The 57,671-nt window shown below is 45.4% G+C and carries 50 protein-coding genes and 1 tRNA gene (1 of these 51 running past the window's edge); 38 read left to right on the top strand and 13 right to left on the bottom strand.

Features of this window, described 5'->3' with window-relative positions:
- Positions 1-1,328, bottom strand: the 5' portion of a protein-coding gene (locus Q384_RS01475) for an ArnT family glycosyltransferase (protein WP_037585502.1). Its footprint begins 421 nt before the window's first position; the window shows 1,328 of its 1,749 coding nt (coding positions 1-1,328); the start codon lies at positions 1,326-1,328; its stop codon lies beyond the left edge, outside the window.
- A gap of 102 nt (positions 1,329-1,430) precedes the next feature.
- Positions 1,431-2,789, bottom strand: coding sequence for a signal recognition particle protein (ffh, locus tag Q384_RS01470; protein WP_037585500.1), 1,359 nt, complete (start codon positions 2,787-2,789; stop codon positions 1,431-1,433).
- Positions 2,790-2,842: 53 nt separating this feature from the next.
- Between ffh and Q384_RS13070 the strand changes: the two genes are divergently transcribed.
- The 22 genes from Q384_RS13070 to Q384_RS01370 all read left to right on the top strand — a co-directional run bounded on the left by Q384_RS13070 (position 2,843) and on the right by Q384_RS01370 (position 26,343).
- The gene (locus Q384_RS13070; protein ID WP_156956387.1) at positions 2,843-3,010 is read left to right on the top strand and encodes a hypothetical protein; all 168 of its coding nucleotides are present in this window, start codon (positions 2,843-2,845) and stop codon (positions 3,008-3,010) included.
- Positions 3,011-3,013: 3 nt separating this feature from the next.
- Positions 3,014-3,823 (top strand): cytochrome C assembly family protein, encoded by an 810-nt coding sequence (locus tag Q384_RS01465; protein ID WP_037585499.1) that lies wholly within the window; start codon positions 3,014-3,016, stop codon positions 3,821-3,823.
- A 118-nt stretch (positions 3,824-3,941) separates the two neighbouring features.
- Positions 3,942-4,018: transfer RNA gene (locus Q384_RS01460), tRNA-Met, on the top strand.
- A 159-nt stretch (positions 4,019-4,177) separates the two neighbouring features.
- Complete coding sequence (locus Q384_RS01455) at positions 4,178-5,092, top strand: D-alanine--D-alanine ligase (protein ID WP_037585498.1); 915 nt, start codon at positions 4,178-4,180, stop codon at positions 5,090-5,092.
- Entirely contained in the window at positions 5,076-5,822 is a 747-nt protein-coding gene (locus Q384_RS01450; RefSeq protein ID WP_051940259.1) for a cell division protein FtsQ/DivIB, read from the top strand. Before Q384_RS01455 ends, Q384_RS01450 begins: the two co-directional genes overlap by 17 nt.
- A 47-nt stretch (positions 5,823-5,869) precedes the next feature.
- On the top strand, positions 5,870-7,105 hold the full coding sequence (gene ftsA / locus Q384_RS01445; RefSeq protein ID WP_037585497.1) for a cell division protein FtsA: 1,236 nt from the start codon (positions 5,870-5,872) through the stop codon (positions 7,103-7,105).
- Positions 7,106-7,286: 181 nt separating this feature from the next.
- Positions 7,287-8,453, top strand: coding sequence for a cell division protein FtsZ (gene ftsZ / locus Q384_RS01440; RefSeq protein ID WP_037585495.1), 1,167 nt, complete (start codon positions 7,287-7,289; stop codon positions 8,451-8,453).
- A gap of 248 nt (positions 8,454-8,701) precedes the next feature.
- Positions 8,702-9,484: an ABC transporter permease gene (locus Q384_RS01435; protein ID WP_037585493.1), complete on the top strand. Its 783-nt coding sequence runs from the start codon at positions 8,702-8,704 to the stop codon at positions 9,482-9,484.
- On the top strand, positions 9,481-10,137 hold the full coding sequence (locus Q384_RS01430) for an ABC transporter ATP-binding protein (RefSeq protein WP_037585490.1): 657 nt from the start codon (positions 9,481-9,483) through the stop codon (positions 10,135-10,137). The genes Q384_RS01435 and Q384_RS01430 overlap by 4 nt, the downstream gene beginning before the upstream one ends.
- A gap of 9 nt (positions 10,138-10,146) precedes the next feature.
- Positions 10,147-11,331, top strand: coding sequence for a KpsE/RkpR family capsule polysaccharide export protein (locus Q384_RS01425; RefSeq protein WP_051940257.1), 1,185 nt, complete (start codon positions 10,147-10,149; stop codon positions 11,329-11,331).
- A gap of 2 nt (positions 11,332-11,333) precedes the next feature.
- Complete coding sequence (locus Q384_RS01420) at positions 11,334-13,031, top strand: polysaccharide biosynthesis/export family protein (protein ID WP_084224352.1); 1,698 nt, start codon at positions 11,334-11,336, stop codon at positions 13,029-13,031.
- Between the two features lie 104 nt (positions 13,032-13,135).
- Positions 13,136-15,205: a capsular polysaccharide biosynthesis protein gene (locus Q384_RS01415; protein WP_037585489.1), complete on the top strand. Its 2,070-nt coding sequence runs from the start codon at positions 13,136-13,138 to the stop codon at positions 15,203-15,205.
- Between the two features lie 151 nt (positions 15,206-15,356).
- Positions 15,357-16,547 (top strand): capsule biosynthesis protein, encoded by a 1,191-nt coding sequence (locus Q384_RS01410; protein WP_037585488.1) that lies wholly within the window; start codon positions 15,357-15,359, stop codon positions 16,545-16,547.
- On the top strand, positions 16,454-17,038 hold the full coding sequence (gene tagD, locus Q384_RS01405; RefSeq protein ID WP_342665965.1) for a glycerol-3-phosphate cytidylyltransferase: 585 nt from the start codon (positions 16,454-16,456) through the stop codon (positions 17,036-17,038). The genes Q384_RS01410 and tagD overlap by 94 nt, the downstream gene beginning before the upstream one ends.
- 4 nt (positions 17,039-17,042) lie before the next feature.
- Positions 17,043-18,329, top strand: a complete 1,287-nt coding sequence (locus Q384_RS01400) for a LicD family protein (RefSeq protein ID WP_169740825.1) — start codon at positions 17,043-17,045, stop codon at positions 18,327-18,329.
- Between the two features lie 65 nt (positions 18,330-18,394).
- A complete protein-coding gene (locus Q384_RS01395) occupies positions 18,395-21,277 on the top strand; it encodes a CDP-glycerol glycerophosphotransferase family protein (RefSeq protein ID WP_051940253.1) in 2,883 nt (960 codons plus the stop codon).
- A gap of 39 nt (positions 21,278-21,316) precedes the next feature.
- Positions 21,317-22,354 (top strand): glycosyltransferase family 2 protein, encoded by a 1,038-nt coding sequence (locus tag Q384_RS01390; protein ID WP_156956386.1) that lies wholly within the window; start codon positions 21,317-21,319, stop codon positions 22,352-22,354.
- A 66-nt stretch (positions 22,355-22,420) separates the two neighbouring features.
- A complete protein-coding gene (locus Q384_RS13065; RefSeq protein WP_156956385.1) occupies positions 22,421-22,588 on the top strand; it encodes a hypothetical protein in 168 nt (55 codons plus the stop codon).
- Positions 22,581-24,668 carry a nucleotidyl transferase family protein gene (locus Q384_RS12485; RefSeq protein WP_051940249.1) on the top strand — a complete coding sequence of 696 codons (2,088 nt, stop codon included), beginning with the start codon at positions 22,581-22,583 and terminating at the stop codon, positions 24,666-24,668. The genes Q384_RS13065 and Q384_RS12485 overlap by 8 nt, the downstream gene beginning before the upstream one ends.
- 284 nt (positions 24,669-24,952) lie before the next feature.
- The gene (locus Q384_RS01380; protein ID WP_037585487.1) at positions 24,953-25,402 is read left to right on the top strand and encodes a DUF29 domain-containing protein; all 450 of its coding nucleotides are present in this window, start codon (positions 24,953-24,955) and stop codon (positions 25,400-25,402) included.
- A gap of 307 nt (positions 25,403-25,709) precedes the next feature.
- Positions 25,710-25,964, top strand: coding sequence for a type II toxin-antitoxin system RelE family toxin (locus Q384_RS01375; protein ID WP_037585485.1), 255 nt, complete (start codon positions 25,710-25,712; stop codon positions 25,962-25,964).
- Positions 25,965-25,974: 10 nt separating this feature from the next.
- Positions 25,975-26,343, top strand: coding sequence for a helix-turn-helix domain-containing protein (locus tag Q384_RS01370; protein WP_156956384.1), 369 nt, complete (start codon positions 25,975-25,977; stop codon positions 26,341-26,343).
- A gap of 325 nt (positions 26,344-26,668) precedes the next feature.
- Here the strand turns inward: Q384_RS01370 and glyQ are convergent, their stop codons facing one another.
- The 4 genes from glyQ to Q384_RS01350 form a co-directional block, all read right to left on the bottom strand.
- Positions 26,669-27,568 (bottom strand): glycine--tRNA ligase subunit alpha, encoded by a 900-nt coding sequence (glyQ, locus tag Q384_RS01365; RefSeq protein WP_037585484.1) that lies wholly within the window; start codon positions 27,566-27,568, stop codon positions 26,669-26,671.
- A gap of 137 nt (positions 27,569-27,705) precedes the next feature.
- Positions 27,706-27,894, bottom strand: coding sequence for a carboxymuconolactone decarboxylase family protein (locus Q384_RS01360; protein WP_281174486.1), 189 nt, complete (start codon positions 27,892-27,894; stop codon positions 27,706-27,708).
- A 211-nt stretch (positions 27,895-28,105) separates the two neighbouring features.
- Positions 28,106-29,440 carry a tRNA lysidine(34) synthetase TilS gene (tilS, locus tag Q384_RS01355; RefSeq protein WP_037585483.1) on the bottom strand — a complete coding sequence of 445 codons (1,335 nt, stop codon included), beginning with the start codon at positions 29,438-29,440 and terminating at the stop codon, positions 28,106-28,108.
- Complete coding sequence (locus Q384_RS01350) at positions 29,418-30,377, bottom strand: acetyl-CoA carboxylase carboxyltransferase subunit alpha (RefSeq protein WP_037585482.1); 960 nt, start codon at positions 30,375-30,377, stop codon at positions 29,418-29,420. Before Q384_RS01350 ends, tilS begins: the two co-directional genes overlap by 23 nt.
- Positions 30,378-30,672: 295 nt before the next feature.
- Between Q384_RS01350 and Q384_RS12850 the strand changes: the two genes are divergently transcribed.
- Genes Q384_RS12850 through Q384_RS01320 form a run of 7 tightly spaced genes read left to right on the top strand, consistent with a single transcriptional unit; the run spans position 30,673 to position 41,709 of the window.
- The gene (locus Q384_RS12850; protein ID WP_156956388.1) at positions 30,673-30,834 is read left to right on the top strand and encodes an excisionase family DNA-binding protein; all 162 of its coding nucleotides are present in this window, start codon (positions 30,673-30,675) and stop codon (positions 30,832-30,834) included.
- A gap of 31 nt (positions 30,835-30,865) precedes the next feature.
- Positions 30,866-34,099, top strand: coding sequence for a helicase-related protein (locus tag Q384_RS01345; protein ID WP_037585481.1), 3,234 nt, complete (start codon positions 30,866-30,868; stop codon positions 34,097-34,099).
- Positions 34,100-34,112: 13 nt separating this feature from the next.
- Positions 34,113-34,721, top strand: a complete 609-nt coding sequence (locus Q384_RS01340) for a DUF4391 domain-containing protein (RefSeq protein ID WP_037585516.1) — start codon at positions 34,113-34,115, stop codon at positions 34,719-34,721.
- Complete coding sequence (locus Q384_RS01335; RefSeq protein ID WP_051940247.1) at positions 34,721-35,620, top strand: toll/interleukin-1 receptor domain-containing protein; 900 nt, start codon at positions 34,721-34,723, stop codon at positions 35,618-35,620. The genes Q384_RS01340 and Q384_RS01335 overlap by 1 nt, the downstream gene beginning before the upstream one ends.
- A complete protein-coding gene (locus Q384_RS01330) occupies positions 35,613-37,523 on the top strand; it encodes a site-specific DNA-methyltransferase (protein ID WP_211251063.1) in 1,911 nt (636 codons plus the stop codon). The genes Q384_RS01335 and Q384_RS01330 overlap by 8 nt, the downstream gene beginning before the upstream one ends.
- A complete protein-coding gene (locus Q384_RS01325) occupies positions 37,523-38,617 on the top strand; it encodes a virulence RhuM family protein (protein ID WP_037585479.1) in 1,095 nt (364 codons plus the stop codon). The genes Q384_RS01330 and Q384_RS01325 overlap by 1 nt, the downstream gene beginning before the upstream one ends.
- Positions 38,614-41,709 carry a type III restriction-modification system endonuclease gene (locus Q384_RS01320; protein ID WP_037585478.1) on the top strand — a complete coding sequence of 1,032 codons (3,096 nt, stop codon included), beginning with the start codon at positions 38,614-38,616 and terminating at the stop codon, positions 41,707-41,709. The genes Q384_RS01325 and Q384_RS01320 overlap by 4 nt, the downstream gene beginning before the upstream one ends.
- 143 nt (positions 41,710-41,852) lie before the next feature.
- Here Q384_RS01320 and mfd read toward each other — a convergent pair whose 3' ends face one another.
- The 6 genes from mfd to rpsB all read right to left on the bottom strand — a co-directional run bounded on the left by mfd (position 41,853) and on the right by rpsB (position 49,544).
- The gene (mfd, locus tag Q384_RS01315; protein WP_425423465.1) at positions 41,853-45,269 is read right to left on the bottom strand and encodes a transcription-repair coupling factor; all 3,417 of its coding nucleotides are present in this window, start codon (positions 45,267-45,269) and stop codon (positions 41,853-41,855) included.
- A 70-nt stretch (positions 45,270-45,339) separates the two neighbouring features.
- Positions 45,340-45,678 carry an iron-sulfur cluster insertion protein ErpA gene (gene erpA / locus Q384_RS01310; protein WP_084224353.1) on the bottom strand — a complete coding sequence of 113 codons (339 nt, stop codon included), beginning with the start codon at positions 45,676-45,678 and terminating at the stop codon, positions 45,340-45,342.
- A 57-nt stretch (positions 45,679-45,735) separates the two neighbouring features.
- Positions 45,736-46,779 (bottom strand): N-acetyl-gamma-glutamyl-phosphate reductase, encoded by a 1,044-nt coding sequence (gene argC / locus Q384_RS01305; RefSeq protein WP_037585475.1) that lies wholly within the window; start codon positions 46,777-46,779, stop codon positions 45,736-45,738.
- Between the two features lie 37 nt (positions 46,780-46,816).
- A complete protein-coding gene (pyrH, locus tag Q384_RS01300; protein ID WP_037585511.1) occupies positions 46,817-47,536 on the bottom strand; it encodes a UMP kinase in 720 nt (239 codons plus the stop codon).
- Positions 47,537-47,814: 278 nt separating this feature from the next.
- Positions 47,815-48,687: a translation elongation factor Ts gene (gene tsf / locus Q384_RS01295; RefSeq protein ID WP_037585474.1), complete on the bottom strand. Its 873-nt coding sequence runs from the start codon at positions 48,685-48,687 to the stop codon at positions 47,815-47,817.
- Between the two features lie 107 nt (positions 48,688-48,794).
- Positions 48,795-49,544, bottom strand: a complete 750-nt coding sequence (rpsB, locus tag Q384_RS01290) for a 30S ribosomal protein S2 (protein WP_037585473.1) — start codon at positions 49,542-49,544, stop codon at positions 48,795-48,797.
- A 79-nt stretch (positions 49,545-49,623) separates the two neighbouring features.
- Here rpsB and Q384_RS01285 point away from each other — a divergent pair, with 79 nt between their 5' ends.
- Complete coding sequence (locus Q384_RS01285; protein ID WP_037585471.1) at positions 49,624-49,815, top strand: hypothetical protein; 192 nt, start codon at positions 49,624-49,626, stop codon at positions 49,813-49,815.
- On the opposite strand, the gene Q384_RS14220 is transcribed toward Q384_RS01285, so the two are convergent.
- Positions 49,812-49,916, bottom strand: coding sequence for a hypothetical protein (locus tag Q384_RS14220; RefSeq protein ID WP_425423464.1), 105 nt, complete (start codon positions 49,914-49,916; stop codon positions 49,812-49,814). The two genes, Q384_RS01285 and Q384_RS14220, sit on opposite strands and share 4 nt — an antisense overlap.
- Before the next feature lie 306 nt (positions 49,917-50,222).
- Between Q384_RS14220 and Q384_RS01280 the strand changes: the two genes are divergently transcribed.
- From Q384_RS01280 to Q384_RS01245, 8 genes are all read left to right on the top strand, one after another.
- A complete protein-coding gene (locus Q384_RS01280) occupies positions 50,223-51,125 on the top strand; it encodes a ParA family protein (RefSeq protein ID WP_037585470.1) in 903 nt (300 codons plus the stop codon).
- Positions 51,122-52,597, top strand: coding sequence for a ParB N-terminal domain-containing protein (locus tag Q384_RS01275; RefSeq protein WP_037585469.1), 1,476 nt, complete (start codon positions 51,122-51,124; stop codon positions 52,595-52,597). Before Q384_RS01280 ends, Q384_RS01275 begins: the two co-directional genes overlap by 4 nt.
- A gap of 13 nt (positions 52,598-52,610) precedes the next feature.
- Positions 52,611-53,273 (top strand): hypothetical protein, encoded by a 663-nt coding sequence (locus Q384_RS01270; RefSeq protein ID WP_037585468.1) that lies wholly within the window; start codon positions 52,611-52,613, stop codon positions 53,271-53,273.
- Positions 53,274-53,276: 3 nt separating this feature from the next.
- Complete coding sequence (locus tag Q384_RS01265) at positions 53,277-54,101, top strand: hypothetical protein (protein WP_037585467.1); 825 nt, start codon at positions 53,277-53,279, stop codon at positions 54,099-54,101.
- A 15-nt stretch (positions 54,102-54,116) separates the two neighbouring features.
- Positions 54,117-55,841 (top strand): hypothetical protein, encoded by a 1,725-nt coding sequence (locus Q384_RS12480; RefSeq protein ID WP_051940244.1) that lies wholly within the window; start codon positions 54,117-54,119, stop codon positions 55,839-55,841.
- A complete protein-coding gene (locus Q384_RS01255) occupies positions 55,838-56,116 on the top strand; it encodes a hypothetical protein (protein WP_037585465.1) in 279 nt (92 codons plus the stop codon). The genes Q384_RS12480 and Q384_RS01255 overlap by 4 nt, the downstream gene beginning before the upstream one ends.
- Before the next feature lie 33 nt (positions 56,117-56,149).
- The gene (locus Q384_RS01250; RefSeq protein ID WP_037585464.1) at positions 56,150-57,280 is read left to right on the top strand and encodes an AcaB family transcriptional regulator; all 1,131 of its coding nucleotides are present in this window, start codon (positions 56,150-56,152) and stop codon (positions 57,278-57,280) included.
- A 90-nt stretch (positions 57,281-57,370) separates the two neighbouring features.
- Positions 57,371-57,556 carry a hypothetical protein gene (locus tag Q384_RS01245; RefSeq protein WP_037585463.1) on the top strand — a complete coding sequence of 62 codons (186 nt, stop codon included), beginning with the start codon at positions 57,371-57,373 and terminating at the stop codon, positions 57,554-57,556.
- Positions 57,557-57,671: the final 115 nt, after the last annotated feature.

The following is a 57,671-nucleotide window of genomic DNA, read 5'->3' as shown; positions in this document are numbered from 1 at the left end:
ATGTGTTTACGCGTCATTGCCCACAGCCACAGTATCATGCCGGCCAACGCAACCAACAGCGGAAAATAATCAATATCCACCCGATAATATGGGCTGAAATAAGCGGAACGTTCCGCTAATTTTGTCGGCCAACCGTAGTTCATCGCAAAAAAGCCCAGCCACAAAAACACCGCCAGCAAGCTGAATGTCATCACGCCGAACCAATTTAAAAAAGCCGCCGCGCCGCGCCGTAGCGCATCAAGTTTGGCGGCACCAATTAATGCCAAGGGCGGTAGCAGCAATACCAATAAATCCTGAAATTGCAGCGGCAATAAGGCAAAAAACACCCCAAACAAGGCAAGCCAATACACGCAAAACACGCCCCAATCACAGCGCATCAACGGCAAACGCCATGCCGTCCATATCGCCAACGGCCATGCCGGAAAAGCAAACCACAGTAAATTTTTGAGGTAATAGCCCAAACTGAAACGCATTTGCCACTCACCCAAACCGCCAAACGGCTCAAATAAATGAAAACGCAGCCATTGATGAAATAAAGCCGCATCGGTTTGCCACAAAGCCAGCGGCCAAATCAGCATCAACGGCACCGACCACAACAAAGCAATGCCGAAAACCAAGCCCAAACGGCGGTGATACACCGTTTCGGACAAAGGCGTTAAAAACAAAGCAATGCCCAAAACCAAGCCAAAACGGCGGTAACGCCAAAACGGGTGAAACCACAGCAAGCCCACCGACAACATCATCAACAAAGGCAAAAGCAGGCTGCCTGAAACCGACAGCACCACCCAGCCGCCGCCCAGCATTAAACACGCCATCATCACGCGGGTGCGTGCCAGCGATAAGCCGTATAAACACATTGCGCAACCGGCAAGCAGCGGCGGCAGAGTGCTCATAAAATGAGCCGGCGTTAGTAAACCCGGGCAGCCGATTAAAATCAATACCGCAAACCGCCCCGAGCCGCGGCCGATAAATGATCGCGCTGCGCCGCCGATACATGCCAGCGATAAGACCGTTAATAACACATTCACCATGCGAACTGCCGCAAAAGCATCTTTCAGCCAAGGGGTCAGTACGGATTGGCTCAATACCCCGAGCCAAACATACAACGGCGAGCTTGTCCAATCCGCTTGCCCGAAAAACGTGGGTATCGCCCAGCGATCGGCTTGCCATTGCTCAATAACCGTAAAAAGATGCGCTTCGTCTATTGACCACAAATCATGCGCAAATACACCCGGCCACAGCCACACAAACACCAGCAACCACAACAAATAAGGTTTGCGGTGGTTTGAAGTACTTGAAACATTGCTGGGCGGCGTGTAAGTGAGCATATTGGTTTGATTACCGTTGTCTCAGAATGGTGTTTTTAAGAAATAACAATTACTTTTGTTTAAGAATATCGGTTTATCTATTTCAGGTTGCCTGAAAATACCTTACTGCGGCAGAATTCCTTTCATGCCCTGTGCCATTTTCAACAATTTACCCATACCGCCTTTGGTGAACGATTTCATCATTTTCTGTGATTGTTCAAATTGTTTGAGCATTTGATTGACTTCCTGCACCGAAACACCCGCACCCAAAGCAATGCGGCGCTTGCGGCTGGCTTTGATGAGCGCGGGGTGAGTGCGTTCTTTCGCGGTCATGGAATTGATAATGGCTTCTGTGCGGCGAATGGCGGTTTCTGCCGTGCCTTCGGGTACTTTTTGTGCCAGCTGCCCCATTTCGCCCGGCAGTTTCGACATAATCGATTCAATACCGCCCATTTTGCGCATTTGTTGGATTTGTGCTTTAAAGTCGTTTAAATCAAATCCTTTGCCCTTGTGCAGTTTTTTTGCCATTTCCTGAGCGGTTTTTTCATCAATGCCTTTTTGCACGTCTTCAATTAAAGACAAGACATCGCCCATACCCAGAATTCTGCCCGCCAAGCGGTCAGGGTAAAACGGCTCTAAACCGGTAATTTTTTCACCCACGCCGATAAATTTAATCGGTTTACCGGTTACGTGGCGCACCGACAATGCCGCACCGCCGCGGGCATCGCCGTCCATCTTGGTGAGGATCACACCGGTGAGTGCCAAGGCTTCGTTGAAGGCTTGCGCTGTGTTCACCGCGTCTTGACCCTGCATCGCGTCCACCACAAACAGCGTTTCCACGGGATTAATCGCAGCATGAATGGCTTTGATTTCATTCATCATCACTTCGTCAATCGCCAATCGGCCCGCTGTATCCACCAGTAAAACATCATAAAAATGTTTTTTGGCGTAGTCCAAAGCGGTTTGTACAATCACCACCGGCTGCTGATCGGCTTCTGACGGGAAAAAATCCACACCCACTTGATCAGCGAGCAAACGCAATTGCTCAATGGCGGCAGGGCGGTACACGTCGGCAGACACGACCAATATTTTTTTCTTGTGTTCGGTTTTAAGTAATCGTGCCAGCTTGCCCGTTGTGGTGGTTTTACCCGCGCCCTGCAAACCCGCCATCAGCACCACAGCAGGCGGCACAGCCGCCAAATTCAGGCTGCTGTTTTCTTTGCCCATGAGGTTTGTGAGGGCTTGATTGACCACACCGATAAAGGCTTGACCGGGCGTTAAGCTGCCCACTACTTCTTGTCCGACGGCTTTTTCTTTTACATCAGCAATAAATTGTTTCACCACCGGCAAAGCCACATCGGCTTCCAAAAGTGCCATGCGCACATCGCGCAGTGCATCTTTGATATTGTCTTCACTCAAGCGCGCCATACCGCGCAGGTTTTTACTGATTTGCCCTAAACGACCGGATAAGTTGTCTAACATAAATATCCCCGTCCGCCATAAGCGGCGGCTTTTTGTTACAATGAAAAATCCAAATGGTTTTTATTCGCACAAATAAATTAAGTGCGGTGGAAACCAATTTGTTTTCAGGCTGCCTGAAAACATGGCGTGTGTGCCATCAGCGGAAACACCGCAAAATGGCGGGTATTTTACACCACCTTGCCGCCGCCGGCGGGAAGTTTCGGGATTTCGGAAAGTTTTAAAATATGAATTTACTGCTGCTGGCCTTGGCTTTGCTCTATATCGGCTTATCCGTATTTGTGTGGCGGTTTTGGCTGCGGCAAAGCGGTGCGTCCTATCCCATACACACGGAATTAGCCGTGCTGGCCTTGGTGTTATTGCTGCACACCAGCGTGATTTGGCTGCCGCTTTTGCATGACCGCCAATTGATTATCGGTTTTGGACACGCATTGAGTTTGGTGGCGTGGTTGATGGTGCTGTTGTATTGGTGCGGCAATTTTTTCTATCCGCTCAAAGGTTTACAATTGCTTCTGTATCCATGCGCGGCGGTATCCATGCTGCTGGCGGCATTCCTGCCGGGCGGACAGGCTGCTTATCATCTGCAAAATCTGCCGTTTATGCTGCACATCAGCTCTGCGTTGCTGGCATATGGTTTATTCGGCATCACCGCGTTACTGGCAATATTATTATTGGTTCTGAACCGCCAATTACACCGCCGCGCCATGTCGCCGATGCTGCAAGCCCTGCCGCCGCTGTTGAGTATTGAAAAGCTGATGTTTCAAGGCATTTGGGCGGGCTTTATCTTATTAACCATTGCTGTTATCAGCGGTACGGTATTTGCTGAAGCCGTGTTCGGCGCACCTGCCGCGTTTACCCACAAAACCGTATTCGGCGTGCTGTCGTGGCTGATTTATGCCGGCATTTTATTAAAACACTATTTTCAGGCATGGCGCGGTAAAAAAGCGGCGTGGTGGGTGATTGTGGCATTTATTTGTTTGATGCTGGCGTATATTGGTAGCAAGTTTGTGCTGGAAATTATTTTACACCGCATGTAAATTGCTTTTGCGGCAATTAACTTAAGCCATAAAGCAATTCGTTTTTGCTTGACAATCCGCAGTCAGCTTGATTAAAATAATCGAATAATATTTTTTAACGGATTTGTTTAAAAAATACGGCGAATTAGCTCAGTCGGTTAGAGCAGAGGAATCATAATCCTTGTGTCCGGGGTTCGAATCCCTGATTCGCCACCATTTATTTTAAAAGTCGGCTTGCTGTGCAAGTCGGCTTTTTTATTGCTTTTTAACCATTTAGAGTATCAATCTGATTTGGTATCGTTGTATGATGCCATCTTTAAAAGAAGTACTTGCAGAATATTTTTGTGAACTGACAAAACAGCAGCGGAATAAAAAATGGCGCAGAATTTTGGTAAAGTAGCGGTGTTAATGGGCGGTTTTTCCAGTGAACGGGAAGTGTCGCTCAACAGCGGACGGGCAATTGTGGCAGCCTTGCAAAGCAAAGGCGTGGATGCACACCCTTTCGACCCGCAAGAAAAATCATTGTTTGATTTGGTGTCTGACGGCTACAATCGTGCGTTTAATATTTTACACGGCACTTTCGGCGAGGACGGCGTGGTGCAAGGTGTGCTGGAATTTTTGGGCATGCCCTACACCGGCTGCGGCGTGGCTGCCAGTGCCATTGGTATGGATAAACTGCGCAGCCGTTTGTTGTTTGCCGGCTGCGGCTTGCCGAATGTGCCTTATGAGGTTTTACACGACAACACCAATTTTACCGTAGCTGAACAGCGTTTGGGTTTGCCTTTATTTGTCAAACCGGCGGCAGAAGGCAGCAGTGTTGGTGTCCACAAAATTAAGGAAGCGGGGCAATTGGCAGCGATTTACCCTGAATTAAAACGCTATCATGGTGCTGTTTTGGCAGAAAAAGCCATCATGGGCGGTGAATATGCGTGTTCGGTATTGGGCAATCGCGCATTGCCAAGTATTCGCATTATTCCTGCCAACGAGTTTTACGATTACGAAGCCAAATACCAGCGCGATGACACTGTTTATTTGTGTCCGTCTGATTTATCGGCAGCAGAAGAAGCCGAAGTAAACGCTTTGGCACTCAAAGCCTTTGAAGCAGTCGGCGGGCGCGGCTGGGGGCGTGTGGATTTTTTGCGTGATGACAGCAGCAATTGGTATGTTTTGGAAATCAACACCGTGCCGGGCATGACACAACACAGTTTAGTACCGCAAGCTGCCCGTGCGGCAGGCTTGAGTTTTGCGGATTTGTGTGTTGAAATTTTAGACCATGCGGCTGTGGGATAACGCCGCTGCGCTGCGCCGCTTGTATCGTGGCTTGTATGCAATCGGATTGGTGTGTATTTTGGCATCCGTTGCTGTGTGGGCAGTAAATTCACCGTACTTCCCCATTAAGCGCGTTGAAGTGGCGGGCAGGCTGGTTCGTGTGAATGCCGATGATGTGGCTGCTGTTGCCAAGCAATATTTGCACGGCAATATTTTCAAAGCAGACGTGAATGATACGCAAAAGGCTTTGGCAAAATTGCCGTGGGTGGCAAACGTTCAAGTAAAACGCTTGTGGCCGGATGCGGTTGAAATTACCATTGAAGAACGCGTCCCGGTGGCACGTCTTTCAGGCAGCCCGAAATTGGTGGATAAAGAGGGTAATTCATTCATTGCGCCAAGTGATGAGGTTTTCCCTGTGCTCTCGGTTGATCGGACAGACTTAATCAAAAACATGGTGCCGCAACTGAGTGTATTCAGGCAAATATTAGAACCAACAGGCTTGAACATCAGCCAATTACATTGCAGTGATCGTTTGGCGTGGCAAATTGTGCTGGATAACGGCATAATCCTGCATCTGGGTAAAGATGATGCGGAACTGCGTTTACGCCGCTTCATATTGGCGTGGCATCGCGTGTTAAAAGACAATGCAGCTGCTGTTCGTTATGTTGATTTGCGTTACCGCGACGGATTTGCGGTACGCTATAAAGAAAACAACGCCCATATTGCAAAAACAGCTGCAATGGTTCGATAAACAAGAGTCGCCGAGAAACAACTCATATCAAAACGGATTAGAGATTTATGGTTAAAGGAAAAAAGCACGTTTGCGCCCTGGACATCGGCACATCTAAAGTCGTGGCTTTAATCGGTGAAATACAAGCCAATAATGAAATCCACGTTGTCGGTATCGGGGAGGCGAAATCGCATGGCTTGAAAGCGGGCATGGTTACCAATATTGAAACCACTGCCGCCGCCATCAGGCAAGCGATGGAAGAAGCACGCACCATGGCTGATGCGCATATGGAATTTGTAACCACCGGTATTGCCGGGAATCATATCCGCAGTTTAAACTCACAAGGCGTGGTGAAAATCAAAGACGGTGAAGTAACCCAAGCCGACATTGACCGTGCCGTTGAAACCGCCAAAGCCGTCAATATTCCGGCAGAACATGAAATTTTGCACACGGTGGTGCAGGAATTCATCATTGACAACCAGCCCGGTGTAAAAGACCCAATCGGCATGAGCGGTGTGCGTTTGGATACGCGTATCCACATCATCACAGGCGCAGTAACCGCAATGCAAAATGTGCAAAAGTGCATCAACCGCTGCGGCTTGCACATTGATTCCGTGATTCTGCAGCCGCTTGCCAGCGCGCAAGCCGTTTTAACCGAAGACGAAAAAGAATTGGGCGTGTGCGTGATAGACATCGGACACGGCACCACAGACATCGCGGTTTACACCAATGGTGCCATTCGCCATACTGCCGTGATTCCGGTCGCAGGCGATTCCATCACCAAAGATTTGACTCAGGCTTTGCGTACACCGTATAAAGACGCGGAAGAGATCAAAATTCATCACGGCGTGGTACTCGGCAACATGGACGGCTTAGATGAAATGATTGAAGTGCCGAGTGTTGCCGATCATCGCCCGCGCCAAATTTCACGCCGCACTTTGGCAAGCGTGATCGGTCCGCGCGTAGAAGAAATTTTGGAAGTAACCCGCAATGAACTGCGCCGTGCCGGTTTTCCGGAAGAGGTATTGACTTCCGGCATCGTATTAACCGGCGGTGCATCTTTATTGCCCGGCATGGTTGATTTGGCAGAAGATGTATTTAACTTGCCTGTACGCATTGGTGTGCCGTCTGAATTGGGTGGTGTATCTGAACGGGTGCGTAATCCGCGTTTCGCCACAGCCGTCGGTTTGCTTCAGGCAGCCAGCGGTGATTTTCACTACTGGGGCAGTATGTCGAAACACAATGATGAAACAGGATCGTTTTTTGTGAAATTGCGTGATTGGCTTAAAAATACATTTTATTAAATTGATGCTAAATCACAGAATATATCTCACGAAACAAAACAAATACTTTATAAATACTTTTGCAGGATTTAATAAATGCTTTTGCAGGATTTACCGAAGTATCGTTATAATGAATCGAAATTTATTCATCAAATTTTAATAACTCGTTTTCTGCAAACAACATGTCCGAGGGGATGCGCTCATGCAATTGGTCTATGATGTGGTTGACACAGCCACCGGTCCGGCATTGATTAAAGTAATCGGTATTGGCGGCGGCGGTTGTAATGCCATCAACAATATGATTGTGAATGCCGTACAAGGCGTAGAATTCATCAGTGCCAATACCGATGCACAGTCTTTGCAAAACAATCGTGCACCCAAACGCGTGCAGCTGGGTACTAATCTCACCAAAGGCTTGGGTGCGGGTGCCAACCCCGAAATCGGACGCAATGCCGCGATGGAAGACCGCGAATCAATCGCCGATGCCATTCGTGATGCCAATATGCTGTTTATCACCACAGGCATGGGCGGCGGCACAGGCACAGGCGCAGCACCGGTCGTCGCAGAATTGGCAAAAGAAATGGGTATTCTTACCGTAGCGGTGGTTACCCGCCCGTTTGAGCATGAAGGTAAACGCATTCAAATCGCCAAAGACGGCTTGGAAGCCTTGAAAAAAAGTGTCGATTCACTGATTGTTATTCCCAATGATAAACTCATGAGTGCTTTGGGTGAAGATGTTACTGTGCGTGATGCTTTTCTTGCCGCAGACAATGTGCTGCGCAACGCAGTGGCAGGCATTTCCGAAGTCATCACCAGCCCCGGCATCATCAACTTAGACTTTGCCGATGTGCGCAATGTCATGGGCATCACCGGCATGGCAATGATGGGCTCAGGGCAAGCACACGGCATTGACCGCGCCCGTCTTGCTACTGAGCAAGCCATTTCCAGTCCGCTGCTTGATAATGTCAGCCTGGATGGCGCGCGCGGCGTGTTGGTGAATATCTCCACAGCTCCGGGTTGCCTGAAAATGTCGGAATACAATGAAATCATGCGTATGATCGGCGAGTATGCGCACCCCGATGCCGAATTGAAATACGGCACGGCAGAAGACGAAACCATGGAAGAAAGTGAAATCCGCGTTACCATTATCGCCACCGGTTTACACGAAAACAAAGCGACGCAATCCGGTAATTTGCGTATGGTTAAAGCGGTGCAAGCCACAGGAACCGACGGCTTGCCCGACATTGGCAGCGTGATTCGTTCTGGTCGCAGTGCGCGCAATATGAATTTAACGGCAGCAGACTTTGCCAATCAATCGGTGCTCGATGACTTTGAAATTCCGGCAGTGATGCGCCGTCAGGCTGATTGAAGCCTGTTCTAATAAATAGACCATTAAACGATTGTTTTTATTGGTAAATAATCAGGGGGCTGAATCCATTTTGTAACGGACAGCCCTTTTTGTTGCACAGGCTGCCTGAAAAGATATTGTTCAATGCAGTGGCTTGTTTTTTACGAATGACAAGAATTTTTTGTTGATGTGTACTTGTTTTATTGCATATCAATATTTAAAGCTCGGTATTTTTGGTATGATACCGCGATTATTTCAGAGGAAGCGGTATGGTTTTGCTTGATGGTTGGCTGGTACAAAAACGGGTGATTTGGTCACTGTTTTTGCGTGAGCTGAAAACCCGTTTCGGTAAATTTCGTTTGGGCTATTTGTGGGCATTGATTGACCCGCTGGCACAAATCGGCTTTTTCTATCTGATTTTCGGCTTCATTATGCACCGTCTGATGCCGGAAATTTCCTTTATCGTGTTTCTCGCCAACGGTATTTTTCCGTTTATGTTGTTTTCGGATATTGCCGCCCGCTCCGTTACCGCCATTGAAGCCAACCAAGGCTTGCTCAGCTACCGCCCGGTACGCCCGATTGATACCCTATTGTCGCGCACCTTTTTGGAAAGCCTGATTATTCTGGTTACCTACGCCATTACAATGATTTTTTTGCATTGGATGGGCGAAATATTTACATTGGTGCGCTTCTTGGAAGTGGCGATGATATTTATTTTGGTTATTTTATTTTCATTTGGTCTTGGCTGTATTTTTATGGTGGTGGGCAATGCCATGCCTGAGAGCCAAAAATTGATTCCCATTTTGTTGCGCCCGTTGTATTTTATGAGCGGCATTATGTATTCCCCGTCCATTGTGCCGCAAGAATACCGTTGGGCAATTATATGGAATCCGCTGATTCATGCGTTTGAGTTGCTGCGCCATTACGAAGTACCCAGCTATCAGTTAATACCGGAAATCAGTTTGACTTATTTGGTTATTTCCTCCGTAGTGGTATTGTCAGTGGGTTTGCTTGTGTATAAAGGCAGAGAACCTGCCATGATGACATCATGATTGAATTGAGCCATTTAACCAAATCATATAAAACACCGAGTGGACGGCACTATTTATTCAAAGACTTGAATGTGCATATTCCCGGCGGTAAAAGCGTTGGCTTGCTCGGGCGCAACGGAGCGGGGAAATCCACCTTGCTGCGCATCATCGGCGGCATAGACCGCGCCGATTCAGGGCAAGTGATTTCTGATCAGCGCATTTCTTGGCCGGTGGGTTTGGCTTCAGGATTCCAAGGCAGCATGACCGGCCGCGATAATGTAAAATTTCTCTGCCGTTTGTATGCAAAACCCGAAGAATTTGCTGATAAAATCCGCTTCGTGGAAGAGTTTGCCGAAATTGGCAAGTATTTCGACATGCCGGTAAAAACCTATTCCTCGGGGATGCGCTCGCGTTTGGGCTTCGGCACTTCGCTGGCGTTTGATTTTGACTACTACCTGATTGATGAAATTACCGCTGTCGGTGATGCGTCTTTCCGTAAAAAAAGCAGTGATTTGATTTTAAAACGCAAAGAAACCAGCCAATTTTTAATGGTGTCGCACGGCATGGGCGACATTAAGAAATTTTGTGATATGGCTTTGCTTTTATCCAAAGACGGTGTACAAGTCTATGACGATGTGGACGAAGGCATCGCGGCATACCAAAAACAATGTTGAGTGGCTTGAATGGCTAAATTAAATTTACCGAAACCAAAGTTTAATGTTCCCGCCAATGTGCGGACATCAACGAAATGGGCAAAAAAAAGACAAGCATCGCTGTGGCGGTGGGTTCGCAAAGATAAACTTTTCTTGTGGCTGGTGTTGATTCCATTTTTACTCAGCACCGTTTATTTTGTGATTTTTGCCAAAGACCGCTATGTGAGTGATTCACTGGTCTTGGTGAAGCGCGCCGATGATTCAGGCGGCATGGATTTAACCTTATCTATGCTGGTGGGCGGCGGCAATGCCACCGTTAAAGAAGACGCTTTATTGCTGGAGCGTTATATTTTGTCGCCCGACATGTTTAAGAAACTCGATGAAAAATTGAATTTTCAGGAAGCCTTTAAAAAATCCGGTGCCGATTTATTTCAGCGTTACCCTCAAGATACAATTTTTGAAGAAAATTTTGCCTATTATTTATCCAAAATTTCAGTGTTGTTTGATGAAAAAACCGGCGTATTAACCATTGCTACGCAAGGTTTTACCCCCACGTTTGCCCGCCAGTTCAACCGCGTTTTATTGCAAGAGAGCGAAGCATTTTTAAACGAATTGTCCAACACCATTACCCGCAACCAAATCACCGAAGCACAAGATGCCGTTCATCGCACTTATGCCGAGTTGCAGAATGCCGAAACATCGCTGCTGCAATTTCAAAATAAAAACAAATTGATTGATCCGCAAATTCAAATCGAATCAACCAGCCGCTTGATTGCTGAATTGGAAGCCAAAAAAGCCCAGCTGGAAACCGATAAAAATAACTTGAGTACTTATCTGAACGACAACACTCCGCAAATTCGGGCGGCACAAAGCGCCATTAACGCCATTAACGCCCAAATCCGCAAAGAGCAGGCACAATTAACTTCAGGCGACAACAATCGTTTGAATGAAAAAATGTTGCAATTTACCGAATTAAAAGGCAAAGTCAGCTTTGCCGCTGATTTGTATAAATTGGCTCTGGGTGCTTTGGAGAAAAGTAAAAATGAAGTTACCCGAAAATCGCGGATTTTAGCGGTGGTGAGTCAGCCGGTGATGGCAGATGAAGCCTTTTACCCGCGTAAAATTTATTCTTTGGCAACCATTCTTCTGATTAGCCTATTGGTTTATGGCTTAGTGAAGGTTGTTGTTTCTATTATTCGTGATCACAGAATGTAATTATGCTGAAAAAATTACTCATCGCGGCGGCTTTGACCTCCCTATTGACCGTGGCACATGCAGATGCTGTTATTTTCAATCAAATTGACGGCAGTATCGACCAACAGGCAAAACAAAATGCCACCGTGAATCAAGCACAGCTGCAAACAGCAGCCGGCAGTGCCGTACAGCAGCCGCCTTTGCCGTCGGCAAACGGTTACGGCGGTGTGCTGGGCAGCCCCAGCCGTATGTATGGTGCGCAATTGTTCAGCGGCATGTTCCGCAACAATATCAACAGCGGCATGAATGTCGGCTATCAAATCAAAGAAGGCGACCAAATCGTCTTGCGTATGTGGGGCGGATATTTGTTTGACGGGCAATTGGTGGTGGACCCGCAAGGCAATATCTTTATCCCCAATGTCGGACCGGTGCGCGTAGCCGGCGTGGCAAACGGCAATTTAAACAGCACCATTAAAAGTGCCATTGCCCGCATTTACCGTGCCAATGTGGAAGTCTATGCCGCCTTGGCAAATGCCCAACCGATAAAAGTGTTTGTTACCGGTTTCGTCTTACAGCCCGGGTTATACGGCGGCACTGCCGGCGATTCTGCCATTTCTTATTTGGATAAAGCCGGCGGCGTTGATCCTAACCGCGGCAGCTATATTGATATTGAAATCAAACGCAATGGTCATATCATCAACCGATTGAATTTGTACGATTTTTTATTGTCCGGTGATATTAAAAACCAAGATTTGCGCGATGGCGATGTCATTATGGTTACCCAGCGCAAACACACGTTTGCCATCAACGGCGATGTTTATAATCCTTATGATTTTGAATTCAACCAAGCCACAATTCCGCTTGTTACCGCACTGCGCTACGCCAAACCTAAGCCGGGGGCATCACACGTCAGCATCGTGCGCCGTCAAGGCTCGGAAAAACGTTCTGAATATTATCCAATCAGCGAAGCGCGCAATATTGAATTGGAAGACGGTGATAATTTAACGGTTACCACCGACCGCTATGACGGCACCATTCAAGTGCGCATTGAAGGCGCACATTCGGGCGAACACGCCATGGTATTGCCCTATGGTTCAACCATGGAAGCGGTGTTGGAAAATATCCGTGCCAATTCCATGTCGCAAATTGATGCCATTCAGCTGTTCCGCCCCAGCGTGGCAAAACGCCAAAAAGAAATGCTGAATTTGGAACTGCAAAAATTACAACAGGCTACCTTAACCACGCCTTCTTCCACATCAGACGAAGCATCGCTGCGGGCAAAAGAAGCGGAAATGGTGCAGGAGTTTGTGAAAAGAGCCTCTGAGATTCAACCCAAAGGACAAGTGGTATTAAATAAAAATACCCTGAAAACCACCCTGCTGGAAGACGGCGATGTGATTGTTATTCCCGAAAAAACCTCGTTGGTCAGTGTACACGGTGCAGTGATGTTTCCCAATGCCGTGGGCTGGGAAAAAGGTTTAGATGTGGACGACTATCTGGAAAAAGTCGGCGGCTTATCGCAAACCAAAGGCAAATCGAACATCATCGTGATACGCCAAAACGGCGAATCGCTGGCGGCTTCAGGCAGCACCCGTTTAAACCCGGGTGATGAGATTATGGTTTTAACTGAGGTGAAAACCAAAAATCTGGAAGTAACCCGCGGCATCACGCAAATCTTGTATCAAATTGCCGTGGCGGCAAAAGTGGTGTTCGGTTTGTAATGCTTTATTTCGTCATTCCCGCCTCAATCGCGGGAATGGCTTTATTTTGCGTATCGGTTTTGTGTGTTTGTTTAATCGCCGATAGGCTGACAAAGTGATTGTTCATGCGGCAATTTGTTACTTTTTCGCGGGGCATTGCCAAGATTCCCCACATTGAAGCATTTTTGCAAGCCAAAGTGTGCTTGGCGACCCTGTCAAACAGTGCATCAGATGCTGATGCCGTTTGCGGCTGGGGCAATAAAGCCAATACCCGCCGTGCGCAAGCCTATGCGGCACAGCATCAATTGCCTTACTATCGCTTAGAAGACGGTTTTTTGCGATCATTTGACTTGGGGGTAAACGGTGCGCCGCCTTTGTCTTTGATTATCGACAAAACCGGCATCTACTACGATTCTCATCAGCCTTCTGATTTGGAACAGTTGATTTTAAAAAACCAATTTTCCAAAAATGAATGGCACACCGCGCACATCGCAATAAGCGAAGTGCGCCAATACCAATTGTGTAAATACAATCGCTATAACGACAGGCTGCCTGAAAATCTTTCAGGCAGCCACGATAATGTTTTGGTGATTGACCAAACCAACGGCGATGTCTCCATTGCCGGCGCACGCGCTGAACAAGAAACCTTTGTGCAAATGCTGGCGGCGGCACGTTTAGAAAATCCGAACGCACGAATTTGGATTAAAGTCCATCCCGATGTATTGGCAGGTAAAAAAAACGGACACTTCTCGGCAGACAGGCTGCCTGAAAACACCTATTTATTGTCGGAAAATATCAATCCGTATGTATTGTTGTCGGCAATGAACAAAGTTTATACCGTGTCATCACAAATGGGTTTTGAAGCCTTGCTGGCAGGCAAACAGGTGGTTACTTTCGGCATTCCGTGGTATGCAGGCTGGGGCTTGAGCGATGACCGTCATTCTGATATTCCCGCTCTTCAGGCAGCCGCTCGGCGTCTGCCGCGCACTTTGATTCAGCTTTTTGCCGCCGCATATCTGCAATATTGCGTGTATGTAAACCCCAACAGCGGGGAAATCAGTGATATTTTGACCACCATTGCTTATCTGCACAAGCAAAAAAGTGATTATGCTTTGCTGAATGTTAATCTTGTAGGCTTTGATTTTTCGCTGTGGCGGCGGTTATTGTTCCGTGAATTTTTACACAGCTTGCGCGTACCCATCACCTTCACCTCATCAATCAAAAGACTACGCCATTTGGCGGATACGAAAACACCGTTTACCGTATTGCTGTGGGGCATGAAACACCCCAATGTTGCGCAATGGGCGCAAGATCGAAATATTCCGCTGATGCGTGTGGAAGATGGTTTTTTGCGCTCAGCAGGTTTGGGTTCAAATCTCACGCCGCCTTTATCCTTGTCTTTCGACGATCAAGGTATTTATTTCAACCCGCAGCAAGCCTCGCGCTTGGAAATCTTGTTGAACGAAACCGTATTTGATGAGCGAACCTTGTGTGAAGCCGAAACGCTAACCCAGCTCATGATTGAACACCACATCAATAAGTACAATGTGGGCGATGAATACGAAACCATTGCCATACCGGTAGCGCAGCGCAGCATTTTGGTGCCAGGGCAAGTGGAAGATGATGCTTCCATTCGGTTCGGTTCGGGTGCAGTGAAGACCAACTTGGCATTGCTGCAAGCCGTGCGTGCGCGCAATCCTGATGCTTTTATTGTGTATAAGCCGCATCCCGATGTATTGAGCGGCAATCGCGTTGGACAAGTTTCACATGAAATTGTGTTAAAATATGCCAATTTACAAATAGTACAAACCAGTATTTCAGTGTGCATCAATGCAGTGGACGAAGTGCATACCATGACATCACTGGCAGGATTTGAAGGACTAATCAGAAACAAAAAAATAGTGTGTTACGGAACACCATTTTATGCGGGTTGGGGTTTAACCGAGGATTTGGGTGATGCCTGTTTGCGGCGCAAGCGGCGGCTGAGGCTGCCTGAATTAACAGCGGCAGCCTTGCTGCTCTATCCCATGTATGTTCACCCGCAGACACGGCAGAGCATGAGCGCGGCAGATGGTTTATTGTGGCTGAAACAAGCCAAGCAAGCCAATATCCGCATTAAAAGCAATTGGTTTTCCCGCAAATATACACAGCTGAATTACTTGGCGCAGCTATTGCTTAAATATTTACAGCATTAGGTTTGCGTGTTGTCTATTAACACAAGTGTGCAATCCATTGTTTATAAAAATAAATTTAAAAAAGCATAGTGGTTGTTCGTATGGCTCGCGGTAATACGGTTTTCTAAAAATTTATTACCACATGGCTTAAAACAATAAGACAGATAGATAAATGCAATCCCATTTTGATGATTTTTTAACCCAATCTTCCCGAATTTTGTTTTTACAAGGTCCTGTGGGTGGTTATTTTTTCAATTTGGGTGAACAATTAACCAAAGAACACAGCAAAGTTGTTTTTAAAATTAATTTTAACGGCGGTGATCGTTATTTTTATCCCGAAACCACGCCGAAAACCGTTTCATTTTCAGGTAGCCCGAGTGAATTCCAAGATTTTTTGATTGACTTTATCCGCCAAAACCACATTGATGCCGTGGTTTGCTTTGGAGACAATCGAATTTATCACCGCATTGCCAAACAAGTATGCAACGATTTTCAGACAGCCGTGAGCTTTTGGGTGTTTGAAGAAGGTTATTTCCGTCCGCATTACATTACATTTGAGCGTAGCGGTGTGAATGACTATTCCACCGAGCCGCGCGATGCCGAGTTTTATCAGCAGCAAACCTATTTATTGAGTGAACCGCGGCCGCCCAAACCCGTTGCCCCCGGATTTCGCCCATTGGCAAAATTGGCGAGTCAATATTATTGGCAAATGTATCGGCAGCGGCATGATTATCCGCATTACCAGCATCATCGAAGTACCCGTCTTTTATGGTATATAAAAGCATGGGGCGAAAGCGGATTGGTAAGATTAAAAGTAAAAGCCAAAGAAAACCACTTGGCAAAGCAGGTTGAACATGGGCAGCTGGGCAATTTTTTTATTGTTCCGCTGCAAGTACACAACGACAGCCAAATAAAAGTACACAGCCCATTTAAATCGGTGGCGGCATTTATCCAGTGTATCGTAAAATCATTTGCTCAGAATGCACCGATAAATACCAAACTGGTTATCAAACACCACCCGATGGATATTGGTTTTGTGGATTACGGCAAATTGATAAAAAAACTAACAAAACATTATCAATTACAAGACAGAATTTATTATGTTTACAATATTCCCCTGCCCATTTTCTTGCGCCGAGCGCGCGGCATGGTTGTGGTAAACAGCACCAGCGCAATTTCAGCCATGATTCATCACTTGCCCGTTAAGATGTTGGGCAAAGCCAATTATGACATTGACGGCTTGGTTGACAGGCAAGATTTGGCTGATTTTTGGCAGAACAGCAAGCCATTGAATTATGCCGTGTTTCATGGATTTTATTGCTATCAGTTACAAAGAACGCAGCTGAATGCTACTTTTTATTGATAGAGTATTGTCAAGCGATTAATGACGAACAGTTGCAAAAATTAAGTATTTATAAAAATATTTTAGGCGAAATTATGAAAAAAATTATAACATATGGGACTTTTGACTTATTTCATATTGGGCATTTAAATTTATTAAAGCGATCAAAATCATTGGGTGATTACTTGATTGTGGGATTGTCTTCTGATGAATTTAATTTAGCTGAAAAAAATAAGCAGACCGTCATTTGTTATGAAGATCGCAAGCAAATTTTAGAGGCATTACGCTGTGTTGATTTGGTTATTCCTGAAAATAATTGGGAACAAAAAATCAGTGACGTACAAGAATTTAAGATTGATACTTTTGTAATGGGGCATGATTGGATGGGGAAATTTGATTTTTTATCTCCCTATTGTGAAGTATGCTATCTACCGCGTACCGAAGCTATTTCTTCTTCAGAAATCAAACGACACATTCACACTACTCCCGGCACCATGTACGGTAGAATTTAAAATTATGCAGACAAGTCAAAGTCAGTTAATCTCGCTGTTGTTGAATAAACAACAGCTTTCTGCTATGTATCGCGACTACAGAATGTTGTTGCGCAACAATCGTTCACTGAAAATATTGTATCTGATTATCCAGTTTGAGTACCGTATACAACAAGGTGTGAATCAATCCTTACTCACACTTGCCAAACAAAGCAAGCCAATCAATCCATGTGTTGCATATTATTTTTCGGCAAAATGTTTGTATTTAAAAGGGAAATACCGCAGGTCAATTATTTTTATTAACACAATTCTGGCACGGTTTCCTGCCCATATGGAATTGATTTATTTAAAAAGTAAATGCTTACATGCCTTGGGAGACATCGCTGCTGCACAACAACTGCTGTATGCAGCCTTAGTTACTAACCCAAAACGTAAAAAAACTTGGCTGTATCTGGCGAGTTTGGTATGCACTAAAGCCGATTTTCACCAATTTGAACAATATTTTCAGCAATACTGCTTGCCGATAAATGAACCATCTGCTTTGGTGTATTTGGACTACTACTCCGAAGCCGCCCTGCGTGCCGAAGCCTATAAGGAAGCCAAGGCCATGTGGCAGCACGGTTTAGTTCTTTTACAGCAACACGGTTGGCAGCAACCCAACAGCAAAAAAGCCTTTAATCCAAAAGCTGCCGAACGTGCTTTATTGGATTTGCATACCGTTCTCACTCACACCCAAATCCCATTTTTCTTGGTCAGCGGCACCTTACTTGGCTGTATCCGAAACGGAGAAATCTTGCCGCACGACAATGATTTAGATGTGGGCGTATGGGAAGAGGTAAATCACAAAGCCCTATATCGTGCCGTCTCCCACAGTGGTTACTTTGATATTTTGCCAGCTTGTGTACCAGAACGCATTCGCTTAAAGCATGTAAACGGCGTATACATTGATGTATTTTACCACATCAAACAACAAAACCGTGTCTGGCACGCCGGCTCGTCCAAACTCAAATGGTTCAATAGTCCGTTTGAATTACGCCCGCACCGCTTCTTAGGTAAAGATTTTCTAATTCCCGCCAATCCCGAACGTTATTTGATAGAAAACTACGGCAAAGATTGGCAAATACCACAAACCCAATTCGATTCCAAATTGGATACTCCGAATTTGGAAATCTTTAATCAAAAAGAAATGCTGATTTTTTCTTATAAAACACTGTTTAAATTGATATTATGCGGTAAGCAAGATGAATATTGTAGGAAGCAGATTATGCGTTATCGACAACTGATTGAAGAACTGGAAAAAATAACACATTAGTAACAAAATGATATAATACTTCTAAAATCAAAATAAATTATTTTTTAATACTCAAGGTTTTTAAAATGAATTCAATTAAAAAAGCTCAGGCATATGTCAATTATTATCGAGGGGTTTTGCATTATCAGAAAGATGAATGGGATAAAGCCAAGCTGTTTTTTGAAAAATCCATACAGCAATTCCCTTTGTTGGCAGAAGCCAATTTTAAATACGGAGTTTTATTATTAAAAACAGGTGAAGCGGTTAAAGCAGAAGAATTTATCAGCAAAGCCATTGAAATTAATCCAGCCCGCACATCATGGAATAAGCAACTACAACAAGCCATTAAGAAAAAAGGCAAACAAAGTGTTGGTATTCATAAATCTGCCCCCAGAAGAACGAGTATCAAAAAAAATATTGATATTTATTTGAAGAAAAAATTACTACTGGTTCCATCTGCCTATAATGAGCGAGTATTGGTTGATATTTTGCCGTTTATTGATACCTATTACCAACAATTTGACATTTATATTATTTTAAAAGAACAACCCTCGCCGATTATTGATTACGGTAGATATACCGTGGTCAATAACGGTACCAGCTATGCGGATTATCTGAAATTTACTGCAGAATATGTGATTGACGCAGGTTCTCTGGATTTTTTCTATAAAATATCTGATAAAAATTATTGGGCATCTGTATGGCACGGTATTCCGTATAAAAAAATGTTTGTTGATTTTGATGTTACAAATATGAACACAGCCGTACGCTATGCACGTGCATACCAAAGTATGGTCTCCATGTCTGATTACTATACCCAATGGATAAAAAAATCCCTGTTGTTTCATGGGGATATTGCACAATTGGGTAGTGCTAAAATTGATTTATTGCTTAATCCACCCAAAGTGTTTTGTAATGAAGGACAAAATAAACTATTGTATTTAAATTTTGACATACAAAACTTCAATAATACTGAAGCCGCCGTCGGTCATATTCGCACCGTTTTGACTGATTTTAATGAAGCAGAAATAGCGATTGATGTCAGCCATGCAAAGTCAGATAAATTAAGTGATTTTATTCGAACCCTTTTGGAAGAGAGTAAAAATATTCAATTGATTACTGATGACTCTCTGTTATGGAATTATATTGCAGCAGCAGATTATGTGTTTAATGCCAACATAGAATTAATTGAAAAATTTAACGCAACTTCCACACCGATATTTTTAAGTTATTTTTATAAAGCCAATCAGATAGAAAATAAAGCAGTATATCGAAAATTAATTTGTGATGAAAATGGTATCAGCAGTGTTAACGAAGTAGATATTGGTGATATCTTAACACAGAAACCCAACAAAAGAACCAAACCTGTTACTGATTATTTCAAAATGTATTACGGAATTCCAACCGAAAAGAAAGTGATTCTTTATGCACCTACTTATCGAGAAACAGGAGACGCCAAATTGCCATTTGATGCTCAACGGTTACTGAATTCCTTGAACAATGAATATGTTTTACTGGTTAAATTACATTATTTAAATCAGTTAGATGAAGCAGATAAAATAAATGGCGTATATGATTTTAGCAATAACAGTAATCTCTATGGTTTAATGAATTGCTCAGACATATTGTTAAGTGATTACTCATCTTTGATTTTTGATTATGCTCTACTCAATAAACCAATTATTTTATTTCAATATGATTTTTTTGATTATTTAAATAACAGGGGTGTGTATTTTGATTTTAAGGAATATCTGCCTGCTGAACAAATTATTTATAACGAAAATAAATTATATGAAGTTTTTACCAAGCCTTTGCAAAGTGATAACCAACAACTGAAACAAACTTTTTATCCGCTAGAGCAAGGCAATTCTACTCAGAAAGTTATTGATTATTTCTGTTTTGATGCCACACCCAGAAAAATAAAAGACATTATTTTTTTGGTAAACGATTTAAATCAAATCGGTGGTATTCATACATTTATGACAAATATGGCAAAATATTATAAAGAGCAATACAATGCCAGAGTACATGTGATTGCCATTAAAGAATTTTCTCACACCAACCAAAATTTTTACAAATTAGACAATAAATTTTTTGATGTAATGATTTCTGCTGAATTTTTAGTTGGTGCTTGTCAAAATATTTTACAGAATACTGATGGTATTGTGATTTCATTGCAGTTTTCAGCACATTTACATTTCCAAAAATTTTTACAGGATGCAAAAGTGGTTTTAATGTTTCACGGCGATACTAAAGATATAGTCAGTCGAAACCTATATGGTCCACATTTAAATTGGTTGAATAGCGGCGAGCTGTTTAACTATGACAAATTTATTTTATTAACCAAGAAAAATGCCGATTTAATCAGCAAACATGTGAATGAAGAAATACAAGAAAAAATTACTTTTATTCCAAATTCTATTACCGAAGCCTATCATGCGCTACCCAGAACAAATAATTATCATGTTGCCTACATCGGGCGGCTTGATGAAGATAAAAATATCTTTGGGTTGATTGAACTTGCTAACGTTGTTTCAGAAAAATACCCTGAAATTGTTGTCCACGTTTATGGCGATGGTCCCAAATACCCCGAGTTGTTAAAATTGGTTGAGAAGCATAAACTACAAAATCATATTATTTTTCATGGTTACGAAGCCGACAAAAGTAAAATTTTCTCACAAGTTTCAGGATTAATTTTATTATCACAATCTGAGGGTTTCTCATTGGTGGTACTGGAGTCCTATGCCCATAACCGCCCTGTAGTGGTATTTAACAGCTATACCGCCGCTTCAGAAGTAGTAGCGCATCAACAATCAGGTTATTTGGTTGAATTTGGTGATTATGAAACATTTGCACAAAATATTTTAAAATTAAATCAATTATCTGAAAACGATATTAGAGCTAAATATCAAGAGTTTTCTAATGAACGTGTATTTGCAAAATGGAACAGCTTATTTACTGAACTTTAACAATAACGCAGTGTGTTGATTCTATTGTAGCAAGCATGATTGAAAGCTGGCTACAATAACATATTAAATGCCATTACAAAATTAGGAATAATTTTTATGAACATCACTCCTTTGGTATCCATTGTGATACCGTGTTATAACTCCAAAGTTACTTTACCTAAAGTCATTGAATCAATACAAAGAAATAAATACAAAAATTATGAAGTTGTTATTGTTGATGATGGTTCTGATGAGCCGGTAGATGATGTAGTGGCCTCATACAAAAATAATAAAATTCGCTTATTTCGTAAAAAAAATGAAGGTTTGGGGCTAACCAGAAATTTTGGTATCCGACAAGCACTCGGCAAATATGTGTTTTTTTTAGATGCCGATGATGAAATTTTTCTGAATGGTTTAACCCGTTTGGTTAGTTTTGCCGAAAGTAAGCAGCTGACTGTGGTTTCAGGCATAACTGTTCGCCATTTGTTAGAAAACGGTAGGCGTGAACAATGGTTTCCCGATATTTATAAGCAAGATACTGTTGATGAGTTAAAACAAAGAAATGCTTTATACAGTGATACCTTATCAACTAATAAATTGTATAAAAAAGACATGCTCTTGCAGCAAAATATTTTGTTTGAAGAGGGTTTGTACGAAGATAAATTATTTACGGCTAAATTATATTCAAGCATTGATAAAATTGGCTTAATTCACGAAGAAGTTTATCTGTGGAAAGTCGCTCCTATTGGACAATCCATTACTCAAAGTAAGACTGTTACCAACTTTGAAGGGAGAATGGATGCCATTCTCCGATTATGGCAATACTTGCCTGAACTGCGTAAAGTCTACCAAATAGCATTTTTTGCTAATCACGATTTATTGATTTATTTACGTGAATTTAAATTTTATACTATTGAAGAACAAAAAAGGATATTTGATTTGGCAAGTGAATTTGTTGTTGAAAATAAAAAATATTTTTATGAACGTCTGGTACCAAATTCAATAAATTTTGTATGCATTAATGCGCTTTTAAAACAAGATTTTGATTTTTTTTCCCAGTGCGGGCTTGTTTTATCATTGGAATATTATAATAAATAATCATTTCTAATAATATGACTCTGGTTTAGATTAATATTTTTATAAATACAGAAAGGAAATTTAAAAATGAAAAAACCTATATTTGATATATTGAAAATTAAATTAGGTATTAATCAGTTACAAGATAAAATAGACCAATTATCATCAACAATCAACAATCAACAATCAACAATCAACAATCAACAATCAACAATCAACAATCAACAATTTATCTTTATCAGGCGAATTGATTAGTGAAAAATGGTTTAAAGAAAAATTAGCATTGATTGATAATAATGAAAGCCGAAAAAAACTAGGTGATGAGGTTTATTTAAAAAACTATTGTGATTTGATTAAGGCTTATTTATTACGTAGTAATTATCAAGAAGCACTGCGTATTTTTCAAAAAATAAACCCAAATAGTGTACGCCATTTTCCAAAAATTTACACACTATATGAGGCATGCGCAACAGAATTATTTCCACAAACCTTGTTAGAACAGTCATTACTGCAGAAAATACAAGCCATCAACCTATGGGGCGGCAGTATTTTTAACTATTTTCAAGAGCGAAAAATTGAGGAAGTTTATGTTGTTGGTAATTGGCATGATCGCAGATTATTGGAGAGTATTTTAATTGACAGTAAATACTCTTGTTTTGATATTAAACAATACTATAGTTTAGATTATGAATGGATACTTTTTCTTAAAACGGGTTCATTGGGCAGTATCCGTTTAACTTCTATCAAAAATATTGAATCAAAAAATAAGAATTCTTATTTTTTGAATGTTCATACATCAAACTTTTCGGATGCTCAGAAAAAATTATCTGATTTGGGTGTGGAAAATATTGTTGATATTGATACTATTTTGAAGGAAGTTTTTGTAAAGAGTATTGTTATCAATCAACTAAATAAAATCAGTAACACATTTAATGTTCCTATTTTAATCTGCATGCAGCCTTGGCATTTAGACATTAAAAATAGAACAGAACATGAACAAAATTTAGCTTCCATCTCTACGATCAGATCTTTATTGGAGAAAGATAAAAATTTTTCTATTCCTGCACTGGCTCGTTTTGGCGTGGATTATGATTATATATGTGCGGTTACTGATATTTGGATTGGTTCGGTTAAACAAGGTGTTCATTATTTACACAATCGAAGTTCTCAATATGTCAATGTTGTCAATCATGCACGTTTAACCACTGACCAACCTGAAAAATACGACCATACTATATATATATTCGGTTCTTCAGTTGCTTATGGTATTGGCTCAGAAGATGCTGATACTATAAGCAGCTATTTACAAAGAATTATCAATTTAAATAATAAAAAATATTTAGTCATGAATTATGCTAATTTTTCTGCACATCAGTATGATTTAGGTATTAATTTTATAAAAGAATTTAAATTCAAACAAGGCGATATTATTTTATGGATATCACACTTGGATATTTATTCATCTTTTCCTGAAACAAAAAATATTAAACTACTGGATAACCGGAGTATTTTTGACAGACCACACGATTTGGGTGAAATTTTTATAGACAAATCGCATCCAAATAAAATCGGCAATGAAGTGATTGCCCAGCATATTTATGAAAAAATGCTGAAAGACAATTTGTTTGCATTCAAAAAGGATCTGGAGTTATTGGAAAACCAGGAGACTAATAGATCAAAAGAAAAGATGCTGATACCCGTATCCGAATATGAAAACCTGGAAAAATACAAAGCATTATTGCGTGAACACAAAGCCGATTGTACGGGTAAAATCGGTTCAATCGTGGTGAACTGCAATCCCTTTACTATGGGGCATAAACACCTGATTAGCTATGCCGCATCAAAAGTGGATTATTTGTATTTGTTTGTGGTGGAAGAAGACAAAAGTTTTTTCCCGTTTACAGACCGCTTTGAATTGGTGAAAAAAGGTGTAGCGGAATTTCCGAACATTACGGTAATCCCCAGCGGCAGGTTTATTATTTCCAGTCTTACCTTTGCGGCTTATTCCAGCAAAGCCGAGTTACAAGATGAGATCATCGATCCATCAGATGACGTGGAAATCTTTGCTACCCACATCGCTCCGACTTTGGGCATTACTCGCCGTTTCGCGGGCGAAGAACCGCTGGATAATGTTACCCGCCAATACAACAATGCCATGCGCCGCATTCTGCCGCAGCATGGTATTGAATTTGAGGTAATCGTGCGAAAAGAAAGCGGCGGTGCGGTGATTTCTGCTTCTCGCGTTCGTGCATTATTGGAAAAGAAACAGTTTGATGAAATCGCTGAAATTGTACCGGAAACAACATTAATCTATTTAAAAGAGCGATTTGGATAAAAAATAAGCAGAAATGTACTCGGTGTTAAGAAGAGGTATTCACCTTTCTCTAACCACACGCTGATTAAAACCCCGCCCTGAAGGGCGAGGTTTTAGACTGGTAAGGAATAGAGATAAAAAACTATCAAAATCATTGTTATAATTTATTTTCAAAAAATTCTGTGGAATTTTATAGGACACTGTTCCATTCAATTTTGAATTCAGTCTGTTTTTTTGTGATTGTTTTGACAAAAACTTTATTGTATGATAGCAATAATTAAAATATCGTTTAAAAGGTGTGCAATATGGCAACTGTACAAACCGGATACAGTCAAGACTTTGCCGCATGGGCAAAGCACCAAGCCGCATTGCTGAAAGCAGGGCGGTGGCAGGAAGCTGATATTGAAAATTTGGTTGAAGAGATTGAATGTATGGGCAAAAGCGAACATCGGGAGTTAAAGAGCCGCATGTTGGTGTTGGTTATGCACTTGCTGAAATGGCACAAGCAGCCCACTCTACAAAGCAACAGCTGGCGGCGCACTATTGTTGAGCAAAGAGCGCAAATTCCCTATATCCTAAAAGATTCGCCCAGCTTAAAAGCAAATTTAAATGCCGCAGAATGGCTGCAAGACGTATGGAATACCGCTGTAACCGCTGCATCAAAAGAAACAGGCATACCGAAAACAGCTTTTCCTGAAAACCCAATCTGGACGGCAGCGCAAATTCTTGATGATGACTTCTATCCTGAGCCCTGAATCCTGAACCGTAAAAGCAAATAAAAGAACAGAACAGATGTTTCAGGTAGCCTGAATCGTTTAAAACCCTAGCTGTAAGAATTAGCAGAGTTATGAAAAAGATACTGTTGATTTTCAGAAAATATTTCCTATAAATACCGTAAGCAACGCTGGTAATTCTTACACACTGCATTGGAGAAACGGTTATTAAGTACCTTGCCGCCGACAAAATTGGCTAAAACACCATACTTATCCGTTTATTGGTTAAAAATCTCAAATAGCGTATTTATTCATTGAAATAAGTACGCTATTTGCTATAATAGTAAGCATGAAAACCATTTACTACAGCAAGCAAGCCGCTAAAATCCTGAAGGGCTTACCCAGAAACACAGCCCAAAAAATCGTTTCTAAAATCAACGAATACGCTGTTGATCCTCAGTCGCAAGCGAACAATGTTATCCAAATGAGCGGCAGCCCCTACTACCGTTTGCGCGTGGGTGATTGGCGCATTATTTTTGACGACGAAGGCAATATACTCACCATCCTGAAAATTGCTTCGCGTGGTGAAATCTACAAAAATTAGGAGTATAAAAATGAATATTCAAACCATAGAACTCAACAACAGTCAATACATCATCTTGCCAAAGGCAGAATTTGACGTATTGTTGGGCAAGCACGAAACCAACGCCGACATCACCGCTGCTGCTGCTGTGCGAGAACGCATCAATGCGGGCGAAGAAACCATTCCTGCTGATGTAATCAATCGCCTTATTTTATCCGAAGAAAATCCCGTTAAAGTATTTCGCAAATGGCGCGGCATGACGGCGGCAGATCTGGCGCACCGTGTTGGCATATCTCTGTCATATCTGTCCGATATCGAAACCGGTAAAAAAGATGGTTCGTTACGCGTCATGAAAACTATTGCTGTTGCCATGAAGGTTGATTTAGATCTGTTGGTTTGAACCGATTGTGAAATTACGGACAGGTTCACTCCTGTTTTAGCGACGGCTTCGGCTTCGGCGTGGGCTTAGAATCTATGTTCAATAACACCTAAGCAAAGTATAGCTATATTATTATTTTCAAAATAAGCAAACATAGTCTATCAGCAGATTTTAGACAATTAGCCGTAATTTTCCCGGCAAGTTGTTTTGAAAAATTTAATAGTTTATCTATATATATCAATAATTTAGTATAGATTATATCAAGATAGAAAAGCAGTTTGAAATGTGAATGAATAAAAAAGGCTGCCCTGATTACTCAGCGCAGCCTTTAGAAAAGTATAAACAATTAAACCGATTTCATCAGCGGAAAACCCAGTTTTTCACGGCTCTCCACGTATTTCTGTGCCACTAAACGGCTTAAAGTGCGTACACGTCCGATATAAGCGGCGCGTTCTGTTACCGAAATGGCACCGCGGGCATCAAGTAAGTTGAAAGTATGTCCTGCTTTTAACACCAGTTCATAAGCGGGTAAGGTTAAAGAGGCGTTATCGGTTTCCAATAAACGCCGTGCTTCTGCTTCGTAGTGGTCAAATTGTGTCAAAAGCCATGCGGCGTTGCTGTATTCAAAGTTGTAGGTGGATTGTTCAACTTCGTTTTGATGAAACACATCGCCGTAGGTAATGGTTTGTCCGTCCATAGTATGCGCCCACACCAAATCAAACACATTTTCCACACCTTGCAAATACATTGCCAAACGTTCAATTCCGTAGGTGATTTCACCCAAAACCGGTGTGCAGTCAATGCCGCCCACCTGTTGAAAATAAGTGAACTGGGTAACTTCCATGCCGTTGAGCCACACTTCCCAGCCCAAGCCCCATGCGCCTAAAGTTGGGTTTTCCCAATCGTCTTCAACAAAGCGAATATCATGCACAGTGGGATCAATTCCCAGTTCACGCAACGAATCCAAATACAATTCTTGAATATTGTCGGGCGCAGGTTTTAAGGCTACCTGAAACTGATAATAGTGTTGCAAACGGTTTGGATTGTCGCCGTAACGCCCGTCTTTGGGACGGCGCGACGGCTGTACATAGGCGGCAAACCACGGCTCAGGTCCCAAGGCACGCAAACACGTGGCGGGGTGGCTTGTACCCGCGCCCACTTCCATGTCAAACGGCTGCAACACCACACAACCGCGCTTTGCCCAGAAGTTTTGCAGGGTAAAAACAATTTCTTGAAAAGTCAGCATGACCTTGTGCTTCCGTGGTTTTCGATAAAGATGTGTATTTTACCGTATTTCCGGCGGAATATTAACGGCTTCAAATCCAATCAATAAAGGCTGCCTGAAAGTTTTCAGGCAGCCTCAAGCATCTGTTGCGCAGCCGATTATGCCGCCGCGCGTTCACCGCCAAACTGTTCATATGCCTGCAAGGCTTCGGCGGCAGTCATTACTGACGGACCGCCGCCCATATACATGGCAATTTCCAGCATTTCGATGAATTCGGCGCGGGTTGCACCCAATAATACCAAGGCTTTGGCATGAAAGCCCAAGCAAACCCGAACAGCGGTTGGCAATACCTATCGCCATGGCAATCAATTCTTTTTGTTTTTGGCTCAATGCGCCGTCGGCGTGCACACTTTTTGCCATTTGGCTGAAACCTTTCATGGTTTCCGCCGCTTCTTTGCGCAAATCCGCTAATTTTGTGTTCAATTCGGCGGTTAATTCAACATAATCATTTTGCATGACATTACCCTTAATTTAATAACAATATTTTGTGATGTTATTTTACTTTGATTTGATTGGCAAGGGTAAATCGGTAATGACGGGTAAAAAACCATTTTTTGCCGACACGTTTGCGGCAGTAAATAGATTACACACGGCAATACATTCATTGTGTTCATTCACCAATATTGGCCACACCCGCCGCAAAAAAGGCGGAATTTTGTATTCTTGCAGTATTTTTTTAACCGATTTTCGCCCGTATTGAAAACGCAGGCTGTCATTGGGTTGTGCTGTACGCAACACGCCTGAGCAATATTTTTCAGGCAGCCCGAAAGGCTGTTGCTGCCAGCTTAAAAAAGAATGGGGGGTATGATTCAATTGCACCGATTTCGGCAATTCAGCCAGCCAGTGCCATTGTTGTGCTGCGCCTTTTTGCTGAAACCACAGTTGATTGCCGTATAAAACAGCCTTGCCTTGGGGCAATGACCATTCGGCAGTGTGGCTGCCTGAACGCAATTGACGGGCAAAAGCATAAACCGATGCGGCAGTTGGTGTGCCTAAAACGTGCTTTTGAGCGAAATAAACCAGCTGCTGATGTTGCCGTGCCGCACTCAATTGCCGCCATTCAGTGATATTTAGGCAGCCGTTTTGGCTCAATTGCGCCCAATCGGCATCGCGGATTTCATTTAAAACCGCCAATTCATCTTGCAAAAGAGCGGCGGCGGCTTCAATGTGGCGGTCTAGATTCGGTACACGCGCACGCCATGCGGGCAAACCTTGTAAACGCAGCCAATTGCGCAGCAGAGTGGTGTCGCGGTTGCTGTCGTCGTCAATATAGGGTAATTGATGTGTTTGCGAGTAATCGGTTAATTGTTGTCGGGAAAACGGCAACAACGGTCGCCACAGCATGATTTTTTCAGACAGCGGTCTTAAAGCGGGCATGGCAGAGAGTGCACGCAAACCGCCGCCGCGCAAAGCCGCCAACATAAAGGTTTCTACTTGATCATCTCGGTGGTGTGCCAGTGCAACAACATCGGCATTGGTTTGCGCGTAAACCGCATAACGTGCTACGCGGGCAGCCGCTTCAATGCCCAGCCCTTTTGCGCTGACTTGAACGCGTTCGGCATGAAACGGAATTTGCCATTGGCGGCAGATTTGGGAACAAAACAGCTGCCAATCATCGGCATAAAAACTCAAGCCGTGATGAATATGCACGGCTTGCAATTGAAACGGTATTTCATCACGCAAACGGCACAGGATATGCAGCAGCACCACAGAATCCAAGCCGCCGGATAAGCCCACCGTCAAAACAGAATGGTCAGCCAAAAAGGCTGACCATTGCTGTTTGATTTGGTCTGCCAAATCACGGGACGAGTTATTTTTCTTGGTATTGCCCATAAGCCATGAGCCTGTCAAAACGGCGGGTGAGCAAATCAGATAAAGGCATGGATTGGGTTTTCTGAAATTGCTGTTCCAAGGTGTTTTTGATCCGAGCCATGATTTCAGGGTAATTGCGCTGCGCTCCGCCCAAAGGCTCTTCAATGATGCTGTCAATCAGCTTTAATTCCAGCAAACGCTTGGCGGTAATGCCCAACGCCGCTGCGGCTTCCGGTGCTTTTGCCGCTGTTTTCCACAAGATAGAAGCACAGCCTTCAGGAGAAATCACCGAATAAGTAGAATATTGCAGCATATTCACGTAATCACCCACCGCAATTGCCAGCGCACCGCCGGAACCGCCTTCGCCGATAATGGTACAAATTACCGGCACCCGAAGGCGCGCCAATTCATACAAATTGCGGCCAATGGCTTCGGATTGTCCACGTTCTTCCGCGCCAATGCCCGGATAAGCGCCCGGTGTGTCCACAAATGTCATTACCGGAATGTGGAATTTTTCAGCGGTTTTCATCAGGCGCAAGGCTTTTCGGTAGCCTTCAGGGCGAGGCATACCGAAGTTACGGCGGATTTTTTCCTTGGTATCTCGTCCTTTTTGATGCCCGATAACCATCACACTTTCGCCGTTAAAACGTGCCAAGCCGCCGATAATGGCTTCATCGTCGGCAAACGCACGATCGCCGTGCAGCTCTTCAAAATCGGTAAAAACAGCATCAATATAGTCTTGCGTATAAGGACGCTGTGCATGACGGGCAACTTGTGAAACCTGAACCGGCGTTAATTTGCTGTAAATGGAACGAGTTAAATCATCACTTTTTTTCTGTAAGCGATTGATTTCTTCGGAAATATCCACCACCGAGTCATCTTGTACGAAACGCAGTTCTTCGATTTTCTGCACCAATTCCGCAATCGGTTGTTCAAAGTCCAAAAAAATTTGTTTCATCTGTTGCATTCTCTTCAGAAATTTGACGAATGATACGCCGAAAAAGGATATTCTGCATCATATAAACGAAAGAGCCGTTTTATCAAGGTAGCTTTTCAATTTTATTTATGCTGAATTGTATTTTTTGAACAGGCAAATAATGTCCACAGGATTCTCGGTTTTGCGCTCATCGCACTCCGGTACACCAAACCATATATAAGGCTTAACTTTCATATAAAATTATGCCCTTCTATATGAGAAAGAGGGCTTAATGCCTATGACAACGGAAAACGAAAAATGATCAAGACTAGAAGAAATCGCGGAGTGCACTCAGGTACACAAAGATACTATTCGGATATGGATTAGGAAAGGCGAAATCCCCGCCCACAAAATCGGGAAGTTATGGTGCTTCAAGGTGTCTGAGGTTGATGAGTGGGTTCGGGAGCGGCAGAAGTGCCGACGTCAACAAAAGTTTTGATTAACGCGTTATACGCACATGGAGTGAGGACATGCAGGTATTCGACAATGTAAATAAGACTGTAAGGGATGACCTTGCGGCTACAATCGCAAAAGGCGACAAGCTGTCAATCGCGGCGGCGTGTTTCTCTATCTATGCCTATCAAACCCTCAAGAATCAGCTTGACGGAGTTGCCGAGCTGCGCTTTATTTTCACTTCACCGACATTTCTGCAAGAAAAAGCCCCGAAAGAAAGACGGGAGTTCTACATACCGCGTCTTAATCGCGAGCGTTCCCTTTACGGCACGGAGTTTGAAGTTAAACTTCGTAACGAGTTGACCCAAAAGGCGATTGCCCACGAGTGTGCCGAATGGATCCGCAAAAAGGTGCGTTTCCGCTCCAATTTCACCAATGGCGTAATAAACACGTTCCTTGATATACAACAAGAGGGCGGGGGCTACTCATACACGCCAATGAACGGTTTTACCACCGCCGACCTCGGTTGTGAACGAGGGAACAATATCGCCGTCCAAACGATTAAGTTTGCCCATTCCGAAAGCCGTCAGTTCCTTGACAGTTTCAATATGGTGTGGGGCGACAAGACCATTCTTTCCGATGTAACCGAGCAGGTCATCAACGGCATCACCGCCGCCTATAATGAGAACTCGCCTGAGTTCATGTATTTCGTTGCTCTGTACAATATCTTCAACGAGTTCTTGGAGAGCATCTCCGAGGATGTATTGCCGAACGAGGCGACGGGCTTTAAGGAAACCAAGATATGGAACAAGCTGTACGACTTCCAAAAAGATGCCACGCTTGCGATTATCAATAAACTCGAAAAATTCAACGGTTGCATACTCGCCGACAGCGTTGGGTTAGGCAAAACTTTCACCGCGTTGTCGGTTATTAAGTATTACGAGCTCCGCAATCGAATGGTTCTTGTGCTTTGCCCGAAAAAACTGGGTGACAACTGGCACACCTTTAAGGAAAACTACCTGAACAACCCGATAGCGGCTGACCGCCTGCGGTATGACGTGCTTTACCATACCGATTTGTCGAGGGAATACGGTTCGTCCGGTGCAATTGACCTTGCAAAGCTGAACTGGGGTAACTACGACCTTGTTGTTATCGATGAAAGCCATAACTTCCGCAACGGCGGCGACTATTCGAGGCGCGGCGACGATAAGCGCGAGAATCGCTACCTCCAACTGCTGAACAAGGTTATCCGCAAAGGTGTAAAGACCAAAGTTCTTATGCTTTCAGCTACGCCCGTGAACAATGGGTTTTCAGACCTGCGGCATCAGCTTGAACTTGCCTACGAGGGTAACCCAACGCTGATAAACGACAAACTTGATACAACGAAGTCGATTGACGTTATCTTCCGCAACGCCCAAACTGCTTTCAACAGGTGGAGCAAGTGTGAGCAGGAAGAGCGCACGACCGAGAATTTGCTCCGCTCTCTCGACTTCGACTTCTTTACGATGCTCGACAGCGTAACGATAGCCCGCTCCCACAAGCACATTGAAAAGTATTACAACACCGCCGAGATTGGCAAATTCCCTGAACGGCTGAAACCCATTACCCTCCGTCCGAGGATGACCAACCTTGAATCGGCGATTGACTACGACGATATTTATGACCGGTTAATGAAGCTGAATCTTGGAATCTATACCCCGACCGATTTTCTTTTGGAGAGCCGCCGTGCGAAGTATGTAGATCCAAGCAAGAACATAGACCGAGCTGGGCGCGAAAGCGGCATCCGCCGCCTGATGTGCATCAATCTCTTGAAACGGCTTGAAAGTTCGGTTTATTCGTTCCGCATCACACTGGAGCGCGTGAGGGCTTTGATAAACGGCACAATTAGCGACATCAACGCTTATGTGAACGGTACACAGCGGATAATCAATACGCAGGAGTTTTCGGAAGACGATTTTGACGGCGATGACCAAAACACCGATTACTTTGAAAACATGGGCAAGAAGCTCGACATTGACCTTGCGGATATGGACTATGTATCGTGGCGAGAAAAACTCACCGAGGACTCCGAAATCCTCGAGCTATTATCCGTGCTGATTGAGGACATCACGCCCGAACACGACACCAAGCTGCAAGAGCTTATAACGCTGATTGACAATAAAATCCATGAGCCAATCAATGATTACAACAAAAAAGTGCTTGTTTTCTCTGCGTTCTCTGATACGGTGGATTATCTCTACGTCAATCTCGCGGGTCGGTTCGGTGTTGACGCGGCAATGATAACCGGCACCACCGACGGCAGGACGACCGTCAAGCTGAAACGCGCCGATATGAACACAATCCTGACGCTGTTCTCGCCGCGCTCCAAAGACAAGGAACTGCTGATGCCGGACAACCCCGCCGAAATTGACATCCTGATTGCCACGGACTGCATCTCGGAGGGACAGAACCTGCAAGATTGCGATTATTGCGTGAACTACGACATACATTGGAATCCCGTGCGGATTATCCAACGGTTCGGGCGTATTGACCGTATCGGCAGCCATAATGACAAGATTCAACTTGTTAATTTCTGGCCGAACATTGACCTTGACAAATACCTTGAACTCAAAGGGCGCGTAGAAACCCGAATGAAGGCTTCCGTTATGACCGCTACGGGTGACGACAACCCCATTGCCCCCGAAGAACAAGGCGACCTTGAATACCGCAAAGCACAACTTGAGAAGCTGCAAGACGAAGTCGTGGACATAGAGGAAATGCAGTCAGGCGTTTCCATTATGGACTTGGGGCTGAATGAGTTTCGGCTCGACCTGCTTGAATACGTCAAGCACCACGGAGAACTGGACGGCATACCATTTGGGCTTCACGCGGTGGCCGATGGCAATGAAGACTCACCACGTGGCACGATATTCATACTGAAAAACCGCAACACCAAAATAAACGTCCAAAACCAGAACCAACTGCACCCGTTCTATATGGTGTATCTCAGCGACGAAAGCTCAGGCGAAGAACCGACAGTTTACATTGACCACCTACAACCCAAGAAACTGCTCGATTCTCTCAGGCAGCTTTGTAAAGGCAAGGACAAGCCGCTTGACGAACTGTGCAGGCAGTTTAACGCCGAGACAAAAGATGGAAAGAAAATGCGGCATTACTCCGACCTGCTCTGCTTTGCCGTGAATTCCATCGTGGATTTGAACGAGGACGACTCCATCGATAGTTTCCTCTCGGGCAAGCAGATTTCTCTTGCCGCGAATACGATTGACGGTTTGGATGATTTTGAACTGATCTGCTTCGTGACCGTAAAGTAAGGTGATGCTTATTATGTTAGGACTGCCCAAGACGACCGAGCTATCCAAAGCCTTGCCCAAGAAGGCGATATTCGACAGGTTTAAGCCATCACCCGGCGACCGCAGGCTTTTTGACGAGCAGATAAACCGAATGTCAATCGTCGCGGAAATTTCGCCGCAAACAGTATCAATAAAGGCAAGCGCGGACGTTTCGGCGGTGTATGTCGTTCTGGTGATGTTGAAAACCAACCAGTGCGACAAGAAGAACATCGCACTCTTGTCGAAGCTGATTGCCCAGCGTATGTTGTTTGTGCTTCAATCAGGCGAAACTGCAAGGCTCGCTGTTTACCGAGCGGACAAAGTACTGGTTTCCGAGAGCAAGCCGCTCACGAGCTGGAATCTGAACCTCAGCGGGCTTGACCTCGGAGCGGTGTGGGCGAACCTCGTTGCCCAGATAGGCGGTATCGACCTTACAGGCGGAAAAGACCTCGACGCAACCATTGCCGAGAACGACCGCCGAGAGAAACTGCAAAAGCAGATAGCCGCCCTTGAAAAGCAAGCAATGACCGAACGCCAGCCCCGCAAGAAGTGGGAGCTTGCCGAAGAAATCAAACGGCTGAAAGCCGAATTGGAGGAATTATAATGAGTGCTGAACAAACACGCAAAACGATAAATCAGCTTGATAAGGATATTGTGTTACTTGAGAAGAAGTCTGCCGATTATTCAAAAAAAGAAGCGATGGCTCGGAGCAGTGCGGCGCGCGTGGCAAAAGGCACTCCAAAGAATGCTTCATTGGCAACTATCAAGTCAAAGCAATCCCGGATTGAGAAATTCAACACCGATGCAATTAGAGCCGTGAACGCAAGAGCAGACATAGACAAGAAAATTGCAGACAAGCGTAAAAAACGAGCAGAAGCGCAAGTTAAACTTCAAAAGGAAGAAGTGGCAGAGCGCAAAAAGAACGATAAAGCCCAAGTTGTCCTGCAACAAAATTATGAACAACGGATTGACGAGTTGACTGGGCAAATTCAAGCACAAGCAGTCACTCAACTGCAACAACATCTTTATGCGGCAACAGCCGAAGAAGAATATGATGTTTTCATCTCCCACGCTTCCGAGGACAAAGAGAGTTTCGTTGATGATCTGTATCAGGAACTTGACTCGCGTGGCGTTAAGGTTTGGTATGATGCGATGAGTATAAAGTGGGGCGACAGTCTCCGCTCTAAAATAGATGAAGGCTTACGGAAGTCAAGGTTCGGGATAGTCATTCTGTCAAATGACTTCATACGAAAAGGCTGGACACAGTATGAACTTGATGGCTTGTTTCAGCGAGAAATGACGGGAGGCAAGACTATACTTCCGATATGGCACAAGATAACAAAGGACGAGGTTCAGACTTTCAGTCCACCTTTGGCGGGTCGCAAAGCCCTAAACACAGCGACGCTTTCAGCTGAGGAAATTGCTATCGAATTGATTAGCTTATTACCTCCCGTTGAGATTGAAGAAGCAACGGAAGAATTGGAGGAGACCACAAATGGATAAATTGAAAATGCACACCCCGTCCCTCACGGAGGCGAACTTCGCCGCGCTTGCCGCCTTGTTCCCGAACGCTGTAACCGAGACGATTGACGAAAACGGCGCGGTCGTCCGTGCCATCGACAAAGACGTGCTAACGCAGGAAATCAACGTCCACGTCATTGAGGGACGCGAAGAACGCTACCAGTTCACTTGGCCGGACAAGCGCAAGAGCGTGCTGCTTGCCAACGCGCCGATTGCCGCCGCTTTGCGCCCGTGCCGTGAGGAGAGCGTGGACTTCGGCAATACCGAGAACCTCTACATAGAAGGGGACAACCTTGACGTGCTGAAACTGCTGCGCGAAACGTACTTGAACCGCGTGAAAATGATATACATCGATCCGCCGTATAACACGGGCAACGATTTTGTGTATGAGGACGATTTTTCGGAGAGTGCCGCCGAATATGCCGAGCGGAGCGGCGACTATGACGAACAGGGAAACCGCCTTGTGAAAAACCTCGACAGCAACGGGCGTTTCCACACCGACTGGCTGAATATGATTTACCCGCGTCTGCGCGTTGCGCGGGATTTGCTGACGGAGGATGGCGTGATATTTATCAGCATTGACGACAATGAAGTAGAAAACTTGAAGAAAGTTTGCAATGAGGTGTTTGGGAGCGGGAATTTTGTTACTTGCATTGAATGGCAAAAAAGATACACGAGAAGCAATAACACAGATGGGTTTACAAATGTCACAGAACATATAATTGTGTATTCAAAAAATGAATTTATGCCAAATCTAATGGCGCGAACTGAAGAAGCAGATGCAAGATACTCGAACCCAGATAATGACTCTCGTGGTGCTTGGAAAGCAATGCCTTTTTCAAGTCAAGCAAGTCCGCAACAAAGACCTAACTTGTGCTACGAAATTACGAACCCTTTTACTGGGGAAGTAATTACACCAAAACAAAAAGCGTGGCGAAGTTCAAAGGAGGTTTTTGAGCAATATGTCAGGGATGATGTTGTATGGTGGGGAAAAGAAGGGAATGCAACCGTTCCCAGCATAAAGCGTTTTCTGTCTGAAGCACGCGAAGGAATGACGCCTATAAATTTTTGGGATTATGAGTTCGCAGGCAATACAGATGATGCGAATAGGGAAGTTAAAGAACTTTTCACTTCAAAAGTTTTTGACACGCCAAAACCTGTACTTTTGTTAAAGCGAATGCTTGAAATTGCAACTAAATCTGGCGACATAATCCTCGACTTCTTCTCTGGTTCTGCCACAACCGCGCACGCGGTGATGCAGCTCAACGCCGAGGACGGCAGTAAGCGCAAGTTTATTATGGTGCAATTGCCCGAAGTCTGTGACGAAAAATCCGAAGCGGCAAAAGCAGGATATAAAAACATTTGCGAAATCGGCAAAGAGCGTATACGCCGCGCCGGGGCGAAAATCCTTGGGGAATTAACCGCGAAAAACGCGAAAAAAGATGAATCGGATTCTTTTTCGCGCTTTTCGTGTGGTTCGCGGTTAGATACGGGCTTCCGCGTCCTAAAACTTGACAGCACGAACATGAAAGACGTGTACTACACGCCCGATGAATACGCGCAGATTAACTTCAGCTTTGACGGCTTGGCGGACAACATCAAGGAAGACCGCACAGGCGAAGATTTACTGTTTCAAGTGATGCTTGACCTCGGTATACCGCTGTCGGCGAAAATCACGCAAGACGGCGATGTTTACTACGTCAACGACAACTACCTTATCGCCTGCTTCAAGCGGGTTGATACCAATCTGATTACGGAAATTGCCAAGCAGAAGCCCTACTACGCCGTTTTCCGCGACAGCAGTTTTGTCTCCGACTCAGCGCTGGTCAATTTCGAGCAGGTGTTCAACACCTACAGCCCAAACACGATCAGGAAGGTGCTGTAATGGCGAAGAAGAGAAAGGACGAAATCACAATTCGCTCTTCTGCGGCGGAGTATCTGACGTTTATCGCGGCGACGGGCGACGATGCGGAAAGCGTGGAAATGCGCTATCAGGACGAGAATATCTGGCTGACGCAGAAGATGATGGCGACTCTGTATGACGTTACCGTGCAGAATATCGGACAGCATATCAAGAAAATTTTTGCCGACAGCGAACTTGCCCGCGAGGCAACTATAAAGAAATACTTTATCGTTCAAAACGAGGGCGGGCGCGAGGTTTCCCGTGAGATCGAACATTATAATCTGCAAATGATTATCGGGGTCGGGTTTAAGGTGAACAACGAACGCGCCGTGCAGTTTAGGAAATGGGCGAACGCAATCGTCAAGGACTACACGATTCAAGGGTGGGTTATGGACGTCCCGCGCCTGAAAAGCGGCGGTTCGGTTCTGACGAAAGAATATTTTGAGCGGCAACTTGAAAAAATCCGTGAGATACGGATGTCGGAGCGGAAATTCTATCAAAAAATAACCGACCTGTACGCCACCGCGCTGGACTACGACAAAACGGCGGCGGCAACGCGGCGGTTCTTCGCCACGGTGCAGAATAAAATGCACTTCGCCATTCACGGTCAGACGGCGGCTGAGGTGATTGTTCTCCGCGCTAGTGCCGAAAAGCCGCATATGGGCTTGGCTACTTGGGAGGACGCGCCAAGCGGGAAAATCCACAAGGCGGATGTTATTATCGCCAAAAATTACCTCTCCGAGTTTGAACTTGAACAGATGGAACGTATGGTGTCGGCGTATATCGACTTCGGCGAAAGTATGGCGCTTCGTAACATTCCGATGACTATGGCGGATTGGGAAACGCGTCTGAACCGCTTTATTGAAATGTTCGAGTACGGTCTGCTGAAAGACGCGGGTAAAGTGTCGGCGGAGATTGCCAAGTTGCACGCGCTGACCGAATTTGAAAAGTACCGCATTATCCAAGACCGCCTGTTTGAAAGCGACTTTGACCGCTTTGTCGGGCTTGAGCAAAACGCAGAGCAAATTCGGCAGATAATTTCTGCCGAACAGATAAGCGGAGGTGAGAAATCGTGAAGTTTCAGTTCAAGATACAAGCGTTTCAAACCGAAGCCGCCGAAAGCGTCGTGCGTGTGTTTGCGGGTCAGCCGAACGTCGGCGAATCCAAGTACCGCCGCGATGTGGGCGTGATAATCAAAGATATGCCAATTTCGCTGTTCGACCCGACAGACGACTCTGAATTTGAAACCGCCTACCGCAACGCCGATGTAGCGCTGTCAAAAGAACAGCTTCTCACGAATATTCGTGCAGTACAGACAGCAAATAACATCAAGTATTCCGACGGATTGTCCGACGGGCTTGGCGCGGTGTCGCTTGACGTTGAGATGGAAACAGGCACCGGCAAGACATACGTCTACATCAAAACGATGTTTGAACTTCACAAGGTTTACGGATGGGGCAAGTTTATCGTGGTCGTGCCGAGCATCGCCATCCGCGAGGGTGTGAAGAAATCGTTTGAAATGCTCGAAGACCATTTTATGCAGATTTACGGATTGAAAGCGCGGCACTTTATCTACAACTCCTCGAATTTGCACCAATTAGACGAGTTTTCGCAGAACAGCGGAATCAACGTGATGATTATCAATACGCAGGCGTTCAACACCACGATGAACGAGGGCAAGAATGTTGCGGGCAGAAGCGGCAACGAGGCGGCACGTATCATCTACACCGAACGCGACGAGTTTGGCAGCCGCCGCCCGATTGATGTTATCAAGGCGAACCGCCCGATTATCATACTCGACGAGCCGCAAAAAATGGGCGGCACGGCTACGCAAAACGCTCTTAAAAAGAACTTCGCGCCACTGTTCTCCCTGAATTATTCGGCAACGCACAGAACAAGCCACAACCTTGTCTATGTCCTTGATGCGCTTGACGCTTTCAAAAAGAAGCTGGTCAAAAAGATTGAGGTCAAGGGTTTTGAGCTGAAAAATCTCGGCGGCACGAACCGCTATATGTATCTTGCCGCCGTGGTTATTGCCCCTAAGAAACCGCCCCGCGCCCGACTGGAATTTGAGGTCAGCCGCAAGACGGGTTCGCCGAAACGCGAAACACACCTGCTTGAAGTGGGCGACAGCCTCTATACCGCCTCCAAGGGTTTAGAGGAATACAAAGGCATCTCCGTTGCCGACATCGACCCGATACGGGCGACCATCACATTCAGCAACGGCGACACACTGACGACGGGCGAAGCCAGCGGCAACGTGAATGAGGATGATATTCGCCGAATCCAAATCCGCGAGACCATCAACTCCCATTTTGATAAAGAAGAGAAGCTGTTCGAGCAGGGCATAAAATGCCTGTCGCTGTTCTTTATCAACGAGGTGGCGAAGTACCGCCAGTATGGTGACGACGGAGAGGAAATCCTCGGCGAGTATGGACGTATCTTTGAAGAAGAATACAACGCCGCCCTGAACGAGCGGCTCACGCTATTCCCAACGGCATATCAAGCCTATCTGCGCGGCATCGACACCGCCGAAACACACAGAGGCTATTTCTCCATAGACAAAAAAGGCCGCGCCGTAAACAGCGCGGTTAAGCGCGGTTCTGATGAATCCGATGACATTTCGGCTTACGACCTAATCCTTAAACGGAAAGAAGTTTTGCTGTCGTTTGAGGAACCGACGCGCTTTATCTTCTCCCACTCCGCTTTGCGTGAGGGCTGGGACAACCCCAACGTGTTCCAGATTTGCACGTTGAAGCACTCGGACAACGCCACGGCGAAACGTCAGGAAGTGGGGCGCGGTTTGCGTCTGTGCGTGAACAGTGATGGCGTTCGTCAGGATTTGGAGGTCTGTGGAGAGACGCTCGTGCAGAGCATCAATATGCTGACGGTTGTCGCAAGCGAAAGCTACTCGGACTTCGTCGCCGGCTTGCAGAAAGAGATAAAGTCCGACCTTTACGAGCGCCCGACCAAGGCGAGCGTGGATTATTTCAGTGGCAGGCCGGTCATATTGGCGAACGGTCAATTGAGTACAATTTCGAAGACAGAAGCACAGGAAATATTCGTGTATCTCCGCTCTAATAATTATGTTACGAAAGCGGGCGAAGTTACAGACACATATCGGAATGCAGCCGCAAATGGCAATCTTGAACCATTTGATGATGAACTCGCTCCGCTTGCCGAGAACATCCATAAATTAGTTCAAGCTATATTTAATCCGTCTATTCTAAGTGATATGGCGGGCAACGGTCACGACACAAAAATTAAGGACAACCCGCTGAACGAAAACTGGGCGGCGTTCAAGGACTTGTGGGAACGGATAAACAAGCGATATGCCTACACCGTGGAATTCAATGGCGATGAGCTGAAAAGCAAGGCAATAGCCGCCATTGACGCGGAATTGAACGTTGCCCGCTTGTCATACACCCTCACAAAAGGGTCGCAGGAAGGCATGGACTTCAATGTGGAGTGCACCGAAACAAAGAGGCTCGACCGCGCACACGGCGGTCTTGCGGCTTACGACATCATCGGCAAGATTGCCGAAGGCACAAGTCTTACCCGCCGAACGGTTACGGCAATCCTCGATGGCATCAAGAGGGAAAAGCTCTGGCTGTTCCGCGAGAACCCGGAAGAATTCATCGCCAAGGTCATCGTTATCATCAACAGGCAGAAAGCCTCCGTGGTCGTGGAACATATCACCTACGCCCCAAGCGCGGAAGAACCATACTCGCAGGACATTTTCAATATGAGCCGTGCCTCCGATGAATACGCAAAGGCTTTCAAGGCGAAACGCGCCATTCAGGATTATGTATTTACCGACGGCTCTGCCGCCGACAGCATTGAGCGTTGCTTTGTGGCTGACTTGGACGTAGCCGATGAAGTGATTGTCTACGCCAAACTGCCGAGGGGACTGCGCGGCTTTTATATCCCGACGCCTGTTGGCAATTATTCCCCGGACTGGGCGATTTCATTCAAGAAGGGCGCTGTAAAGCACATCTTCTTCATCGCCGAGACCAAAGGCACGATGGACAGTCTCGAACTGCGCCCGATTGAGCAGGCAAAAATAGCCTGCGCCAAGAAGCTGTTTAACGAGATTTCCACAACCGGCGTGAAGTACCACGATGTGGACAGCTACCAAAGCCTGCTCACTGTAATGGAAACGCTGTAATTGTAACCGGGAGAAACACCAGACGATGAAACCGCAATAATCGCGGAGCTTCGCGACACGCGAAATAGTGATTTGACTAAGAGGCAAGCAAAGATAAGTTCCTTTATTTAATGCTTAATGGGGTAATTATTACACCATTGGATTTATGTTTTCTTTTGCAATTGCCCCAATACGGCGTTGATTGCTTCTACTCGTTGTACTGCGGTTTCCGTTGCTACTGTTACCCGCAATTTATCTGCGCTGATAAAGCGGTAATCACGATTGGTTTGAATGAGGCGCACAATGAGGGCGGGATCAATTTGGTGGTGTTTGCCAAAACTCAGGGTAATGGCTTCTGCGGTGGCATCAATTGCGCTCAAACCCAGTTGTTTGGCTTTCAAGCGCAGCCGATGGCTGGCGATAAGGGTTTGTGCGGGCGCGGGCGGTAAGCCGAAACGGTCGATGAGTTCTTCATGAACTGTGTCGATTTGCGGCTCGGTTTCGCAGGTTGCCAAGCGTTTGTACAGCACCAAGCGTTCGTGAATATCGGGGCAGTAATCTTCAGGCAAGAGGGCGGGGCTGTGTAATTTAATGTCGGTGGCAACACCCAAAGGCGCATCTAAATCGGGAACACGCCCTTTTTTAAGGTCGCGAACTGCTTGTTTGAGCATTTCGGTATATAGCGTGAAACCCACGTGTAAAATTTCGCCGGATTGTCCTTCTCCCAAAATTTCACCCGCGCCGCGAATTTCCAAGTCTTGCATCGCCAAGGTGAAACCCGCGCCCAATTCATCGGCAACGGCAATGGCATCAAGGCGTTTTTCTGCGTCTTTGGTGATGTATTCGGGGGTCAGTAAATACGCATAGGCTTGGTGGTGCGAGCGGCCAACGCGCCCGCGCAGCTGATGCAATTGCGCCAAGCCGAACTTGTCGGCGCGGTTGATGATGATGGTATTGGCATTGGGTATGTCGATGCCGGTTTCAATAATGGTGGAACACAGCAAAATATTGTACCGCTGCTGCAAAAAGTCGCGCATCACTTGTTCCAGTTCGCGTTCGCGCAATTGTCCGTGCGCAATGCCGATGCGCGCTTCAGGCAGCAATTGGCTTAAGCGTTCGTACATGTTTTCAATGGTATCAACTTCGTTGTGCAGAAAAAATATTTGCCCGCCGCGTTTGAGTTCGCGCAGAGCGGCTTCGCGAATGCCTGCTTCAGTGAATGGTTTGACAAAGGTTTTCACTGCCAAGCGGCGGCTGGGGGCGGTCGTAATGAGCGAAAAATCGCGCAAACCCTCTAAAGCCATGCTCAGTGTGCGCGGAATTGGGGTGGCGGTGAGTGCCAGCACATCAACATTGGCGCGCAGGCGTTTGAGTTGTTCTTTTTGGCGCACACCGAAACGATGTTCTTCATCAATAATAACCAAACCCAAACGCTGAAACACAATGCCGGGCTGCACCAATTTGTGCGTGCCAATCACAATATCCACTGTGCCGTTTGCCATGCCGTCCAACACGGCGCGGGTTTCTTTACTGCTGTTAAAACGCGACAGCTGCGCTACTTTTATCGGAAAATCAGCAAAACGGTCTGCAAAATTTTGCGCATGTTGTTCCACCAGCAATGTGGTGGGCGCAAGCAATGCCACTTGTTTGCCCGCCATTGCCGCCACAAATGCGGCGCGCAAAGCAACTTCGGTTTTGCCGAAGCCCACATCGCCGCACACCAAGCGATCCATTGATTTTTCTTGTGTTAAATCTTTCAGCACGGCGGCAATGGCAGCGGCTTGGTCTTCGGTTTCTTCATAGCCGAAGCCGTCGGCAAAGGCGCGGTATTCGGTTTCGTCCAAGGCAAAATGATGCCCTGCCTGTGCGGCGCGCTGAGCATAAAGATTGAGTAGCTCGGCGGCGGTGTCGTGTGCTTTTTCGGCGGCTTTGCGCTTGGCTTTGTTCCACGCGCCATGACCCAATTTATGCAAATGCACGTTTTCCTGAGCCGCGCCCGCATAGCGGCTGATAACATGCAATTGCGATACGGGAACATACAATTGCGCGTGTTCGGCGTATTCCAGCAGCATCATTTCGTTGCTGCCTTCGCCCAAATCCAATGTTACCAAACCCATGTAGCGGCCAATGCCGTGTTCTTCGTGGACAACGGGATCACCGAGGTTGATTTCAGCCAAGTCGCGCAGCATGCCGTCGGATACGGCGGCGTGTTTTCGGCGGGTACGGCGGGTGTGGCTGCGGGCAATGTATTGATACAAATCGGCTTCGGTAACAACGGCAATGTGTCTTTCAGGCAGCCTGAAACCATACGATAAAGGGGCAACCGCCAATGCCAGTGGCGCGGTGTCGTGTAAAAATGTGTGCCAATTGTCCAATACAGCGGGTGTTAAACCGTGCTGGCGCATAAAGCCGAGCATGGTTTCTCGTCTGCCCAAACTTTCGGCACACAGCAGCACGCGCCCGTTAAAGGCTGCCTGAAAATGGCTTAAAGCCGCCAGCGGTGCATCGGCATGGCGGTTTACCGCAACATCAGGTAAGTTGTGTTCGCTGCTGCTTTGCCACTGCGGATACACTTGCGGATAGGGTTTAACGTGCGCATTGAATTCATCTTCACTCAAAAACAAGGCATTTGGCGGCAGCGGCGGGTAGGCGGCATCGCCTGCTGCCATGCTGTATCGATTTTTGACATCGCGCCAGAAGCGCGCCGCTTCCGCATCGGTATCGCCCACGCGCACCAATAAGGCTTCAGTGCCGATGTAATCAAATAAAGTAACGCAGGCTTCTTCAAAGAACAGCGGCAAATAATATTCAACCCCTGCGCCGAAACGCCCGTCGGACACCGCTTGATAAACGGTTGCCACTTTTTCGTTGGCGGCAATTTCTTCACGGAAACGGCTGCGGAATATTTTTTGTGCATCACCGTCGGTGGGAAACTCATGTGCCGGCAGCAGGCGAATTTCGGATACGGGCTGTAAACTGCGCTGGCTGTCGGTGTCAAAGGTTTTGATGCTGTCGATTTCGTTGTCAAACAAATCCAAACGAAACGGCGTGTCGCTGCCCATGGGGAAAATATCAAGCAAGCCGCCGCGCATGGCAAATTCACCTGCCGCCACCACGTGGGTAACATGCTGATAACCCGCGTCTGCCAGATTGCGCTTCAAGGCTTCTGCGTCCAGTTTCTGCCCTGTTTTCAGCCAAAACGTGCGCCCGAGCATAAATGACAGCGGCGACAAACGCTGCATGGCAGTGGATACGGGTGTGAGTAATACGTCCACCTGCCCGTTTTTTAATTGCCACAACACCGATAAGCGTTCCGACACCAAATCCTGATGCGGTGAAAAATGCTCATAAGGCAGGGTTTCCCAATCGGGAAAAAACACCACATTCGCCGCCGCGTCAAAAAACTGCCATGCCGCTTGTAAACGCAAGGCTTGTTCGGTGTCGGCGGTTAAAACCACTTTCAGTGCTTTTTTTGGCAGGTTTTCGCTGAGCAATAAGGGCAAACTGCCGGCGGATAAGTCAGACCACACGGCTTTTTGTGCGATCTTGGGGAGCGGGAATTGTTCTGCTGGAGTCATCATGCTTTTTATAAACGACAATGGGCTACCTGAAAAGTTTCAGGCAGCCTGTGTGGGGAAAGTACCCGAAAAATCAAACCGAAAACGATGAACCACAGCCGCAAGTGGTGGTGGCGTTGGGGTTGCGAATCACAAATTGCGAGCCGTGCAGGCTTTCGGTATAGTCAATTTCCGCGCCGACAAGATATTGATAACTCATCGGGTCTATCAAAAAAGTTAAACCGTCTTTTCCGATTTGGAAGTCGTCATCGTTCACGATTTCATCGAAAGTAAAACCGTATTGAAAACCGGAACAGCCGCCGCCGTTGACAAATACGCGCAATTTTAAATCGGGATTGTTTTCTTCGGCGATCAAATCTTTCACCTTAATACAGCAGCTTTCGGTGAAAACAATCGGGCTTTCTTCTAAGATTTCAGACATATCGCAATCCTTTTTTAAATGATTTAAGAATCTTTATTTCACTGATTTTCAGGGCAAGAGCGGCATCATCTTCAAACCCGCCGTTTCATTGCAGCCAAACATAATGTTCATGTTTTGCACCGCTTGTCCCGCCGCACCTTTAACCAAGTTATCAATCACCGACAACACAATCCATGTGTCGCTTTGCGGTGCTTGTTGTATGCTGATGCGGCAGCCATTCGCGCCGCGCACGGAGCGGGTTTCCGGTGTACTGCCCTGCGGCATGATGTCAATAAAAGGGCTGCCTGAATAATAATCGGTAAGCAGGGTGTGCGGGTTGGTATTTGGCTGTAGTTGCAAATAAATGGTGGCATGCATGCCGCGAATCAAGGGGGTTAAGTGTGGCACAAATACAAATTGTTCGGCGGCATTGTTTTGTAAATTGGCAATGGTTTGTTTGATTTCGGGCAAATGCCGATGTCCGAGAATGCCGTAGGCTTTGAAATTATCGCTTGCTTCCGCAAATAAACTGCCTACTGCCGCTTTGCGCCCTGCACCCGATACGCCCGATTTACAATCGGCAATCAGCGGGCTTGATGCTTTCAGGCAGCCAGCTTGCAACAAAGGAATCAGCGGTAAAGACACACAAGTGGGATAACAGCCGGGGTTGGCAACGAGTTGTGCGGTTTGAATGGCTTTGCGGTTTAACTCACTCAAGCCGTAAACGGCTTTTTCTGCCCATTCGGGGCTTTCATGCGTCATGCCGTACCACTTTGACCATACGTTTAAATCACGTAAACGGTAGTCGGCAGATAAATCAATCACTTTCACACCCTGATTGAGCAAGGAAGGTGCTTCTTTCATGGCAATGCCGTTGGGCGTGGCAAAAAACACCACATCACACGCCGCTAAGTTTGCGGATTCGGGTGCTTGGAAGTGCAAATCATGATAAACGCCGCGCAGACTGGGGAAATAGTCTGCCAATGCCGTGCCGGCTTCGCCTCGGCTGGTTACGCTGATGACTTCGGCGTGTTCATGGCTTGCCAATAAACGCAGTAATTCAACGCCGGTGTAGCCTGTGGCACCGACAATGCCGATTTTGATGCGGTTCATGTTGTTGCTTTCATTGTTTGATTTTTATTGGTTTGATTTACACATGCACCAGTGTGCCTTCGTCTTCGCCCATAATCACCCGTTTGAGTGCGCCGTCTTTGAAAATACCGAACACCACGATATTGAGCTTTTGTTCGCGGCACAAGGCAAATGCGGTGGCGTCCATGACTTTCAGGTTTTTGCTGATGGCTTCGTCAAAAGTAATGGTGTGGTAGCGGGTGGCGGCGTGGTCTTGCTTGGGGTCGGCGGTGTAAACGCCGTCCACATTGGTGGCCTTCAGCATGATGTCGCAGTTCATTTCCGCACCGCGCAGGGCAGCGGCGGTATCGGTGGTGAAAAACGGGTTGCCGGTGCCGGCGGCAAAAATCACCACTTTGCCTTCTTCCAAATATTGAATCGCTTTGGGGCGGGCATAGGTTTCGGTGATTTGCTGCATACTCAATGCCGATTGTACCCGTGCTTTTACGCCGTGGCTGGCAAAGGCTTCTTTGAGGGCTAACGCATTCATCACGGTTGCCAGCATGCCCATGTAGTCGGCAGTGGCGCGGTCCATGCCTTTGGACGATTGTGCCATGCCGCGAAAAATATTGCCGCCGCCGATAACCACAGCCACTTCCACACCCATTTCAACGATTTCTTTAACTTGTTCGGTAATCTGCATAATGGTGTCGCGGTTGATGCCGAAAGCATCGTCGCCCATCAGGGATTCGCCGGATAATTTTAATAACACGCGGCGGTATTTAGGTTGTTTACTCATCATCATTCTTTCTTGGGGGTACGGAATATCGCTGTTAAAATAGGGGTTTACCAATGCACATAATCACGTGCGGCGGTGTGTAACACAGTAAATGGTTTTTTAATTGATTGTGTATTCAAAATGGCGGCGTGCTGCATGGACGGCCGTCTATTTTATTTTTCAGGCAGCCTAAAAACAACAACAGAACAAAAATTCATCATAAAAGTTTAAAAAAAAGCACCCTTGATTCAACGATTGAATCTTGAGTGCTTTGTTTTCATGGCGTAATCCTTGCCGATTTATACTTTCGCAGCGGCAGCCACTTCGGCGGCGTAATCCACTTCTTTTTTCTCAATGCCTTCGCCCACATGGAATGCGGCGAAACGGATAACGGCTGCGTTGTTGTCTTTCAAGAATTTTTCCACAGTAACATCGGGGTTAATAACAAAGGCTTGCCCCAATAAGGTTACTTCAGCCAAGAATTTTTTCACACGGCCTTCCACCATTTTTTCAACGATTTCAGCAGGTTTTCCGGATTCTTTGGCTTGTTCGGAGTAAATATGACGCTCTTTTTCAATAAGTGCCGGATCAACTTGATCGGCAGACACGCATTGCGGTTTGGACGCGGCAATGTGCATGGCAACTTGGCGCACGGCTTGTTCATCGCCGCCTTTGTGTTCCACCATAACGCCGATTTTTGCACCGTGCATATAGGTTACCAAACTGCCGTCGGTTTCGTACCGTTCAAAGCGGCGTACACTGATGTTTTCGCCCAATTTGGCAATCACGGCTTTGCGCAATTCTTCCACCGTTGCACCGCTGTCGGTTTTGATGTCTGCCAGCGCAGCAACATCGGCAGGGTTGCCGATAACCACAGCTTTGGCGACTTGATTGGCAAAGTCAATGAAACTGGTGTCTTTTGCCACAAAATCCGTTTCGCAGTTGATTTCAACCAGCGCGCCGATATTGCCGTCAATGGCATAGGCAATAATGCCTTCGGCGGCGGTGCGCCCTGCCAATTTTCCGGCTTTTGCACCGGATTTAATGCGTAAAATTTCTTCGGCTTTTTCCATATTGCCTTCGGCTTCCACCAAGGCTTTTTTGCATTCCATCATGCCCAAACCGGTGGCGGCACGTAAATCAGCAACCATTTTTGCGGTAATTTCAGCCATTTTTAAATCCTTTAATTTTTAGCAAACATCAATTCAGGCGATGCAGGCTGCCTGAAAAATATATTCAAAAAAAGGGGCAATGCGCCCCTTTGGTTACCAAAAGCAACTTATTTGGCGGCCGCTGCGGCTTCGGCGGCTTCTGCCGCTTGCACAGCTTGCACCACTTCTTGCAGTGATTGTGCTTTGCCTTCCAATACTGCGTCTGCCATACCGCGGCAGTATAAGCGAATGGCTTTGGCAGAATCATCATTACCCGGAATGATGTATTTCACACCGTCGGGATTATTGTTGGTATCAACCACACCAATCACGGGAATACCCAATTTTTCAGCTTCGACCAAAGTACCGTGTTGGTAGCCGGTGTCAATCACAAAAATGGCGTCGGGCAGACCTTTCATGTTTTTGATGCCGCCCAAAGAACGATCCAGTTTTGCCACTTCGCGCTGCATATCCAAAATTTCTTTTTTGCTGTAACCGGATTCAGCAGCGTTTTCCAAAGCGGCGGATTTTTCTTCCAAGCGTTTAATGGATTGTTTCACCGTTTTGTAGTTGGTGAGCATACCGCCCAGCCAGCGATGATCCACATAAGGCGAACCGGCGCGCACGGCTTCTTCGCGAATGATTTCACGCGCTTGACGTTTTGTGCCGACAAACAATACCGTGCCTTTATTGGCAGCCAAGCGGCGCACCATGTCTTGGGCTTCCAAAAACATGGGCAGGGTTTTTTCCAGATTAACGATGTGGATTTTGTTGCGTGCACCGAAAATGTATTGCGCCATTTTCGGATTCCAGTAACGGGTTTGGTGACCAAAGTGAACGCCTGCTTCCAGCATTTGGCGCATGGTAACTTGAGACATACTATTCCTTACAAAGGGTTAAGCCTGACATCGGCAGCACAGAACCTGTTTAAAACAAGCACCCTTTACGGCAACCGATGTGAGCGTTAAGAACAAAAAAGTTTCTCGCAGAAATTGCAAAAAACTTTGTGATGATACAGTAAATTGGTTTGATAATCAAACAGCAATTGGGGAGGGAGGTAATGTTTTAGAAAATTTAGTGCGTGATGAAAAAGAAAATGGTTTGGCTGTAAATTCGCTTTTAAGCAGGGCAAATCTTTTAGGATATTAAGGGATTTGCGCTCTTTGCTCAACAATAGTACGCCGCCGACCATTGCTTTGCAAAGCGAGCGGCTTGTGCCATTTCAGCAAGTGCATAACCAACACCAACATACGGATCTTTAACTCCCGATGTTCGCTTTTGCCAATACATTCAATCTCTTTAACTTCTTACACATTTCAAGCTTGAGATTTCATTTAAATTGGGCAAAACGGTGGTTTAATTACATCCGATGAAGCAAACAGGCTGCCTTATATATTGCCCTAATGTAAAAGGGTGTTAACGCAAGGCAGTAATTTTTATTAACTTATTATTTTAAAACCCTTTTTCATGGTTATTGACTTGGAAAAGGGTTTGTGTTAGGCATTTTACAATCCTTAATCAAGTCGTTTATTCTGACTTCATATTAAGGAAATATTATGTCTGCGCCCATAGTATTCGCCACCGTTGCCACCAAAGGCGGTGTGGGTAAAACCACGTTAACAGCTAATGTGTCGGCGATTTTGGCTGATATTGGCTGTCGTGTGTTGATGATTGACGCTGATGTTCAGCCGTCATTATCAAAATACTATCCCTTACACTACTCAGCCCCGCATGGGGTAGTAGAGCTGTTGCTCGGGGATAATTCGGAGGCTTTAGCCGCTTCTTGTGTGTCCAAAACGGTGTATCCGAATTTGGATATTATACTATCAAACAACATCTCCGCCGATATTGAAACTAAGGTTCAAAATCGTCATGACCGGGCATTTCTGCTCAAAACCAAATTACTTTTACCTTTTGTTCAGAAAAATTATGATGTTATCCTAATTGATACACAAGGTGCGGTGGGTGTGTTACAGGATACGGCAGCATTTGCGTCTGAATATCTGATTACGCCGATTATGCCTGAAGTACTGAGTGCGCGGGAGTTTGTTTCCGGTACGCAAGAGGCATTAATACGATTGCAGCATGGAGTCAACATGGGCTTATCTGTACCCAAGATGCGCGCACTGATTTACGCGCAAAATCGTACTAAAGATGCTCGTTTCGTTGCCGAAGAAATCAAGACCTATTTTCACCAGCATTATTTAGACGGTAAACAGCAATTGCTGGACGTTGTGGTACCGCAAGCCAAGGCTTATACCGAAGCCGCAACGTTACGTTTACCTGTACATTGCCATGAACAGCAGCATTCAGGCAAGGCGGATTCGGCTTACAAAATCATGCACGAGGTGGTGTATGAACTGCTGCCCGGCTTAAAAGAACAAGGGTTACAAGGAAATTGCTTTGGTGGTATGAAAGACTTGTTGCCTGAAGAAGATTTTGCGGCAGGGGTGGCATGATGACTGCCGCCAAATTAAATCCATCTTTGACACGAGGCAGTTTGCTATTGGGTACACCAAAGCAATCCTCGTTGTTAATTGACGCTCCAAATTCAAACGAACCAATAAGCAGTGTGTTTTTAAACGTTCCGGCCAATGAAATTGATTATTTTGATGGTAATCCGCGCACGGCTTATCAGGCTGAACAATACGCACAAATTAAAACTTCAATTCAAGCAGTGGGAATACAACAGCCGGTACATATTACCCGCCGACCCGACGGTAATCGTTATATCTTGGCCAAAGGTGGTAATACCCGTCTAAAAATTTTACGCGAGTTATACGCAGAAACAGGTGATGATAAATACCGCCTTATGCCCTGTTTGTACACGGCTTACACTTCCGAATCTGATTTAAAAATTGCACATGTGATTGAGAATGAGCAACGGGTGGAGATGTCGTTTTGGGATAAGGCTCAGGCGTATGTTGCTATTCGCGATCTGCTGAGCAATGGCAATTCAATTGGATTGCGTGAACTAGAAACGTTGTTTGCCGAACATGGTCTGAGCGTTTCTCATTCCGCGTTAAGTCTGTTTTTGTTTGCCGCTGAACACTTGCAAGCAATCGCTGAACGGTTTTCAGGCAGCTTGAGCAATCAGAAAGCAAAAGATATTCGCAAACTGTTTCAATTGCTGAAAGAAAAGTTTAAATCTTTGAATTTACGCGAGGATTGCACGGTATTTTGGCAACAGGTTTTAAGCGATTACGCTCGCTCACAAGCAGAAAAAAGTGAATTGGATACCGATGTACTGGAAGCTTTTGTGTGGGCGGCTTTTACTCAAGAATACGGCGCGGTAACAACAGAACCGGTAACTACTGATAATCACTCACCTACTTCAGATGGTAGCAGTGTATCCCGCCGCACCACCACCCCACCGTCTGTGGTCGAACCGCAGGCGGTGGGGAACCCTCGTTCATCATCAGCAAACGAAATCGTTTCAGACCACAACGCACTATTTTCTGCTGAAAATGCCATCAAAGAGCTGCACAAGCACATTCGTGCATGGCTCAAAGAAGTGAACTTACTGGATTGTTTCAAGGCAAACAGCGGTTTTCAGTATGGGTTTTATCTGGAATATCCGAATTTTCATCACTTGCCGGAAAAAGCAAACTGCCCCTTTTTAATTGACGCATTACACGCTGATGCCGGCAATGTGTTTTGTTTGTTGGCAAAAATCAGCGGACAGGAAGCGATTTTGGAGGGGCTGACCAAAACGGCCGCCGCCATTCTCAGTTTACCCGACGATTCCATGCTCAAAATCGCGTATCAAAATGAAGACAAGTTTATTGAGTACCAAGATGTGGGTATTGGGCAGCGTGAGCATTTGATTGACTGTGTGTTGCATTGGCAAAGTACCGGACACCCTTTCGGTAAGCATCTGACCCAAATTTTATTCTATCTCAGAATTTTAAATCAGCCACCGGTAGCTTAATGAGGGGAAGCACATGGAAATGTCTGTAACAGCGAGTCAGCTGCCGCCATCAAATAACACCATAATCACCGGTACACGTCCACTCACCGAAGCCAAATATTACCGATTCAGCGGCTATGACCCTCGTTTTATTCACGCCGCCATCAGCCGCTTGGCTGATGGTAAACGCAATACCAGGGAAACTGCATTTAATACTTTACTGATAAGAGAGTATCGGCAAATGCTGCAAGAACTGCACGATTTAACTGCTGAGCAGGTAAATGAGCTGGTGAAACACTGTGGAGATGTTGTGGAAGTAGGTGTCAATTTACCGCTGTTATTGAAACGTCTTCGGCAATGGCAACGCGAAGACGGCTTATTTAAGCAACAAGTAGAGCAAGTGAAATGGCTGATTCAACACAAAGCCAGTAATCAATTGATTTTACTGCTGTGTCCGCGCTTGTTGGACGGTGAAATTAAGCAGTTGCGGCTGGAAATGGGTTTGCCTGTTTATAAAGGGCGGCTAAAGCAACCCGTACCGAATGATTGCCTGAATATTCAACACGCATGGCAAATCTTAACCCAAGACCACCCCAATTTGTATCAACGTTACCAAGTATTGGCACAGCTGTATCCGCAGTACGAACTGGGACAGCTGCATATGGTGATTACGCAAGCTGAAAAAGAAAAGGAATAGCAAATGAACAGTTTAACCGCCGATGTATTCGGTGCGATTTTACAAGGCCCTGCATCGAATTCTGCTTCGTTACAAAAATCGCTGAACGGCTTAGTCAAACAATGGCAAAAAACCGCGCAATTGGATTACGCCTTTGATGTGGAAACACCGTCTGAAATCACTTCACCGCTGGCAGCTTTATGGGACGAACCTTTGAGCTATATTCCGCACTACGCTGCCGCTGTTGGCGATGTGAATCAAGCTTATTTTTTAAGTTGGTTTATCGGCGTAGCGGCTCCATACCAATGGCTGCCATTGAATGACCATAAAATCCAAGCGGAAACGGGATTAACACCCAAACAATGGCGCAAGGTTCGTGAAGATTTGATGGCTAAGGATTTATTGTTAAACAAACGCGGTAAAGATGCTCGGTCTTTGTTTCGCTTGGACGAAGTTCAATTGGAACAATTGTTGAAGCAGAACGCAGAAATCACGGTGAACAATGTTTATCACCCACCCTTAGTAGTGGACAAATTACAAGCCAAGACCTTGTTTTCTCTGGGTTTAAATGTGAATGACCTGTTGTTTTTGGCCGCGGTTCAAGCGGATACACCTGCTGTACCGCTGCATCAGCGCGGTGATTGGACGGTATGGGTGGATATGCCGCAAAACCGCGTGTTTGAATTAACGTATCTAAGCCGCAGGGAACAAGACAATGCACAGGTGTCTTTGCAAGGGTTAAGCCTGATTGAGAGTAAAAATCAAGGTTTCCCGCAAATTCGCCGCTGCCGCGTGTCTTTAAAACGCTTGGCACAATTAACGGCGCGGCATTGTAACCTTGCCCTATAACAGCAGCGGCCAATCATGAATGTCTTCACCACCCACAATAGCTTGCTGCCTAAGCCGCCGCTATACAATCGGCAATTGGCAGAATGCTGGCAGGCACTCAACGGCGGCAGCAAAATTGCCGTGTATGAGTGCTTGATTCACATCACAGGCTCCCTGAAAACTGCTGTGTATTTGTCGCAGCTGTTGTATTGGACACGGGTGGGTACACGGGTTTTAGAAAATGACGGTTGGGTATTCAAAAGTATATCCGCCACCACCGAAGAGACAGGTTTGTCCAAACGTGAACAAGGAGCGGCAAAGAAAAAACTACAGGAACTGAACTTAATCAGCTGTAAACGTGTTGGCATGGGGGCAAAGCTGGCACTGCGTGTGAATTTGGACGTATTGGCAGAGGCGATTACCCAACAACAGCACGGAGACCATACGTTCAACAATAATTTCTATAAGCAATATGCCGAAGCCGATTGCTTTGCCGAAGCCGATTATGATGGAGACAATGATAATGCAGGCACTGAAATACTTGATCACGATTTACACGACCTCAATTTAACGGCATTGCATAACAACGCCTCTTTATTTTTTCGGCGGTATTTTTCCAAACGATTGGTGTATCACCGCGATATTGTCCGCATCACCGGTTGTATTCATTCGGCAATTATGCTGTCCTACATGCTTAAACAAGCCGTTCACGGTTGCGGCAGCCAAGAACACCATGCCTTTGCCGCACTGACAATCAGCCAATGGCAACGCCGTATTTTTGTGTCTTATTCAAGACAGCTTACTTGCCGCAATAAGCTGAAGCTGCTCAAGTTCATCATCGAACGTCATTTCGAGGCTTCGCGCCGAATTTTTACCCTGATTTGCGGCAAAAACATCTTAACTGCCGTTGCCAGACTGCTGCCGATTCAAAATGTAAATAAAACGTTAAACACCAATGTTTATCAGGCTTCTGTCAATTTGTTACATAAGGCAGAACCAATCGGTAACATAGGGCAGGAAATTGATTTACAAGAAGAAAATTCAGAAATTTCTTATTTGCCGCAACAAGACGGTATTCCCTGCGACAGTTCACGGGTTTACAGAAATGACCAAAGCCGAAATTCAGAAGTAACCAGAACAGAAATACAGAAAGCACAAAACCTGAAATTCAGAAATGACCAAAGCCGAAATTGTTATATAGATTTTAAAAACTACAAATTTATTAACTACAACCACAGCAACGGCGAATTATTTGAGTTCAGCATTAATCAGCTGCTCGGGGTGGTAGTTGATGAAATTTTTTCTGAACAAGCATTACAAGAAAACGGTTTACAGGCAGCCTGTAAACGGGGTTTACAGGAACAAGATTTGATTTTTCCTGATTTTTTGAAAGTGTATCAAGCCAATATTTTGAAAATCATTCAGCAGGTTTACCCGCAGGCAGGTACAGCAGCGGTGCAAGAGATTTTGGACGAAATGGCGGGACAAAGTGCCAACAAAGCAATCCACAACCCGATTGCTTATTTCAAAAAGCTGGCAACTGCCGCTGCCGGTGGAGAATTGATTACCGAACATGCACCTGCTGTATTGGCGGCACGAAAACGTGCTGAACAACATCAAGTCATGCTTGCAGAACGCGAAAAACGCGAACAGAAAGAGCCTACGAAGCGGCAGAGCATGGAAGAAAACGAGGATTACCAACAATTCAAACGGAATCTTGAAAAGCTGGAACGCAAACAATCACTCGGAGTACTGCCATGAAAGCACAAATACATTGGTTCCGCAGTCGTGAAATGCTGCCGCCCGCTGAAACAGCGGTACTAATTACCTATGAAAACAAAATGCTGATTGATTATCTGCATGCTGCTGAAGACGGAAAACTGTATTTCAAACAACATTGCCAAAATGCGAATAGACCGTTTCATTGGACATTTTTGCCGGAAGAAATTCAAACCCTTTTTTTGAAAGACCGGCCTGATTTTTCGCCTGTAAACCCCGTTTACAGACAGCTCAAACGATTACATAACCCCGCATAAACCTCTTTTCAGAAGATATTAAGGAGATATTAAATGATTGAAATGAAACGTACCTTTGTGGTGCCGCCTGCTGCTCTGAAAATGCTGTCGGTTACTAAAATCAATTATACAGATTATGTATTTGAAAAATCAGATACTTCTCCATTTGATAACCAATACGATTTGGCGCGTGAAGAGGCGAAGCTGGGCGAAAAACTCAACATCGAATTAGCCGATGACCACCCCGATTACGCGGCAAAACAGCTTTATTTGGCACATGAAAATGCGTTAATCCAGCATTTAAAACGCTCGTTTAAACGTCTGGAATTCGTTCGCGGTGAATATCGCATCGTGCCTGATGATTTCGCTCGCTTTGATATTGTCGGTAATTTGGTGGAAGAGACTGCCGACAAGTTGGTGATACATACTAAACAAGCCTTGCGTATGTGGGAGGGACAATCAGACCCGAGTAAAAAACGCTGGATAGGTTTGAGAATGGGCATATTTTTGATAGATGAACTGACCCGAAATGCCCGTCTTGATAATCCGTTCGCACTTAGCTATTTGTTACAGGTAGAGCAGCAATTGAAAGCAGTGGCAGCTGAATATCAAAACATGATTCAGCAAGTTTATGGTGAGCTGGATAAGCTGGCGACCAATGGCATTCAAGTAAGTTTGCTGGAAAACCGAGAACCGGTGGTGATTACTGCATCTCAAACAAGGTTATACGGTTTTAAATTGCTGACTTTGCTGACGCAATACGACTTGTATGTTCGGGCATTGATGACCGGGCAAGCCAAAGGTTTAACCGATAACAAACAAACTCGCAATTTACAGCACATAGGCGACAACATGCTGCGCGGTTTATTGGTTGAGTTGTTTCAAACGGTTACTACCATGCGCAGTTTACCAAAACGATTTATCCGCAAACAGCTGTTAGACGAGGGGTTACTGCTTAAATTAAGCAAAGCCGTGAAAGCAGGTGCATTGCCGCGCTTAGACGAACAAATCCTGCGCTACAACAGATTACCCGAATTACTGTATGTGCCAAACAAATTAACAGAAGAAGAAGTCAATCAGGTGGTAGATAAGGCGCGGCAAGCGGGTTTATTGAACGAGGTTGAAACCGATGGAGCTACTGGTGAATTGAGTGAGTTGGTCGGTAAAGATGAAGAAGGTATGTAATTTTAACCATAAGTGTTTAAATGCAACAAAAAGAAGCTATTTTTAAATAACTTCTTTTATTTTCATCAATAACTAAATAAGGATTAAATCATGTTTAATTGGTTAGTTGAAGGTGCGGTTGAGATTGTTAAAGCACCGTTCAAAATCACGGGTGCGGTGGTTACAGAGACCGTTAAAGCGGTGGAAACCACCGATGAGTTTTTAGAAGAAGTTGTTTTTGGGAATGAAAGCGTTTCTGATTTTAATAAAAGAAAACGCAATGAAGAGGAAAAGTGATGCAACTCGGCGAAGTGAGCCGCTGTAAACCCCGTTTACAGTTTTAGAAAATCATCTGTTCACGGTTCCGGCTGTAAACCCCGTTTACAGTAAAAATAATCTGAACCGGGAACGG

The organism is Stenoxybacter acetivorans DSM 19021 (assembly GCF_000745895.1).
In the GTDB taxonomy this organism is placed as follows: domain Bacteria; phylum Pseudomonadota; class Gammaproteobacteria; order Burkholderiales; family Neisseriaceae; genus Stenoxybacter; species Stenoxybacter acetivorans.
Note: the sequence above shows the minus strand (reverse complement) of the source record. Positions and strands in the feature narration are given on the sequence as shown.

Bases quoted from the DNA above. Each gene is read 5' to 3' on its own strand.
- Q384_RS01400 (WP_169740825.1), top strand. From the start codon at position 17,043: ATGCAGACAAGTCAAAGTCAGTTAATCTCGCTGTTGTTGAATAAACAA.
- Q384_RS01245 (WP_037585463.1), top strand. From the start codon at position 57,371: ATGTTTAATTGGTTAGTTGAAGGTGCGGTTGAGATTGTTAAAGCACCG.
- Q384_RS01450 (WP_051940259.1), top strand. From the start codon at position 5,076: ATGCGGCTGTGGGATAACGCCGCTGCGCTGCGCCGCTTGTATCGTGGC.
- Q384_RS01325 (WP_037585479.1), top strand. From the start codon at position 37,523: ATGGCGAAGAAGAGAAAGGACGAAATCACAATTCGCTCTTCTGCGGCG.
- Q384_RS01435 (WP_037585493.1), top strand. From the start codon at position 8,702: ATGGTTTTGCTTGATGGTTGGCTGGTACAAAAACGGGTGATTTGGTCA.
- Q384_RS01420 (WP_084224352.1), top strand. From the start codon at position 11,334: ATGCTGAAAAAATTACTCATCGCGGCGGCTTTGACCTCCCTATTGACC.
- Q384_RS01280 (WP_037585470.1), top strand. From the start codon at position 50,223: ATGTCTGCGCCCATAGTATTCGCCACCGTTGCCACCAAAGGCGGTGTG.
- Q384_RS12480 (WP_051940244.1), top strand. From the start codon at position 54,117: ATGAATGTCTTCACCACCCACAATAGCTTGCTGCCTAAGCCGCCGCTA.
- Q384_RS01455 (WP_037585498.1), top strand. From the start codon at position 4,178: ATGGCGCAGAATTTTGGTAAAGTAGCGGTGTTAATGGGCGGTTTTTCC.
- Q384_RS01275 (WP_037585469.1), top strand. From the start codon at position 51,122: ATGATGACTGCCGCCAAATTAAATCCATCTTTGACACGAGGCAGTTTG.
- Q384_RS01265 (WP_037585467.1), top strand. From the start codon at position 53,277: ATGAACAGTTTAACCGCCGATGTATTCGGTGCGATTTTACAAGGCCCT.
- Q384_RS01330 (WP_211251063.1), top strand. From the start codon at position 35,613: ATGGATAAATTGAAAATGCACACCCCGTCCCTCACGGAGGCGAACTTC.
- Q384_RS01270 (WP_037585468.1), top strand. From the start codon at position 52,611: ATGGAAATGTCTGTAACAGCGAGTCAGCTGCCGCCATCAAATAACACC.
- Q384_RS01430 (WP_037585490.1), top strand. From the start codon at position 9,481: ATGATTGAATTGAGCCATTTAACCAAATCATATAAAACACCGAGTGGA.
- Q384_RS01380 (WP_037585487.1), top strand. From the start codon at position 24,953: ATGGCAACTGTACAAACCGGATACAGTCAAGACTTTGCCGCATGGGCA.
- Q384_RS01255 (WP_037585465.1), top strand. From the start codon at position 55,838: ATGAAAGCACAAATACATTGGTTCCGCAGTCGTGAAATGCTGCCGCCC.
- Q384_RS13070 (WP_156956387.1), top strand. From the start codon at position 2,843: ATGGTTTTTATTCGCACAAATAAATTAAGTGCGGTGGAAACCAATTTG.
- pyrH (WP_037585511.1), bottom strand. From the start codon at position 47,536: ATGAGTAAACAACCTAAATACCGCCGCGTGTTATTAAAATTATCCGGC.
- Q384_RS01340 (WP_037585516.1), top strand. From the start codon at position 34,113: ATGTTAGGACTGCCCAAGACGACCGAGCTATCCAAAGCCTTGCCCAAG.
- ffh (WP_037585500.1), bottom strand. From the start codon at position 2,789: ATGTTAGACAACTTATCCGGTCGTTTAGGGCAAATCAGTAAAAACCTG.
- Q384_RS01395 (WP_051940253.1), top strand. From the start codon at position 18,395: ATGAATTCAATTAAAAAAGCTCAGGCATATGTCAATTATTATCGAGGG.
- argC (WP_037585475.1), bottom strand. From the start codon at position 46,779: ATGAACCGCATCAAAATCGGCATTGTCGGTGCCACAGGCTACACCGGC.
- ftsZ (WP_037585495.1), top strand. From the start codon at position 7,287: ATGCAATTGGTCTATGATGTGGTTGACACAGCCACCGGTCCGGCATTG.
- tsf (WP_037585474.1), bottom strand. From the start codon at position 48,687: ATGGCTGAAATTACCGCAAAAATGGTTGCTGATTTACGTGCCGCCACC.
- Q384_RS01250 (WP_037585464.1), top strand. From the start codon at position 56,150: ATGATTGAAATGAAACGTACCTTTGTGGTGCCGCCTGCTGCTCTGAAA.
- Q384_RS01335 (WP_051940247.1), top strand. From the start codon at position 34,721: ATGAGTGCTGAACAAACACGCAAAACGATAAATCAGCTTGATAAGGAT.
- ftsA (WP_037585497.1), top strand. From the start codon at position 5,870: ATGGTTAAAGGAAAAAAGCACGTTTGCGCCCTGGACATCGGCACATCT.
- Q384_RS01465 (WP_037585499.1), top strand. From the start codon at position 3,014: ATGAATTTACTGCTGCTGGCCTTGGCTTTGCTCTATATCGGCTTATCC.
- Q384_RS01350 (WP_037585482.1), bottom strand. From the start codon at position 30,377: ATGAAACAAATTTTTTTGGACTTTGAACAACCGATTGCGGAATTGGTG.
- Q384_RS14220 (WP_425423464.1), bottom strand. From the start codon at position 49,916: ATGTTGGTGTTGGTTATGCACTTGCTGAAATGGCACAAGCCGCTCGCT.
- Q384_RS01415 (WP_037585489.1), top strand. From the start codon at position 13,136: ATGCGGCAATTTGTTACTTTTTCGCGGGGCATTGCCAAGATTCCCCAC.
- Q384_RS01345 (WP_037585481.1), top strand. From the start codon at position 30,866: ATGCAGGTATTCGACAATGTAAATAAGACTGTAAGGGATGACCTTGCG.
- Q384_RS13065 (WP_156956385.1), top strand. From the start codon at position 22,421: ATGAAAAAACCTATATTTGATATATTGAAAATTAAATTAGGTATTAAT.
- Q384_RS01425 (WP_051940257.1), top strand. From the start codon at position 10,147: ATGGCTAAATTAAATTTACCGAAACCAAAGTTTAATGTTCCCGCCAAT.
- Q384_RS01410 (WP_037585488.1), top strand. From the start codon at position 15,357: ATGCAATCCCATTTTGATGATTTTTTAACCCAATCTTCCCGAATTTTG.
- Q384_RS01370 (WP_156956384.1), top strand. From the start codon at position 25,975: ATGAATATTCAAACCATAGAACTCAACAACAGTCAATACATCATCTTG.
- glyQ (WP_037585484.1), bottom strand. From the start codon at position 27,568: ATGCTGACTTTTCAAGAAATTGTTTTTACCCTGCAAAACTTCTGGGCA.
- rpsB (WP_037585473.1), bottom strand. From the start codon at position 49,544: ATGTCTCAAGTTACCATGCGCCAAATGCTGGAAGCAGGCGTTCACTTT.
- tilS (WP_037585483.1), bottom strand. From the start codon at position 29,440: ATGGGCAATACCAAGAAAAATAACTCGTCCCGTGATTTGGCAGACCAA.
- Q384_RS01375 (WP_037585485.1), top strand. From the start codon at position 25,710: ATGAAAACCATTTACTACAGCAAGCAAGCCGCTAAAATCCTGAAGGGC.
- mfd (WP_425423465.1), bottom strand. From the start codon at position 45,269: ATGATGACTCCAGCAGAACAATTCCCGCTCCCCAAGATCGCACAAAAA.